General features: G+C 49.9%; 56 protein-coding genes and 1 pseudogene (2 of these 57 cut by a window edge). 21 read left to right on the plus strand and 36 right to left on the minus strand.

Features of this window, described 5'->3' with window-relative positions; genetic code table 11:
- The 4 genes from Q9291_RS05755 to Q9291_RS05770 form a co-directional block, all read left to right on the plus strand.
- Positions 1-278: the 3' portion of a bifunctional diguanylate cyclase/phosphodiesterase gene (locus Q9291_RS05755; RefSeq protein WP_306389072.1), read on the plus strand. Its footprint begins 1,639 nt before the window's first position; the window shows 278 of its 1,917 coding nt (coding positions 1,640-1,917); its start codon lies off the left edge, out of view; it ends in the stop codon at positions 276-278.
- A gap of 279 nt (positions 279-557) precedes the next feature.
- Positions 558-845 (plus strand): co-chaperone GroES, encoded by a 288-nt coding sequence (locus Q9291_RS05760; RefSeq protein ID WP_194748562.1) that lies wholly within the window; start codon positions 558-560, stop codon positions 843-845.
- A gap of 48 nt (positions 846-893) precedes the next feature.
- Entirely contained in the window at positions 894-2,534 is a 1,641-nt protein-coding gene (gene groL, locus Q9291_RS05765) for a chaperonin GroEL (protein ID WP_306389073.1), read from the plus strand.
- 192 nt (positions 2,535-2,726) lie between these two features.
- Complete coding sequence (locus Q9291_RS05770; protein ID WP_306389074.1) at positions 2,727-3,617, plus strand: hypothetical protein; 891 nt, start codon at positions 2,727-2,729, stop codon at positions 3,615-3,617.
- A 198-nt stretch (positions 3,618-3,815) separates the two neighbouring features.
- On the opposite strand, the pseudogene Q9291_RS14155 reads toward Q9291_RS05770, so the two are convergent.
- Positions 3,816-3,947, minus strand: a pseudogene (locus Q9291_RS14155) (CopG family antitoxin); the annotation flags it as partial.
- 216 nt (positions 3,948-4,163) lie between these two features.
- Between Q9291_RS14155 and bamJ the strand changes: the two are divergent.
- Positions 4,164-4,790, plus strand: coding sequence for a BamJ family beta-barrel-assembly machinery protein (bamJ, locus tag Q9291_RS05775; RefSeq protein WP_306389075.1), 627 nt, complete (start codon positions 4,164-4,166; stop codon positions 4,788-4,790).
- Positions 4,791-4,897: 107 nt separating this feature from the next.
- On the opposite strand, the gene Q9291_RS05780 is transcribed toward bamJ, so the two are convergent.
- From Q9291_RS05780 to Q9291_RS05800, 5 genes are all read right to left on the minus strand, one after another.
- The gene (locus Q9291_RS05780; protein WP_306389076.1) at positions 4,898-5,797 is read right to left on the minus strand and encodes an SdiA-regulated domain-containing protein; all 900 of its coding nucleotides are present in this window, start codon (positions 5,795-5,797) and stop codon (positions 4,898-4,900) included.
- A gap of 192 nt (positions 5,798-5,989) precedes the next feature.
- A complete protein-coding gene (locus Q9291_RS05785; protein WP_306389077.1) occupies positions 5,990-6,982 on the minus strand; it encodes an NAD(P)H-dependent glycerol-3-phosphate dehydrogenase in 993 nt (330 codons plus the stop codon).
- Between the two features lie 30 nt (positions 6,983-7,012).
- Positions 7,013-7,489, minus strand: a complete 477-nt coding sequence (secB, locus tag Q9291_RS05790; RefSeq protein ID WP_306389078.1) for a protein-export chaperone SecB — start codon at positions 7,487-7,489, stop codon at positions 7,013-7,015.
- A gap of 88 nt (positions 7,490-7,577) precedes the next feature.
- The gene (gene grxC / locus Q9291_RS05795; protein WP_306389079.1) at positions 7,578-7,838 is read right to left on the minus strand and encodes a glutaredoxin 3; all 261 of its coding nucleotides are present in this window, start codon (positions 7,836-7,838) and stop codon (positions 7,578-7,580) included.
- A 17-nt stretch (positions 7,839-7,855) separates the two neighbouring features.
- Positions 7,856-8,383, minus strand: a complete 528-nt coding sequence (locus tag Q9291_RS05800; protein ID WP_306389080.1) for a rhodanese-like domain-containing protein — start codon at positions 8,381-8,383, stop codon at positions 7,856-7,858.
- A 40-nt stretch (positions 8,384-8,423) separates the two neighbouring features.
- Here Q9291_RS05800 and gpmI point away from each other — a divergent pair, with 40 nt between their 5' ends.
- Complete coding sequence (gpmI, locus tag Q9291_RS05805) at positions 8,424-9,980, plus strand: 2,3-bisphosphoglycerate-independent phosphoglycerate mutase (RefSeq protein ID WP_306389081.1); 1,557 nt, start codon at positions 8,424-8,426, stop codon at positions 9,978-9,980.
- 18 nt (positions 9,981-9,998) lie between these two features.
- Positions 9,999-11,375, plus strand: a complete 1,377-nt coding sequence (locus Q9291_RS05810; protein WP_306389082.1) for a murein hydrolase activator EnvC family protein — start codon at positions 9,999-10,001, stop codon at positions 11,373-11,375.
- A gap of 62 nt (positions 11,376-11,437) precedes the next feature.
- Here Q9291_RS05810 and Q9291_RS05815 read toward each other — a convergent pair whose 3' ends face one another.
- The 5 genes from Q9291_RS05815 to Q9291_RS05835 form a co-directional block, all read right to left on the minus strand.
- Positions 11,438-11,722: a hypothetical protein gene (locus tag Q9291_RS05815; protein ID WP_306389083.1), complete on the minus strand. Its 285-nt coding sequence runs from the start codon at positions 11,720-11,722 to the stop codon at positions 11,438-11,440.
- Positions 11,723-11,773: 51 nt separating this feature from the next.
- Positions 11,774-12,193 (minus strand): secondary thiamine-phosphate synthase enzyme YjbQ, encoded by a 420-nt coding sequence (locus Q9291_RS05820; RefSeq protein WP_306389084.1) that lies wholly within the window; start codon positions 12,191-12,193, stop codon positions 11,774-11,776.
- A gap of 60 nt (positions 12,194-12,253) precedes the next feature.
- The gene (locus tag Q9291_RS05825; protein ID WP_306389085.1) at positions 12,254-12,784 is read right to left on the minus strand and encodes a hypothetical protein; all 531 of its coding nucleotides are present in this window, start codon (positions 12,782-12,784) and stop codon (positions 12,254-12,256) included.
- Between the two features lie 94 nt (positions 12,785-12,878).
- A complete protein-coding gene (clpB, locus tag Q9291_RS05830) occupies positions 12,879-15,461 on the minus strand; it encodes an ATP-dependent chaperone ClpB (RefSeq protein WP_306389086.1) in 2,583 nt (860 codons plus the stop codon).
- A 325-nt stretch (positions 15,462-15,786) separates the two neighbouring features.
- Positions 15,787-16,971 carry a sialidase family protein gene (locus Q9291_RS05835; protein WP_306389087.1) on the minus strand — a complete coding sequence of 395 codons (1,185 nt, stop codon included), beginning with the start codon at positions 16,969-16,971 and terminating at the stop codon, positions 15,787-15,789.
- 136 nt (positions 16,972-17,107) lie between these two features.
- Between Q9291_RS05835 and Q9291_RS05840 the strand changes: the two genes are divergently transcribed.
- Complete coding sequence (locus Q9291_RS05840) at positions 17,108-20,065, plus strand: EAL domain-containing protein (RefSeq protein WP_306389088.1); 2,958 nt, start codon at positions 17,108-17,110, stop codon at positions 20,063-20,065.
- Positions 20,058-21,338: a cyclic di-GMP phosphodiesterase gene (locus Q9291_RS05845; protein ID WP_306389089.1), complete on the plus strand. Its 1,281-nt coding sequence runs from the start codon at positions 20,058-20,060 to the stop codon at positions 21,336-21,338. Before Q9291_RS05840 ends, Q9291_RS05845 begins: the two co-directional genes overlap by 8 nt.
- Before the next feature lie 38 nt (positions 21,339-21,376).
- Here Q9291_RS05845 and Q9291_RS05850 read toward each other — a convergent pair whose 3' ends face one another.
- The 6 genes from Q9291_RS05850 to Q9291_RS05875 form a co-directional block, all read right to left on the minus strand.
- Positions 21,377-22,852, minus strand: coding sequence for a PepSY domain-containing protein (locus Q9291_RS05850; protein WP_306389090.1), 1,476 nt, complete (start codon positions 22,850-22,852; stop codon positions 21,377-21,379).
- Positions 22,842-23,330, minus strand: a complete 489-nt coding sequence (locus Q9291_RS05855) for a copper uptake system-associated protein (RefSeq protein ID WP_306389091.1) — start codon at positions 23,328-23,330, stop codon at positions 22,842-22,844. The genes Q9291_RS05850 and Q9291_RS05855 overlap by 11 nt, the downstream gene beginning before the upstream one ends.
- A 44-nt stretch (positions 23,331-23,374) precedes the next feature.
- Positions 23,375-25,447, minus strand: a complete 2,073-nt coding sequence (locus Q9291_RS05860; protein WP_306389092.1) for a TonB-dependent receptor family protein — start codon at positions 25,445-25,447, stop codon at positions 23,375-23,377.
- Positions 25,448-25,508: 61 nt separating this feature from the next.
- Positions 25,509-27,683 (minus strand): TonB-dependent receptor plug domain-containing protein, encoded by a 2,175-nt coding sequence (locus tag Q9291_RS05865; RefSeq protein ID WP_306389093.1) that lies wholly within the window; start codon positions 27,681-27,683, stop codon positions 25,509-25,511.
- 72 nt (positions 27,684-27,755) lie between these two features.
- The gene (locus tag Q9291_RS05870; RefSeq protein WP_306389094.1) at positions 27,756-28,004 is read right to left on the minus strand and encodes a helix-turn-helix domain-containing protein; all 249 of its coding nucleotides are present in this window, start codon (positions 28,002-28,004) and stop codon (positions 27,756-27,758) included.
- Between the two features lie 66 nt (positions 28,005-28,070).
- Entirely contained in the window at positions 28,071-28,505 is a 435-nt protein-coding gene (locus Q9291_RS05875; protein WP_306389095.1) for a DUF2946 domain-containing protein, read from the minus strand.
- 65 nt (positions 28,506-28,570) lie between these two features.
- Here Q9291_RS05875 and Q9291_RS05880 point away from each other — a divergent pair, with 65 nt between their 5' ends.
- Complete coding sequence (locus Q9291_RS05880) at positions 28,571-29,467, plus strand: DUF808 domain-containing protein (RefSeq protein ID WP_306389096.1); 897 nt, start codon at positions 28,571-28,573, stop codon at positions 29,465-29,467.
- 47 nt (positions 29,468-29,514) lie between these two features.
- Positions 29,515-31,821 carry a putative bifunctional diguanylate cyclase/phosphodiesterase gene (locus tag Q9291_RS05885; protein WP_306389097.1) on the plus strand — a complete coding sequence of 769 codons (2,307 nt, stop codon included), beginning with the start codon at positions 29,515-29,517 and terminating at the stop codon, positions 31,819-31,821.
- A gap of 9 nt (positions 31,822-31,830) precedes the next feature.
- Here Q9291_RS05885 and Q9291_RS05890 read toward each other — a convergent pair whose 3' ends face one another.
- The 6 genes from Q9291_RS05890 to murJ all read right to left on the minus strand — a co-directional run bounded on the left by Q9291_RS05890 (position 31,831) and on the right by murJ (position 38,730).
- Entirely contained in the window at positions 31,831-32,172 is a 342-nt protein-coding gene (locus Q9291_RS05890) for a DUF1905 domain-containing protein (protein WP_306389098.1), read from the minus strand.
- Positions 32,173-32,187: 15 nt separating this feature from the next.
- Complete coding sequence (locus Q9291_RS05895) at positions 32,188-32,856, minus strand: sulfite oxidase-like oxidoreductase (protein WP_306389099.1); 669 nt, start codon at positions 32,854-32,856, stop codon at positions 32,188-32,190.
- Positions 32,857-32,931: 75 nt separating this feature from the next.
- Positions 32,932-33,411: a signal peptidase II gene (gene lspA / locus Q9291_RS05900; RefSeq protein ID WP_306389100.1), complete on the minus strand. Its 480-nt coding sequence runs from the start codon at positions 33,409-33,411 to the stop codon at positions 32,932-32,934.
- Complete coding sequence (gene ileS / locus Q9291_RS05905) at positions 33,404-36,223, minus strand: isoleucine--tRNA ligase (protein WP_306389101.1); 2,820 nt, start codon at positions 36,221-36,223, stop codon at positions 33,404-33,406. Before ileS ends, lspA begins: the two co-directional genes overlap by 8 nt.
- Before the next feature lie 53 nt (positions 36,224-36,276).
- Entirely contained in the window at positions 36,277-37,170 is an 894-nt protein-coding gene (locus Q9291_RS05910) for a bifunctional riboflavin kinase/FAD synthetase (protein WP_306389102.1), read from the minus strand.
- Positions 37,171-37,182: 12 nt separating this feature from the next.
- On the minus strand, positions 37,183-38,730 hold the full coding sequence (gene murJ, locus Q9291_RS05915; RefSeq protein ID WP_306389103.1) for a murein biosynthesis integral membrane protein MurJ: 1,548 nt from the start codon (positions 38,728-38,730) through the stop codon (positions 37,183-37,185).
- Positions 38,731-38,935: 205 nt separating this feature from the next.
- Between murJ and rpsT the strand changes: the two genes are divergently transcribed.
- Both rpsT and Q9291_RS05925 read left to right on the plus strand, forming a co-directional pair.
- Positions 38,936-39,307 carry a 30S ribosomal protein S20 gene (gene rpsT, locus Q9291_RS05920; protein WP_306389104.1) on the plus strand — a complete coding sequence of 124 codons (372 nt, stop codon included), beginning with the start codon at positions 38,936-38,938 and terminating at the stop codon, positions 39,305-39,307.
- A 189-nt stretch (positions 39,308-39,496) separates the two neighbouring features.
- Positions 39,497-39,961 (plus strand): PH domain-containing protein, encoded by a 465-nt coding sequence (locus Q9291_RS05925; RefSeq protein ID WP_306389105.1) that lies wholly within the window; start codon positions 39,497-39,499, stop codon positions 39,959-39,961.
- 65 nt (positions 39,962-40,026) lie between these two features.
- Here Q9291_RS05925 and Q9291_RS05930 read toward each other — a convergent pair whose 3' ends face one another.
- The 7 genes from Q9291_RS05930 to Q9291_RS05960 all read right to left on the minus strand — a co-directional run bounded on the left by Q9291_RS05930 (position 40,027) and on the right by Q9291_RS05960 (position 45,095).
- Positions 40,027-41,175 (minus strand): 5-(carboxyamino)imidazole ribonucleotide synthase, encoded by a 1,149-nt coding sequence (locus Q9291_RS05930; protein ID WP_306389106.1) that lies wholly within the window; start codon positions 41,173-41,175, stop codon positions 40,027-40,029.
- Positions 41,172-41,666 carry a 5-(carboxyamino)imidazole ribonucleotide mutase gene (purE, locus tag Q9291_RS05935; RefSeq protein WP_306389140.1) on the minus strand — a complete coding sequence of 165 codons (495 nt, stop codon included), beginning with the start codon at positions 41,664-41,666 and terminating at the stop codon, positions 41,172-41,174. Before purE ends, Q9291_RS05930 begins: the two co-directional genes overlap by 4 nt.
- A 54-nt stretch (positions 41,667-41,720) precedes the next feature.
- On the minus strand, positions 41,721-42,842 hold the full coding sequence (gene proB / locus Q9291_RS05940; protein ID WP_306389107.1) for a glutamate 5-kinase: 1,122 nt from the start codon (positions 42,840-42,842) through the stop codon (positions 41,721-41,723).
- Positions 42,843-42,860: 18 nt separating this feature from the next.
- The gene (cgtA, locus tag Q9291_RS05945) at positions 42,861-43,913 is read right to left on the minus strand and encodes an Obg family GTPase CgtA (protein ID WP_306389108.1); all 1,053 of its coding nucleotides are present in this window, start codon (positions 43,911-43,913) and stop codon (positions 42,861-42,863) included.
- A gap of 125 nt (positions 43,914-44,038) precedes the next feature.
- Positions 44,039-44,296, minus strand: a complete 258-nt coding sequence (gene rpmA / locus Q9291_RS05950) for a 50S ribosomal protein L27 (protein WP_306389109.1) — start codon at positions 44,294-44,296, stop codon at positions 44,039-44,041.
- 45 nt (positions 44,297-44,341) lie between these two features.
- The gene (gene rplU, locus Q9291_RS05955) at positions 44,342-44,656 is read right to left on the minus strand and encodes a 50S ribosomal protein L21 (protein WP_306389110.1); all 315 of its coding nucleotides are present in this window, start codon (positions 44,654-44,656) and stop codon (positions 44,342-44,344) included.
- Positions 44,657-44,798: 142 nt separating this feature from the next.
- Positions 44,799-45,095 carry a hypothetical protein gene (locus Q9291_RS05960; protein WP_306389111.1) on the minus strand — a complete coding sequence of 99 codons (297 nt, stop codon included), beginning with the start codon at positions 45,093-45,095 and terminating at the stop codon, positions 44,799-44,801.
- A 159-nt stretch (positions 45,096-45,254) separates the two neighbouring features.
- On the opposite strand from Q9291_RS05960, the gene Q9291_RS05965 reads away from it, so the two are divergent.
- The 4 genes from Q9291_RS05965 (at position 45,255) to ccoG (ending at position 48,318) form a co-directional block, all read left to right on the plus strand.
- Positions 45,255-45,635 (plus strand): GntR family transcriptional regulator, encoded by a 381-nt coding sequence (locus tag Q9291_RS05965; RefSeq protein ID WP_306389112.1) that lies wholly within the window; start codon positions 45,255-45,257, stop codon positions 45,633-45,635.
- Positions 45,636-45,639: 4 nt separating this feature from the next.
- The gene (locus tag Q9291_RS05970; protein WP_306389113.1) at positions 45,640-46,161 is read left to right on the plus strand and encodes an aminotransferase class I/II-fold pyridoxal phosphate-dependent enzyme; all 522 of its coding nucleotides are present in this window, start codon (positions 45,640-45,642) and stop codon (positions 46,159-46,161) included.
- A 292-nt stretch (positions 46,162-46,453) separates the two neighbouring features.
- A complete protein-coding gene (locus Q9291_RS05975) occupies positions 46,454-46,834 on the plus strand; it encodes a hypothetical protein (RefSeq protein ID WP_306389114.1) in 381 nt (126 codons plus the stop codon).
- 74 nt (positions 46,835-46,908) lie between these two features.
- Positions 46,909-48,318: a cytochrome c oxidase accessory protein CcoG gene (gene ccoG / locus Q9291_RS05980; RefSeq protein WP_306389115.1), complete on the plus strand. Its 1,410-nt coding sequence runs from the start codon at positions 46,909-46,911 to the stop codon at positions 48,316-48,318.
- An 85-nt stretch (positions 48,319-48,403) separates the two neighbouring features.
- On the opposite strand, the gene Q9291_RS05985 is transcribed toward ccoG, so the two are convergent.
- On the minus strand, positions 48,404-49,795 hold the full coding sequence (locus Q9291_RS05985; protein WP_306389116.1) for an exonuclease domain-containing protein: 1,392 nt from the start codon (positions 49,793-49,795) through the stop codon (positions 48,404-48,406).
- Positions 49,796-50,411: 616 nt separating this feature from the next.
- Between Q9291_RS05985 and Q9291_RS05990 the strand changes: the two genes are divergently transcribed.
- Positions 50,412-50,849, plus strand: coding sequence for a MarR family winged helix-turn-helix transcriptional regulator (locus Q9291_RS05990; protein WP_306389117.1), 438 nt, complete (start codon positions 50,412-50,414; stop codon positions 50,847-50,849).
- A gap of 105 nt (positions 50,850-50,954) precedes the next feature.
- Here the strand turns inward: Q9291_RS05990 and Q9291_RS05995 are convergent, their stop codons facing one another.
- The 4 genes from Q9291_RS05995 to Q9291_RS06010 all read right to left on the minus strand — a co-directional run bounded on the left by Q9291_RS05995 (position 50,955) and on the right by Q9291_RS06010 (position 52,761).
- Positions 50,955-51,194 (minus strand): hypothetical protein, encoded by a 240-nt coding sequence (locus tag Q9291_RS05995; RefSeq protein ID WP_306389118.1) that lies wholly within the window; start codon positions 51,192-51,194, stop codon positions 50,955-50,957.
- Positions 51,195-51,242: 48 nt separating this feature from the next.
- A complete protein-coding gene (locus tag Q9291_RS06000) occupies positions 51,243-51,500 on the minus strand; it encodes a hypothetical protein (RefSeq protein WP_306389119.1) in 258 nt (85 codons plus the stop codon).
- 31 nt (positions 51,501-51,531) lie between these two features.
- Entirely contained in the window at positions 51,532-51,741 is a 210-nt protein-coding gene (locus Q9291_RS06005) for a hypothetical protein (protein WP_306389120.1), read from the minus strand.
- A 414-nt stretch (positions 51,742-52,155) separates the two neighbouring features.
- A complete protein-coding gene (locus Q9291_RS06010; RefSeq protein ID WP_306389121.1) occupies positions 52,156-52,761 on the minus strand; it encodes a TetR/AcrR family transcriptional regulator in 606 nt (201 codons plus the stop codon).
- Positions 52,762-52,882: 121 nt separating this feature from the next.
- On the opposite strand from Q9291_RS06010, the gene Q9291_RS06015 reads away from it, so the two are divergent.
- Positions 52,883-53,623 carry an SDR family oxidoreductase gene (locus Q9291_RS06015; RefSeq protein WP_306389122.1) on the plus strand — a complete coding sequence of 247 codons (741 nt, stop codon included), beginning with the start codon at positions 52,883-52,885 and terminating at the stop codon, positions 53,621-53,623.
- Positions 53,624-53,659: 36 nt separating this feature from the next.
- Positions 53,660-53,887 carry a DUF2798 domain-containing protein gene (locus Q9291_RS06020; RefSeq protein ID WP_306389123.1) on the plus strand — a complete coding sequence of 76 codons (228 nt, stop codon included), beginning with the start codon at positions 53,660-53,662 and terminating at the stop codon, positions 53,885-53,887.
- 70 nt (positions 53,888-53,957) lie between these two features.
- Here the strand turns inward: Q9291_RS06020 and Q9291_RS06025 are convergent, their stop codons facing one another.
- On the minus strand, positions 53,958-57,008 hold the full coding sequence (locus tag Q9291_RS06025; protein ID WP_306389124.1) for a bifunctional diguanylate cyclase/phosphodiesterase: 3,051 nt from the start codon (positions 57,006-57,008) through the stop codon (positions 53,958-53,960).
- A 302-nt stretch (positions 57,009-57,310) separates the two neighbouring features.
- On the opposite strand from Q9291_RS06025, the gene Q9291_RS06030 reads away from it, so the two are divergent.
- Positions 57,311-57,671, plus strand: partial view of a hypothetical protein gene (locus tag Q9291_RS06030; protein WP_306389125.1) — the 5' portion only. Its footprint extends 287 nt past the window's final position; only the first 361 of its 648 coding nucleotides appear in the window; its start codon is at positions 57,311-57,313; its stop codon lies beyond the right edge, outside the window.

Raw genomic sequence — 57,671 nt, forward strand, 5'->3', positions numbered from 1 at the left:
TGACCAGATATCCAATCAGCCAAATCAAAATTGATCGCACCTTTATGAGTGATATCCCGCTACATCTGGACAATACTGAACTGGTAAGGGCGATCATCAAACTGGCCGAAATTCTGCATTTTGATGTGGTTGCCGAAGGCATTGAAACGGCCGATCAATTGCTTTTCTTACGTAGCACATCCTGTGCTTTGGTGCAGGGTTATTACTATTTCAAACCGATGCCCATTGAAAGTTTCAAGGACAAAATCCTGTCAAACCTCGAAGCCCTCTCATCTTGAAAATATAAAACTCGCTGAAAGGCACAACTGCTTCTCGCAGTGAATCATTTACCCAGACTCAAAGTGCTGGAGTATCACATACAAAATGTCGTCTGTAATTTAACTTAAGATCCAAGACGACAAAAATTTTGCGTCTTTGCTCTTGAAATCAAAAATAATCACCCCAAATTAGCAATCAAGGTGCGTGAGTGCTAAAATGCGTGCCGTAATACCAAATTGCATTAACTTTTTAATATTCTTTTCCAAACAATAATTTAGGAAAACTCCAAGGAGAAACTAATGAATATTCGTCCATTGCATGATCGAGTGATTGTTAAACGCGCAGCTGAAGAGCGCACAACAGCTTCTGGCATTGTGATTCCAGACAGCGCTACAGAAAAACCAGATCAAGGTGTAGTGCAAGCCGTAGGTAATGGTAAAAAAGACGACAATGGCAAAGCCATTGCGCTGGATGTGAAAGTCGGCGACAAAGTGTTGTTCGGCAAATACTCCGGTCAGACAGTAAAAGTCAACGGTGAAGAGCTGTTGGTCATGCGCGAAGAAGACATTATGGCGATTGTTGAGTAATTTACTCGCAATCAATTCCAGGCTAATTTGAAATTTAGGAGAATTTAAATGGCAGCTAAAGACGTAAGATTTGGTGATGACGTTCGCCAAAAAATGGTAAATGGCGTAAACGTATTGGCTAACGCAGTACGCGTAACCTTGGGCCCTAAAGGCCGTAATGTGGTGCTGGAGCGTTCATTCGGCGCGCCAACGATCACTAAAGATGGTGTGTCTGTGGCCAAAGAAATCGAATTGAAAGACAAATTCGAAAACATGGGCGCGCAAATGGTGAAGGAAGTGGCTTCCAAAACCAATGATATCGCGGGTGACGGTACAACGACTGCGACAGTGTTGGCACAAGCGATTATTCGCGAAGGCATGAAGTCTGTTGCTGCTGGCATGAACCCGATGGATCTGAAACGCGGCATCGACAAAGCCGTTGAAGCGGCTGTGGCAGACCTGGCAGCACAATCCAAACCTTGTACAACCAGCAAGGAAATCGCTCAGGTAGGCTCTATTTCTGCCAACTCTGACACTTCCGTTGGCCAGATCATTGCCGATGCGATGGACAAAGTGGGTAAAGAGGGCGTGATCACTGTAGAAGATGGTTCCGGCCTGAGCAACGAGCTGGACGTGGTGGAAGGCATGCAGTTTGACCGCGGTTATCTGTCTCCTTACTTCATCAACAATCCAGAGCGTCAAATCGCATTGCTGGACAATCCTTTCGTGTTGTTGCACGACAAAAAAATCTCCAACATCCGTGACTTGTTGCCAACTTTAGAGCAAGTGGCCAAAGCGGGTCGTCCATTGCTGATTATTGCTGAAGATGTCGATGGCGAAGCGTTAGCAACACTGGTAGTCAACAATATCCGCGGCATTCTGAAAACCACTGCTGTGAAAGCACCTGGGTTTGGTGACCGTCGTAAAGCCATGCTGGAAGACATTGCTGTTTTGACTGGCGGCACTGTGATTGCTGAAGAAGTCGGCCTGAAACTGGAAAACGTGCAACTGCACGATCTGGGTCAAGCCAAACGCATCGAAGTGGGCAAAGAAAACACCATCATCATTGATGGCGCTGGCAACGAAGAAGCGATCAAAGCACGCATCACTCAAATCAAAACGCAAATCGAAGAAGCTTCTAGCGACTACGACCGTGAAAAACTGCAAGAGCGCGTGGCCAAACTGGCTGGCGGTGTTGCGGTGATCAAGGTGGGCGCAACGACTGAAATCGAAATGAAAGAGAAAAAAGCCCGCGTGGAAGATGCATTGCACGCCACACGTGCTGCGGTGGAAGAAGGCATTGTGGCTGGTGGCGGTGTTGCACTGATTCGTGCCCGTGACGCGATTGCCAAAGTGAAAGGTGACAACCTGGATCAAGAAGCCGGTATCAAAATCGTGCTGCGCGCAGTTGAAGAGCCTCTGCGCCAGATCACCCAAAACGCTGGCGTTGAGCCATCCGTAGTGGTGAACAACGTAGCAGCTGGCAAAGGCAATTACGGCTACAACGCCGCAAACGAAACCTATGGCGACATGGTTGAAATGGGCGTGCTGGATCCAACCAAAGTCACACGTTCTGCATTGCAAAATGCAGCTTCAGTGGCTGGCTTGATGCTGACCACCGACTGCATGGTCGCTGAACTTCCGAAAGAAGATGCACCGGCCATGGGCGGTGATATGGGCGGCATGGGCGGCATGGGCGGCATGATGTAATTTTGCATTTAAGCAGTTCAGTGATGCTGCGTTGCTTATCCTTGCCGTACTTATTGTACTGTCTGCGGATAACTGCCTTGTATCACTATCACGCTTAACGCACTAACCAGCGTTTCCAAATAAAACCTCGCTTCGGCGAGGTTTTTTTGTTGCGATATACTTAACGCACTTTGACTAACAGGTAATCTGCTGATGTCTGACTTTCGAGCATTTATATCAAACTGCACAGTAGCAGGTTTAGACTTTACAAAATGTGGTAGCACGAATCTTCGTGACACCATTGATTTTGAAATTAGTGGCCGTATTTTTTCACTCAAACAACATCCAGAAATTGCCAAGGGCAATTTCAATGAGTTAAAGGGTAAATTTTTCGCAAGTAGCGAGTTAACTATAAAAGACGTCAGCGAGAATGATTTGGTAGGAGTTGAGTCGGATGTTCACGCGCTATGCTGGCTTTTATCTTTTGCCACCTTATCAAATGTTACTTTTTATAGTTACGCCTATCCTGCAAACCTGAATACAGGTCGCAGATGGACTACAAGCGGTACGCTTGAATTTTTTAGGCCAACAATCGAAATTAGGGATGGCGAGACTGTTAAGTCATTTATTGAACACACCTTCCATAATTACAAAGCTCTTGAAAACTCAAGAAAGCTTAATGTTGCAATTCATTATTTACTTTTGATTGAAACCAGTAATCTACCGACAGAAGCAAAATTAGGATTGATTTTTATGCTGCTAGAGAACTTGAAAAGTACTTATGCCCATACAAAAAACATTCCTTTCAGATCTGGCTTTTTTAGAAAAGAGCCTAGACCAAGTAAAGGCAAAGATACGTACTCATTCGAAGAGCTTCTGAAAATGATGTTTGATGAAGTTGGTATAAGTAAAGAATTAGATCAGGTAATAATTGTACGAAATGAAATAATCCACTCTGGGCTTACAGAGCTGAGTCATGATGCCGCAGTCAAGCTTCACGACGAAATTCATGACCTATGCAGAGAGTACTTACTAAGTCTTTTAGGTTATCGTGGTGAATACTTATTGTATTCGTCAGGTAGCAATACTGTTGCTCGCATTTAAAAACCATATATAATTCATTAAAAACAATCAGTTAACCCGTGTAGCCGACTGCTATACAGCTAGCGTAGTCTGTACTTACTTGTGCGCAAAGTGACGTTTTCGCGCGGCGCCACATGAAGTACGTGCAAGCTACGCTAACTTTTCAACAATCCACTTTAACTAAAGATTGATAAGGCACATCTTTTTATTCGCTGCCCCTTATAGCTTTTCTATCATATCTACAGCTAGCCTGATAGAAATAGCCTTGGTGGTGGATTTTAAGTTGGGAAGGCGAACATTTTTTACCTTTGTCCAATCCACATAATCCACGCTTTCTTTGCTCTCCCAAAACGCACGCTCTTCTTACTTGTTAGCAACAGTGGGGCATTATTTCATTGGTTTGCTTGGGCATATGATTGTCGCTCCTTTTCCATACATGAACATTGGAAACAATAACAGCAAGTTTTGTTAATCTCTTAATTATCCGACATAATGTCGAGTTATGCCGTTGCCATCAGGCGTATTTACACTGCATTGTTAAATTCAAATTACGAAAGAAATCACTCAATGACCATTCAACTAGACTCTTTAATCCAGCGTTTGAGCTATATCGTTGGCGAAAACATGGCGCATCAACTCAAAAATGATGGGCTCAGCTTGGACACCGCCGCCTTATCTTTGGCCATTGATGACGTCATGGGGGGCAAGCCTTCACGCCTGACAGATGATGAAAAAAGAAGCACGGTTGAGCAGGTGCAATACGAGAGTCAAAAACAGCAGCAAGCCGCACAAGCCCAGCAATCGGATAAAAACAAAGCAGAAGGCGCGGCTTATCTGGCAGACAATGCTAAAAAAGAAGGGGTGACGACGACTGCGAGTGGTCTGCAATACAAATCACTGGTCACTGGCAATGGCGCAAAACCGACGACCAGTGACCGCGTGCAAGTGCATTATAGAGGCACGCTGATTGATGGTACAGTATTTGACAGTTCGTATGACCGTGGCGAACCGATTGTTTTTCCGGTGACGGGTGTAATTGCTGGCTGGGTGGAAGGTCTGCAGTTGATGAACGTGGGTAGTAAGTTTGAATTGGCAATTCCATCAAATCTGGCTTATGGCGCCAACGGCAGTGGCCCGGCCATTGGCCCGGATGCCACACTGATCTTTGAAGTAGAACTGCTAGCGATTGTGTAACTCACCATGCGAGGGTTACATTGAAAAACCCGCAACAAAACCCGCTAAGGCGGGTTTGTTGCTTTGTATCGGGCTGGTTAACTCTTTTCAATCAACGCAGTGCTGCATCAAATCCGCGGATCACTATTCTCATGTGGCTTGCCTGGCTTAAATACGTAAAAAAGGTTGGGCTCACTGAGAATGTACACCGTGCCATCCTCACCAATGGTCACCCCTTCTGCTTGCGGGACGCTTTTGTGCAAGCCATGAAAGTTTTTCCATAAGGCCAAAGAACCCATGGTTCGGCCGGATGCGTCAAATTGCTTGAGCAGCTTGGACTCATCACTGAGCAGAAACAAATGCCCGCTTTGCGCATGATAGGTCACCGAGGACAAGTCTCGCAGTGCCCAGTTCAGGGCATGGTCATATTGCTTCAGCCGCTCGACTTCAAGAATGTGAGGTTGCGAGCTATCAGGATGATAAAAGCCAGACACGGACAATACATACTTCGGGTCACGCTCTTTGACCACAATCAGCCGATTCTGTGCGCTATCCCATGAGACGCCTTCAAAATTTTTGTTGCCGCGATCATTGACACCCAGTCGCAGCAGCTTTGTTTCATCTATAGCCACTGTATGAGTATCTGCGGCTATTTTTATCAACGCCAGACGACTGTCCCGCTCGTCAGCAAGCACGAAATACTCGCCCTCGACATGGGTAATCCCTTCGAGGTCATCTGCACCGTTCACCATGATTTCACGCAACGGCTCACCTTGCGGAGTGAGCTCCACAATTATATTCATGTCATTAAGCACGGTGAAGAGCGTTCCTGTGGCGCTGTTGTAAGTCAGGTCTGAGGCATTTTTGTAGTTGCCCAGACGTTTGCCTTCTATCACAACTTGGTAAGACGAGAGCTGCAGGCCCGCATGTTTTTGTACATGTATTTGATGCCAGAGGTGCCAGGCAACGGCCTCGGCTTTTAGATAGTAGAGGGTAGAGAGCAGGCCCACGACGAGGCTGATCATCATGCTCGCACAAATTAATCGATCATTGAAACGCTTCAACTGGCTCATCCATTTATTACAATTGTATTGATGACTGCAAGTGAAGGACAGAGTTCCTGAACGCTGTGCATTAACGCAGCAATCCACACAATAAAAATAGCTGACGTAAAACAAAGCGCCAGCAGCGTAGATAATCAGCTTTTAGTTTGGAGAGTTTTAAACAGATTCTTGGCGCTGACCGCGGCCAAGCAATGCGCCGACCGCGTCCTGCGCAGTTTTTTGGTTGGTCAGGAGTTGATTCACTTCATAGGTAATCGGCATTTCCACACCGATGGTTTCAGCACGACGCATCACCTCACGCGCAGTATTCACGCCTTCTGCCACATGCCCCAGACCGGCCAAGATGCTTTCGAGCGACTTGCCAGAGGCCAGTTGCAGCCCCACTTCACGGTTTCTGGAATATTGGCCGGTACACGTCAGGATTAAATCACCCGCACCGGCCAGGCCCATAAACGTTTCAGCCTTGGCACCCAGTGCCATGCCAAAACGGGTAATTTCAGCCAGACCCCGCGTAATCATGGCGGCACGGGCATTATTGCCAAAGCCCATGCCGTCAGAAATACCGGCTGCAATGGCCATCACGTTTTTTACAGCACCGCCCACTGAGGCACCAATCACATCTGTGCTGTCATACACGCGCAGACAGCCGCCGTGTACCAGCTGCGCAGCCTGTTGTGCCAGTTCGGCATGATTGGCCGCCAACGTAATCGCTGTCGGCAATCCACGCACGAGCTCGGCAGCAAAGCTGGGGCCACTCAACACCCCCCAGGGGTAATCGCTGCCCAGTTCTTCCTGCGCCACCTCAAACGGCAGCTTGGCGGTTTGTGGCTCTAGGCCTTTGTTGGCCCAGATGAGCGGCTGGCGAATGCCCAATGTTTTAAGCTGTTGCAAAATGGGACGAAAACCAGCCGTGGGGACGACCGATAGAATCAGATCACTACCGGCAACCGCTGTCGCCAGATCCTCTTCAACCGTCAGTTTTTCGGGAAAAGGGAAATCCCCCAAATAAAGCGGATTGGCACGTGCTTTGCGCATGCCGGAGACATGACCACTATTGCGCGCCCACAAGGTCACCTCGTGTTGCAACGCAATATGCATGGCCAGCGCAGTACCCCAGGCACCCGCGCCTAAAACAGCGACCTTGCTCATTTCAGCCAGTCCATTCAGAAAGCTAGCTACTTAGTTAGGTGCGCCTGCGGCTTGTGCAGCCTGTTGCTGCTGTTGCAGGTAAAGCGCTTCAAAGTTGATTGGATTCAACAATACTGGCATGAAGCCGGCACGGGTCACCATATCGGAAATCGCTTCACGCGCATATGGAAACAGAATGTTCGGACAAGCCACCGCTAAAATGGGCTCCAGGTTTTCTGCAGGTACATTGCGAATAGCAAAAATACCAGCCTGGGTGACTTCTACCAGAAAGGCCACTTTGTCTTCGATTTTGGCCGTGACCGTCACTTTGATTGTGATGTCAAAAATGTCTTCTTGTACCTTTTGTACCGCGTTACCCAGCTCAACGTTAATTTGGGGAGTCGTACGTTCAGTGAAAATGGCAGGGGCATTAGGCACTTCGATGGAAGCATCACGCACGTAAAGTTTTTCGATGCTAAATACCGGACCCGCGTTTTGGTCGGCCTGATTTTGTGGTTCCTGAGCCATGAATTATCCTTTTAAATTGTGAATAGACAAAGCCGCTATTCTAACTGCTCGCGGCTAGGCTGACTACGTGTTTTTGATGACGACAGGCTCAGGGCGCTGCCAGCAACGCTTCCAGTGCACCTTGCACATCCAGTGCATGCAAATCGTCAAAACCGCCGACATGCTGCTCACCGATATAAATCTGCGGCACAGTACGACGACCAGTTTTGGACATCATTTCTTCACGCAACTGCGGTTGCAAATCCACGCGAATTTTTTCAATCTCGGTCACCCCTTTGTTGCGCAGCAAGCGCTCTGCATTCATGCAGTAGGGGCAGACTGCCGAGGTATACATCACAACTTTAGCCATTTCTGCTCTTTCCGAAATCATTTAATCAAAGGCATGTTTGCCGAAACCCAGGCCTGAATACCTCCCTGCAACTGATGCAAGGCAGTAAAGTGTTCAGCCTTGAGCAGAGTGCATGCCGCCTTGGCGCGTGACCCGCTTTGACATACCACGAGCACCGGCTTATCACGAAATTTCTGCAACTCGCCAAGCCTGGCATTGAGTTGTGCCAGCGGGATATTGCGAGCGCCTTGCAAATGCCCTTGTGCAAATTCGTCTGGCTCACGGACATCGAGAATCAGCGGTTGATTGCGACTCATCAACATCACCGCCTCGGTCACCGAGATCAGCACACTACCTGCGCCAGCACGCGCCAACATCGGCCATAACAGTGTGATGCCGGAGCCGAGCGCCAAGCCAATTAATAATATATTTTGTTTTAAAAAATCCACTTGATCTTCCGCAAATAAACCGTTTCTAAAACAGACTGCATCCAAACTCCGCACACGGCCAATCAAGGCCGCCGGTAGGCGCAATCCGCACTTGGCATTATAATAGTACACATTCATCAATCCGACGTTCTGTCACCACCATTTAAAAGTGTTCGATATGTCAATCAAACCTGTCATTTTGCTGATTCTGGATGGCTTTGGCCACAGTGACCAGCGTGAGTTCAATGCTGTGATGCAAGCCAACACACCGATTCTGGACGGCCTGAAGGCCCGGTTCCCGCATGGACTGATTAACGCCTCCGAGCACTATGTCGGCCTGCCAGATGGCCAAATGGGCAACTCTGAAGTCGGTCACTTGAATATTGGGGCTGGACGCATTGTTTTTCAAGACTTTGAGCGGATTAATAACAGCATTGCTACTGGTGAGTTCTTCAAACTGCCTGCGCTGGTCAATGCCCTTCAGGTGCTAAAAGCCCAAGACAAAGCGCTGCATATTCTGGGCCTGCTTTCTGACGGCGGCGTTCACAGCTACCAGCCACATATTCATGCGATGCTGGACATGGCACAACAACAGGGCTTAAGCAAAGTATACGTGCACGCGTTTCTTGATGGTCGGGATACTCCCCCAAAAAGCGCGCAACCTTATCTGGAAAAACTGGAAGGCCATCTCCGCCAGCTGGGCACAGGACAAGTAGCCTCTGTCAGCGGCCGTTTTTATGGCATGGACCGCGACAAGCGCTGGGAGCGCGTGGCACCGGCGTATGAACTGGTTGTCAACGGAACCGCCGATTTTGTTGCAGCAGACAGTCTGAGCGCCTTGCAGCAAGCCTATGCGCGAGATGAAAGTGACGAGTTTGTAAAATGCACCGCCATTCGTACCGCAGACGCAGACCCTGTGCGCATTGAAGACGGCGACTGTCTGGTGTTTATGAACTTTCGCAGTGACCGTGCCCGCCAGTTGACCGACGCACTGCTCAACCCGCAGTTCAGTGGTTTTGAGCGCAGCCGCGTACCGCAGTTCAGCCATTACTTTACACTCACCCAATATGACCAGAATCAGGTATTGGCAGAACCGGTATTTGCGCCGTTTACCGTGCCCAACACCCTGGGCGAGTATTTATCCAGACTCGGCCATAAACAGCTGCGCATTGCCGAAACTGAAAAATACCCGCATGTGACGTTTTTCTTTAATGGCGGCGAAGAAAAAGTATTTGCCGGAGAAGACCGCATCCTGATTCCTTCACCCAAGGTCACCACCTATGACCTGCAACCGGAAATGAGTGCGGCGGAAGTCACCGACAAACTGGTGGAGGCGATTGCATCACAGCAATATCAGGCCATCATTTGTAACTACGCGAACGGCGACATGGTAGGCCATACCGGTAATTTGCAGGCGGCGATCAAGGCCGTTGAAACGCTGGACACCTGCGTGGGCCGTGTCGTCGCGGCTGCGCAAACAGCTGGTGCAGAAGTGCTCATCACGGCAGATCATGGCAATGCCGAGAGCATGTTTGATCATGACAGTGCGCAGGCGCACACACAACATACGACCAATCTTGTGCCATTTATCTACATTGGCCGACCAGGGCAAATACAGAATGACGGGGCGCTGTCAGATATTGCGCCGACCATGTTACACCTCATGGGATTACAACAACCGGCAGAAATGACCGGCCGCAACCTGATTACTTTGGTTTCCACATTGGTTTCATAGTGTCTACTGATATGACGCATGTCTGAGTTTTACGCATTGCCCAAACCATTAACACGATGGAGTGCCCGCATAGGCCTCATGGCCTTGTGCATCCTGCATAGTGCGGGCATGCCACTTTCAGCCCAGGCAGCAAAAACTGATAAAGCAGAAACAGCAAAAGGGGACCTCGATCAGATCAAAGAAAAAATTCAGCAACTGTCGAATGCCATTAGCGCCTCACGGGTAGCCAAGCAGGATGCGCATGACGCGCTCAAGGCCTCTGAGTCTGCGATCAGTGAATCGCGCAAAAAATTACGTGATATTCAAGAGGCGCAGCAACGCAACCGCGAGCATTTGAGCGCTCTGCAAAAGCAGATGTCGCAACTGCACCGTGAGGTGGGTAAACAACAACAAGCCATCAGCCAGCAGCTCAACCAGCAATACAGGCATGGCAACACCGGGGCCTTGCAGCTCTTGTTACAACAGCAAGACCCGGCAGACGCTGCACGTAATCTCAAATATCTCGGTTATTTGACCGCAGCCCATCAAAGCCAGATTCAGTCATTGCAAGTCAATCAGGAGGCCATCAGCCGTGTGCGAGCCGAGACGGCGGAGCAAGTACAGGAAACAGATGCACTGGCCAGACAATATAACCAAACCACGCAAAAGCTTGAGCAAGAGAAAACCCAGCGATCAGTAGCCCTCTCGCAACTTTCCAAACAAATCGAGACCCAGGAGCAACAACTGGTGCGCCTGAAAAAGGATGAAGAAGCATTATCCCAACTGTTTCAGAAACTGGTGGCAGCTGCTAAAAAACGCGAGCAGGATGCGCGTGCCAGACAGCAAAAAGAAGCGGCCGCCAAACGTGCTGCCGAGTTATCCAAAAAGAAAAAATCGGCGGGCCGCACGTTCGAACATGCGCCAGAAAGCAAGGTCGATGACAACGCAGGCAATACGCAAAACAGTACGGTGATTGCCAAAAACGAAACACTGCCAGAATACAATGCCCAAAAAGAAAATTTTGCACAACTGCGTGGACGCCTGCGCCTGCCTGTGCGTGGCGAGGTGATTAACCGGTTTGGCAGTGCCCGCGCCGATACAGGCGTGAGCTGGAAAGGTCTGTTTATCCGTGCCAGAGAAGGCAGCGAAGTAAAATCTGTCGCAGGGGGCGAAGTGGTCTTTGCCGACTGGATGCGGGGCTTCGGCAACCTGATTGTGATTGATCATGGCAACGGCTATATGAGTCTGTATGGCAACAATGAAGCCTTGTATAAATCCTCAGGTCAAGCGGTCAAAGCGGGGGATACGATTGCAGCAGTGGGGAACAGCGGCGGCAATGCGGAGAACGGCGTGTATTATGAGCTTCGCCGCAACAGCATTCCGTTTGACCCCTTGCAATGGAGCAGTGTACGCTAGGCTAGCAGCACAAAAAAGCCTGTCAAATGACAGGCTTTCTTATGGCGTCGACCGGATGAACCTTAATTAGCCTCTTCAGGAATCTGCGGCATCGGCGTGGTTGCCCGGGTCTCGGCATAAATCTTGTCGAGCTCTTCTTGCGTCATGGTAATGCCGGGTACACGCTCACTGTCAGATGGCTCATAACCGCCACCACCGGACTTTGCAGCGGGTGCAGGGGCCTCGGCTGCGGGCGCGGTCACAGCGGAATCTTCCGGACTGACTTCCGGGGTCGTTTTTTCTTGTTCACCACACGCAGTGAGAAACAAAGCCAGCAGGCTTGTAAAAAGCAAAGTCATCCATTTCATAAAGTATCTCCTTTAACACGTCGTTATGATTTTAATTACCATTGATGAGTGCTACTCACCAATCACATGCATCAATACCCGTCGACGTGCGGGTTGATGTCGATGTTCAAACAGGAAAATGCCCTGCCATTGCCCCAGGGCCACACGGCCATCAATCACAGGGATGGACAGGCTGGTCTGGGTGAGTGCTGAACGCACATGGGCCGGCATATCATCAGGGCCTTCAACCGTGTGGATAAACAAGTCATCCCCATCCGGTACCAGGCGATTAAAAAAAGCCTCCATATCCACCAGCACATCGCGGTCGTAGTTTTCATTAATCAGTAAACTTGCTGAAGTATGCTGTATATACAGCGTGAGCAGGCCGCTATGCAGGCCGGTTTCTTGCACCCACTGCGACACTTGCGGGGTGATGTCATACAATCGGCGCCCTTGCGCACTGATCTGTAATGTTTCATGGTGTTGTCGCATCACGGGCTCCTAAGCTAAACCAGAATTATACCGTTGATGCCATCTGTAATAAATTGCGGGCTACCAGTACCGCCACCCCATACCCCCTCCCCAGTAAGGACGGTAACCCCAAGGCCCGCCATAAAAACCGGGGCCACCATAAAACCAGGGATCCATACTGCGTAAACGGGCCATGTCACGCTCACGCTTGAGCTTGACTTCAGCTTCGGCACGCGCTTTTTCCCGCTTGTTGATTTCATCGGCAATCGCATTTTGCGTAGCCAATGCATTGGCTTGCTGCATGTAATCCAGCACGCCTTTAGAAATGCCCTTTTGATGCCACTCCAGCACTTCAGAGGCAGAGAGCGCATAACGAGATTGTGACTGTTTGATCGCCTCAATAATCTCGCTATCAGGCTTGCCCTGTTTGCGCATGCTGACAATTTCCTGCAAGCTGAGTGTGGACTGTGCAGGCGGCACCAGCGCAGCCAGTTGTTCCGGAGAAATACGGTCAATCTGCACCGGCTGTGGGGGTTGCGTAGCACAGCCGCCGAGGCTGGAAATCACCAGCGCAACACCTAATATGAGTAACAAGTTCACACGCTTCATCATGCTTCCATTCTACACCCTGCCATTAAAAAAGGGCCACACCAAGTGTGACCCTGAGTCAGGCTGAAGGTTCGATACCCGTTTGAACTGGCCCCTCTCAGACCTTTTGAAATTGCATTCTACCGCCTTGAAAATCCACACGAATGGTATCTTTGGCTGCAAACTGCCCAGCCAGAATTTCTCTGGCCAACGGGTTTTCAATTTCACTCTGGATCGCCCGTTTGAGCGGACGTGCACCATAGACCGGATCAAACCCGGCGTTTGCAATTTCAGCCAGGGCAGCCTCTGTAACGTCGAGCTGCATATCCATCGCGACCAGTCGGTTGGCCAGCAATTGTAACTGGATACTGGCAATCGATTTCACATGTGCCTCACCCAATGCATGGAACACCACAACTTCATCAATCCGGTTGATAAACTCCGGGCGGAAGTGGGTTTTAACTTCGCCCATCACCGCCAGTTTGATCACCTGGTAATCCTGATCCGCCATACTTTGTATCATCTGGCTTCCCAGGTTCGAGGTCATGATAATCACTGTATTCTTAAAGTCTACAGTGCGACCCTGACCATCGGTCAGCCGACCATCATCCAGCACCTGCAACAACACGTTAAATACATCCGGATGGGCTTTTTCAACCTCATCCAGCAATATCACCGAATAAGGTTTACGCCGCACGGCTTCAGTCAGCGTACCGCCTTCTTCGTAGCCGACATAGCCCGGAGGCGCGCCAATCAAGCGCGACACAGAGTGCTTCTCCATAAATTCGCTCATATCGACGCGAATCAAATGCTCCTCGGAATCAAACAGAAAGCCTGCCAATGCCTTGCACAGCTCAGTTTTACCGACACCGGTAGGGCCCAGAAACAAAAAGCTGCCATAGGGACGATTAGGGTCACTCAAGCCTGAACGCGAACGGCGAATGGCATCTGATACTAGTCGCACGGCCTCATCCTGCCCCACCACGCGCTGATGCAGCTTGTCTTCCATATGCAACAGTTTTTCGCGCTCGCCTGTCATCATTTTGCTGACCGGGATACCGGTGGCACGGCTGACGACTTCGGCAATCTCGTCGGCCCCCACTTCAGTGCGCAACATTTTATGCTTCATCGTCCCCGTCACCTCTGCACTGGAGGCCTGTTTGAGCTGGGCTTCCAGCTGCGGCAATTTGCCATACTGCAACTCCGAGACTCTTTGCCAGTTGCCTTCACGCGTGGCGGTTTCCATCTCAAGCTTGATTTTTTCTATGGCCTCTTTGACCCCGGCAGAACCTTGCACAGCTGCTTTTTCTGCCTTCCAGATATCCTCGAGATCGGCATACTCTTTTTCCAGTCTGGAAATTTCTTCCTCGATGAGCTCAAAGCGTTTTTTGCTGCCCTCGTCTTTTTCGCGACGCACCGCTTCACGTTCAATTTTCAACTGGATCAGGCGCCTGTCCAGCTTATCCATGACTTCCGGCTTGGAATCGATTTCCATTTTGATACGCGAGGCCGCTTCATCAATCAGGTCAATCGCTTTATCCGGCAAAAAACGGTCAGTGATATACCGGTTGGACAATTCTGCCGCCGCCACAATAGCCGGATCGGTAATTTCCACGCCGTGGTGCAATTCATATTTTTCCTGCAAGCCACGTAAAATGGCAATGGTGGCTTCCACACTCGGTTCATCCACCAGCACTTTCTGGAAGCGGCGCTCCAGTGCGGCATCTTTCTCGATATATTTGCGGTATTCATCCAGTGTGGTGGCACCAACGCAATGCAACTCACCGCGTGCCAACGCGGGTTTCAGCATATTGCCTGCATCCATGGCGCCTTCAGACTTACCGGCACCCACCATGGTATGAATTTCATCAATAAACACAATAGTCTGGCCTTCGTCCTGCGCCAACTCTTTGAGCACTGCTTTCAGCCGCTCTTCAAACTCGCCACGATATTTGGCACCGGCAAGCAAGGCGGCCATATCCAGACTCAAGACTTTTTTATTTTTGAGTGAGTCAGGCACTTCGCCATTGACGATGCGCTGCGCCAGCCCTTCGACAATCGCAGTTTTACCGACACCAGGTTCACCGATCAGCACTGGGTTATTTTTGGTTCGGCGTTGCAGCACCTGAATCGCGCGACGGATTTCATCATCGCGACCAATCACCGGGTCCAGTTTCCCCGCACGGGCACGCTCGGTGAGATCAAGTGTGTATTTTTTCAATGCCTCACGCTGCCCTTCCGCTTCCTGATTGTGCACAGCGTCAGTACCACGCACGGCCTGAACTGTTTTTTCCAGTGCAGACTTATTCAAACCATGCTGTTTGAGCAGTTTGCCGGTTTCGCCCTTGTCTTCTGCCAGTGCGAGCAAAAACATTTCGCTGGCAATGTAGGTGTCACCATGTTTTTGAGCATGTTTGTCGGTGATATTGAGCAGATTATTCAAATCGCGCGAAACGCTGACCTCACCCGCGTTTTCACTGATCTTGGGCAGACCAGCAATGGCTTGAGTCAACCCGGTCTTGAGTGCAGGCACCTGTACCCCTGCGCGTGAGAGCAAGGCAGACACGCCAGATTCTTCCTGATTGAGCATCGCCAATAATAAATGTGCAGCCTCAATGGTAGGATGATCAGCACCGACTGCCATGCTCTGTGCATCGGCCAGTGCCTGTTGAAATTTGGTAGTGAGTTTATCAAAACGCATGGCAAACCCTTTCATTGTGTGAGTAAAGCCACATCAAGCGGCTGGATACCCCTATAATGCGGCGGGTTTTTGCTTTTTCAATAGATATACATCAAATTCATCCGGGAAAATAAGAGGTGAACACCTAACCCCGCTTTAGGGCGCCTGTATTCATTCAAATCGCTAAGCAGCCTTGGCGCGATTAAAAAATTTAGACGCCGCATCTAGTGGATATGCAAGGAGAAATTTTTCATGCACAACGCACTATCGCAACGGAATTTGAATTATTAGAGGTGCCCTTTAAGCATAGTAACCGACAAAGCCTTGCATGAGCGAAATGGACGGCCTATGGCAGAGAGGTGAATGGCAATACCTGTAAACCTCTTTCAGCCGTGTTGATGACAAGGACGACTTGCCCCTGCAAGCTCAGCCAAAACGGATAATCCAGCTTGCCCGCCCCTCGTAACATCACACTGGGCGAGTTCCACGTTTTTCCACCATCCAGTGAAGCCATACTCAAGATTTCCATGCCATTGCTGCCCTGTTCGCGCCAGGCCAGCCAAACCTTATCGCCCAGACTATACAAAGCGGGATACCCGGCATTTTTCCGGTTGTCTCCAAAACGTTTAGGGGGCGAAGTCACCCAGGCCTCGCCATCCATGCGGGCAATACGCAAGCCTGGACGATCGCCCGCACCATCAAAGTAGGCCAAATGGTAACCAAAGCCTTCACCCATGGCCAATGCAGCACCATGCTGCGGGCAGCCATTCATTTTCCAGTGTCCATAGCTTGCGCGCACCAGCACGGGCTTGGTTCCAGGTTTTATTTCTGCCATGGCATGATCTCGCTCACCACCCGCAAATACATGCCGCCACAACACAGCGACCGTACCATCGGGTTTACTCGCCGTGGCGATACGACAGCAATCGCAACTGTTGTCTGCCAACTTCTGCGCAGCTAAAAAGTGCTTGCCCATATCAGTAGATACTACGTAATAAATTGCCGCACCGTCATAAGGCTTTCCCACAGCTCGAGCGGCCAGCGCATCGCGCATATCGACCCAGAATAATGTCAGTGTGCCATCAGCGGCAATCTGCAATTCATCATGGCGGTGCATGCTCTCCTGTTTATCCTGATGCACGATATACGCAGGTTCAAAGCTTTTTCCACCATTGAGCGAGCGGGCAAACCAGATCGCCCCGACAAAAGGTTTTTTTAATGCCTCACTCCAGGACACATAAATATTACCGTTGGCAGCCACGGCTACTTTGGGCCTGATCTCTCCGTCTGCGACAATGTTCATCTGGCTCCCATTCACAGCCACTGGTGGTGAGAAATGCTTTCCAGCATCTTCGCTGACGGACAACCATACCTGCCCTTGCCTGACTTGCACTTGTAAGAGTCTGCCTTGTGCATCGCTGGCAACGCTGACTGCAAGACTTGTTGCCTGCTCAGCATGGGTCTCTTGAGCAGACACACAGACTGCCCAACAACCGAGAAGCAGCAACCCCTTCACCAACCAAGCACGCACTACCCCTCCTTTTGACCGTCTGATCACAATAAATTTATTACAATTGATTTGAACACGAGACTAAAGTTCATTGGCTCTGCCGCCGTTAACTCAACTATCCGCACAACGATTACAAGCCGGACAAAACATACCGATTATGTCAATGCAACCTCATTTTGATCATCATAGTACAGCATGGTTACGGCCGCTGGCCACAGCCATGCCTGACATGCCCATGCTCGCGATTAACCGTCGCGCACAATGCCTGGCTGCCAATGCGGTTGCGATCACGTCACTGGATCTGTCCACACATATAGAACACCCGGTAGTTCTGCCAAAAAATCTGCGCCAGTCGCTGGTGCAAGCGATGCGTAAACAAACAGCTGAAGTCTCTGTTTCTATACAGAGTTCAGGCTTGACGCGACATTTCAAATGTCGCCTGTTTTACCCGCAACAACAACGACGCGCTATTGGTTTGATCTTGCAGGAAGAAGAAAAAAACCTCACCGAACAGTTGTTGCATATGCATTCGGTTGTGCAATCTTTGATTGAAATGAGCCCGGATCTGATCTCAATTAAGGATCCTGACAACCGCTGGATCATGGCAAACCAGCGCATGCTGAATACTTTTCAGATTGATGCGCATGACTTTGAGTTTCAAAACAACCTGCAAATCGCCAATGCCTTGCACCCGGTTTTTCGCAACAGCTTTGAACATCACGAAAAGTCGGATCAGGAGGTATGGCATACACGCCAGGCATACCGTAATGAAGAGCTGGTGCATTTGCCGGAGGGTGGCTACAAAACGCTGGAAGTGCGTAAAGTGGCTCATTTTGACCGCCATGAACAACCCAGCCACTTAATTACAGTCGCCAGGGATGTCAGTGAGCAAAAATTCATTGAAACCCAGCTGTATAACCGTAGTGCAGTGCTGGATACCCTGATCTCCTGTGACTGGATGCTGCATTCTGCCGAACGCTGGCAAAATGTCGCCGAGAATGTCTTGCAGCAGTGTTGCCTGTCATTCCGCTTTAGCCGAGCTGTGTTACTACAGCACCATATGGTCAATGGCCGCGAGCGGCAGGAAATGCGATCGCAAGCCATTTATCATTGGGCGATGAACGGGTTTCACCCGACTTATGACCATTGGGAAAAAGTTTCATTCACCTCACCGCATTTGCAACGCTGGCATACGCTGCTGTCCAAAGGACAGCCAGTCATGTGTGAGGCCAACACTCTCCCTGAAGATGAACGTTTTCTGCTCAAATCACATGACACCGTCAACATGGTCATTGTGCCGTTGATGATTGACCATGAATGGTGGGGCTCGATTGTAATCGAGCGTTGCTTTGATGCAGAAAATACCAGTTCGCAAGAGCTTGGTTCGCTGATGGCCATAGGCCGCACACTCAGTGTGGCCATTGATCGAGAACAAACCGGCGGTCATCTCAAGCTGGCAAAGATTGCTTTCGACAGCACCACCGAAGGTATTATGATTGTGAACCCGGCGGGTGAACTGGTTGGCATCAATCAGGGCTACACCCTGATCACAGGTTACGATGAAGCCGAAGTGCTGGGCACCAAGCCACAAATTTTCAGGCAGCGTCCACGCGGTTTTTTTGGCGCATTAAAACGCCATGGCAAATGGACAGGCGAGATCGAGAATTACCGTAAAAATGGTGAAACCTACACCGAATGGATGACGATTACCGCTGTGCGCAATCATGCCAATACCATCACCAATTACGTGGGGGTATTTGCCGATATCAGCGAGATCAAACGCTCGCAACATCAATTGAATGCACTGGTCAATCATGATCCGCTCACTGGCCTACCAAACCGCAGGCTGATAAGTCAGTTGTTTAACCACGCCATTCAACGGGCCAATCGCAACCAGCAACAGTCGGCGGTCCTCTTTATCGATCTTGACCGTTTCAAGAATATTAATGACAGCCTCGGCCACTATGCCGGAGACCAGCTATTGTTGGGGGTGACTGACCGCATTCGCACCTCTTTGCGTGAGTCTGACATTGTGGGACGTCTGGGCGGGGACGAGTTTATCGTGCTGCTGGAGAATATCCACGACAAAGAAGATGCCGCCCATAAAGCGCAAGACATATTGCTGGCGCTCAAACGGGAATTCATGATTGATGCACATGAGATTTTTGTGGGTGCAAGTATCGGCATTTCTATGTATCCGCAAGACGGAACGGATGTTGAAAGCCTGATCAAGGCAGCCGATCTGGCCATGTATCAGGTCAAAAACAATGGCAAAAACCATCACTTGTTTTATGACGCTTCATTGAGTCGCGATGCAGTCGAGCACTTCCAGATGGAAACTGAATTACGCCAGGCATTGAGCCGTCAGCAATTACGTGTGTTCTACCAGGCACAAATTGACCTGAATACCGGCCTGATTGTAGGCGCCGAGGCACTGATACGCTGGCAACACCCCACCCAAGGGCTGATTCCACCCGGCAAATTTATTCCGCTGGCCGAAGAAACCGGGCTGATCCTGAGCATTGGTGAGTGGGCGCTTACACAAGCGGTGAGCCAAGCCAATGAATGGCACCATCTGCACCCGGAGTTCAAGAAAATTGCGATCAATGTGTCTGGCGTACAGATCATGAAGAGCCAGTTTGCAGATACAGTATATGGCGTCCTGGTGGATAGCAACTGTGACCCGTCTATTGTGGAACTGGAAATTACCGAAAGTACATTAATGCAGCATACGCAGCATGTGGTGAATACGTTCAACCAGCTCAAACAGCTTGGCGTCAGCATTGCGATTGATGATTTTGGCACCGGTTATTCATCGCTGTCACACTTGAAACGCTTACCATTAGACCAAATAAAAATTGACCGCAGCTTTGTCAAGGACCTGCCTGATGACAAGGATGATGCGGCCATTACCAGTGCAATTTATGCCATGGCGACCCAGCTCGGGTTTACCGTGGTGGCCGAAGGAGTCGAAACAGAAGAACAGGAAAAATTTTTACAACGCCTGGGTTGCCAGACCGCACAAGGCTACTTGTACGCCTATCCGGTCAGCGCCGATGCATTTTTGCAGCTACTTGAGTTAAACAATCAAAGAAAAATAAAACGCCATGCCTAGTCAAGCCTCAGACACTTTTTACATAGAGACCTCACAATTGCGTGTGGGGCTTTACATCCATCTCGATTTGGGCTGGATGGACCATCCTTTTTCGGTCAGCAACTTCAAACTCACGGATGACGCGCAAATTGAAACCATCAAGTCACTCGGGTTAAAGCAGGTGCGTTACGACCCCAGACGAAGCAGTACAACTCCGGCACAAAGTAATAATGTGGTTGAGTTTCCACTAAAAAAAGCAAGTCATGCAAATACTGAAGTTATCAACGATAGCCCGAGCCTGACACCGACCCAGCAAAAACAGCAATTATTCAAACAAGCGATTCACGAAAGTGAACAAAAATTCATTCAAACCAGTACGGATGTCAGGAGTATTCAAAAGCTTTCAGTCGAGCACCCGGATCAGGCCTATCAGATTGCCTCCACATTGGTGAGCGACCTCGTGAGCAATACGCTGACCGAGAGTGATATTGCCATGCATGCCATGAATGGTCATCGTATTGGTGACCAGCACTATCAGCATGAGTTAAACATTCTGGTACTCAGCATGATGCTGGCAAAAACCATGCAAGTCAGTGAAGAGGATGCAGTAATTTTGGGCATGGCAGCTATTTTACATGACATAGGCAAGCGCCAGATCAGCGACAAGATTCTGCTGAAAAGAGACCCTTGGTCAGAGCGCGAAACCTCCATTTTCAAGACCCATGTCATCTTGGGTTTGGGCATGCTCAAAGACCTGCCGGTACCCAAAAAAATGCTGACACTGATTGCACAACATCACGAATTTGCGGATGGTAGCGGCTACCCCAAAGGATTGAAATGCGAACAGATTGATGCGCTCTCGCACATCCTGATCATCGCCAACATGTATGACAATCTGTGCAATCCGTCAAACCCGAATCCCGCGCTGGCAAAATCACCCTATGAGGCCTTGTCATTGATGTTTGCACAGCAGCGCCATCTGTTTGACCAGAGCATCCTGCGCCGCTTTATCAAATGTCTGGGCATCTACCCGCCCGGCAGCATTATTCGCCTGTCTGACCAGAGACTGGCGACCGTATTGTCCACCAACCCGCAACAACCGTTGCGGCCGTTTGTGCAACTGATTAACGATAATGATGATGAAGACGGGCTGATTATTGATATGCGTGAATCGATGGAGATCAATATCACGCAATGCATTAAAGCCGATCAGCTGACAGCCATTCAGCAAAGTATCCTGCGCAGAAAACAACGCACCAGTTACTTTATTGACAAGGTCTACGCGACCTCATAACGCACATGCCCGGCAGGGCATGTGCGTCGGCTAACAACCTAACGCTTCTTGATAAAGAGGTAAGCCCCGATCAGCCCGGTTGCACTGATCAACAGTGCAGCAAGAATTTCAAACACATCGCGAAACTCTTTGCTCACAGAGTCGAAGCTCCATTTGTGCAGATAGGCAAACACAAAGCCTTCCAGACCATCGCTATCATTGATACTGGCCGCAAGTACGCCAGTGGCTGGCTCCAGATAAAAGCGCTGATGGTTGGCTTGCGTGGTTTGCACCCTAAGTACGGGCAAGCGTTTAAAAATAAAACCATATTCGTTGGCAAACGCAGTGACCCAGTTAACACCTTGCACATCAAAAACGGTGTTTGACCCCAAAGTCTCAAGCCATGCAGAAGCAAAACTCACTGGCGTCAGAGCGACTGTTGTGTTGTTTCTGCTCAGCCATAGCGCTGGTTCCTGAGACGGATGCCTATCTGCGGCGTGATGCTGATGCAAGGCTGCCACCTGTGCAGAAGGCAGGTTAGAAACTCCGGCGGATGCTGGAATAATTTGCCAGAATAGCGTTTTTTCCCGGCCGTAAATATCGAGTTTTAATACCCGACCGGTTGCCAGTGCAGCCCACGCATGTGCGCTCAATGCCGAACTGTCACTGGTGAAGCTGGTATGCACGACGGGTCTGCGCTGCTGAATATCCGACATCCACAAATGGAACAGGCCGCTGCTGGCCAGCAATAAAACCAGCAAGGAAACCCACAAACCGAACTGTCGATGCCACCACTGCATGCCCCAGCGTTTTAATCGGTAAGGCGCTGTGTTGCGTTGCTTGATGTAGAGCACCACTCCGGTCACGGCCGAGGCCAGGATCAAGATCAGCACCAAGCTTGCGACGGCCAGTTGCAGCAGACTGCATGCTTGCAGAAATGACCAGTTGTGACCAAACTGGAACACCTTGGTGAATAGCGCACGACGATCATCCACCAAAGTCGCCAATCTGGATTGCTCAACATCCACATAGGCGCGCAAGCCGTCCTCTCGCTGATAGGCGACACGCCAGACCGGCAACAGGCGATTCACCGGGTGATAATCAGGCTCAAAAGTATGCATCGCCTGCACCGCAGCAATCGGCTGTCCACCAAGGCCGGTATAGTAATTGGCCAGACTGATGGCCAGCGCATGTTCTGCATCGTTGCGCACTTCCCCGCTAGCGACAGAGAAGTATCTGGGCGCAGCATCAGGCACTGAGACACGGTAATAGCCTTGGCCGTCCAGTTGCACCAGACTAATGTGCTCAAATCGGGTGATGCCATGCTGTTGCAACAGTGCAGGCAAAGCGACCGCATGACTTAAATCCACTGGTGCCAGTGGCGGCATAAACTGCTTGGGTGCAGGCTGCAAGCGACTCATGATGGGGTGAGACGCGCCAGACAATCCCCATAACACCAACCCGATACAGGCAACAATGCCTATCCACCGGTGCCAGAATAACCAGTGGTTTTTAATAGATGAATTAATGGCCATGCATTTCTCCGTGCTGGTCATGCACTGTCGATGAAACTGGTTTGCCCTTGCTAAACTTCACCAGGCCTTTAAAACTGTCTATCCGCTGACGTTGATCCTCCGCCAACCCCTGCTCTTGGCTTTGCAGCAAGGCCGCGAGTGCCTGTGCATCGGCCGCAGACATCCCGGCCGCCTCCAAATGCCTGGAGGATGTCAACTCCGCGCCACCGCAAAGCAAGGTATGCCAATGCTGATGGGCAGAATGATACTTCAACAAAGCACGTCCGCCTTTATCGCCTTGAATCCAGTCAGCAATTGCCATGCCTTGATGAATCACGATCACCGGCAAAATTAGCGGTATATTGGGTTTATCCCAGGTTTCATGCATTTCTGTAGCGACAGAGTGCACATCTTCTGCCGCAGAAGCGTGTGCATGTAATAACGTCGCTGACCACCACAACACCAACGAACACACCGTTAACTTGATCCAATTATTCACAACACACTCCAAAAAACCGGGAGCACCGCCCCCGGTAACAATGGTTAATACGTCCAGGTCACGCCGAGGTAAGCGGTGCGGCCATCGCCAGGATAAAACAATGCATCCGTTCCATTCCACCGACCTGAAATACCGGTCGTTGCTGCATATTTTTGGTTAGAGAGATTACGACCTTCAATAAACCAAGACCAGTGTTGGTTAATTTTTTGCCCAGCTTTCATCCCCCACAGAAAGTAACTATCAGCATAAAGTGTTTCCGCAAAGTCTACGTTGTATCTCTGCGGAGACCACTCAATGGTCGGGCCGATGTAAAAGTTTTCGAGCACATCACTGCCACGATAAACCAACTCTGCTCTCAATAATGAGCGTTGAATGCCTGGCAACCGGTTATTACCAAATAGCGCATCGCCATCGAGTTTAAAATTGTTAATCAGCAAGCTGGAGCGCCATTGCAAATCATACGGTAAACGCCCGGTCAGACCGAACTCAAGACCCTTGTGTATGGTTCTGTCTGCATTAATGGTGGAAGGACTTGCCACATTGCCTAATGCAAGTAACTCGTCCTGCAAACGCGCGTAATAGAGCGCAATATCCCAATCGACATACTCACCGTTCCCTCTGGTTCCAATTTCGTAAGTGGTCCCTCGCTGCGCTTTCAGGGTGCCCGCTACAGCCACATTCAACTCACCAAAGCTTGGTGGCTCAAAGCTACGGGAAGCATTCGCAAACAACTGAACATTCGGTTGCAACTGGTATAACACGCCAAGTTTTGGGCTAGTCTGGTGGTAGTCTGCGTTAAAGCTCTGGTCACCAGTAGAGGTAATCATCTGGTCTTTGGAGTCACGTTTTGAGCGCGTATATTGTAGTCCGGCAATCACTGTCCACTGTGCATCCAGGCTCAACCTGTCTTCTGCATACACCTCGAAATTGCTCGCTTTTTGGTCGTAATCATTTATTTTTGCACCGCGCCGTGCATTCACATTACGGAAGTTCTTCGCATCGGTGTGCCCATAAGTCGGCGTCATGCCTGCAATAAACTCGTTTTTGAGGCCAAACAGCTCACCCTCCTTGATCCAGCGTGCGGATAAGCCATAATCATCAGATTGCTGATCAATCACGCCCAAGGTGTCGTTACCAAAGACGAATAGGTCGACAATCGGATGGAACAAACTTTTTCTGGAATAAAAGGCGCCTAACTCCAGTCTGCTCTGATCAAACAGAATCGTGGTTTTGTTTGACACTCGGGTGACGTTAATGTCGCGTTCATTGATCCCTTGCCCCGCAAGCGGCCCACCAGTGACAGTGGATAGCTTGGGGTCTGTTTTTAACTGTGACTTTGTTAATGCACTTGGCAATTGTGAGTCGTTGTTGGTATAGCCGAAATAAAAACGGGTTTCAACATGATCACTGATCTTGACGCCCACATTCCCGGTCAGCCGGTCAGCACTTTGCTGTGCATTATCACGGAAACTGCTGGTGCCATACTTGCTGGCTGTGACAAAATAATCAACATCATCTTTGACACCACCGGTACTCACGCCAAGCCTATAGTATCCGTAACTACCGCCTTCAGAGCGTACTTCTAATGCAGGTGCGTTGTAGCCGGTTCTGGAAATAAAGTTGATACTGCCGCCTAAGTTGCTTGACCCATATTGCAAAGCATTGGCACCGCGATACACTTCAATGTAATCCGTTGCCATCGGGTCAATGGCCGGAAAGTCAAAGCCACCATCAGCCAGATTGGTCGGCATGCCATCTTGCATCAGTTTTAAGCCTCGTCCATGAAAAGTGCGTTGCACGCCAGAGCCACGAATCGACAAGCGGGTTTCTTCGGCACCGAAACGTGATTGTGCCAAGACACCGGTCGCCATGCCCAGTGTATCCTGCATGTTGCTTGTGCGCCCTTCACGTACGGTCGCCATATCCACCACGGTCGTACCCCCCGCTGTTTTGGATAAGTTTTCCTTGGCTGTTTCAATATCAGGCTGCGTGAGTGAAGTTTTCTTTTTCTCGGCAGTAACGCGCACTTCATCCAGATGCTCAGTGCCGCCATGCTCTGCCCATGCAAGATAAGGTAACGCAGACAAGACAGCTAATACCAATGTTGATTTCTTCATTTTTCTTCCCTATTCAATGATTCAATGTTAACGTCCGCATCGTTGCGAACTTTGCCCAGGATTAATAAAACAGTGTTAACGCCAGATTGACCGAACGCCCAATTCCAGGCACTTGCAGCCCTTGGCGAACGGTTGCACCCATCGTCGCGCCTTGTCCAAGATATGCTCCACCGGTTGGGTCAAAGTAGAGCTTATCCAGTATGTTCTCCAACCCCATATCCAAGCGCGCCTTTTTCCATTCATAACTGGTGTACATATCGAGCAAGACATAACCCGCAGTTTCGTTCTCGTTACGAATCGCCTGCACACGGGATTTATTCTCGACCATGCGCGTTTGCACACGGCTTTTCCAGTTGCCATCGGCATGTAATAAGGCCAGCTTTGCATTGAGTGGCATGATGGCGTAGAGGTCGTCATGGCTTTCCGTGTTTTCACCGCGTACGTAGTTCATATTCAGCTGCACGCCCACACTGCCCCAGGCGCTATCAACCACCAGTGTTTTTTTGGCGTTCAGGTCAAACCCGTACATTCGTGCGTTTTGATTAGAGAGTGTCAGGTTAGAAAAACCATCGGTACGTGCGGCACATGTCACCCCTACGCTCACGCAGGTAGCCGCATCGATATAATCACGGATATAGCGATAAAAAGGGGTAACCTTGACTTGCCAGTCCTGACGGTCTGCATCGTGCCAATCAGCGGTCAATTGCAAAGTATGAGATTTCTCAGGATCCAGATTGAGATTGCCAACATAGCCATTACCATCTCCGAACCAGTTATTCATGTTCATGACCATACTGTTGGTGTTTGCCCAGGTATAGCGCTCATATAAATTAGGTGATCGCATTTTCAGCGCATACCCAAATTCATAGTCTTGCGTAGCGTCAGGGGTAAATTTTGCCAGCCAAGTACTGTCTACATTGTGGTCGGTCTGGCTTTTATCTTTGGCGTTGAAGATCGCAGCCGCCGCACCATAGCCAGCCATTCCAGCCAGACTGTTGTTGTATCCTTGCACATTGTCTGCATCAGAGCTCACCTCACTCAAACGCACGCCAGCCTGCGTCCACCATTGTGAAGACCATGCAGCATCCCACTCGGCGTAGAGATCATTACGGTCACGCCTGCCATTGTGGATATTTTGGAAAGTATTGGGCGCCATCATCATGCCGCTACCCGAAGCTGGCCAGTAATCTTCCAGGCTATATCTCTGCAAATCCAAGCCGAAACGCACGGTATCGCGCAGATTCAGCAACCAGTCCACCTGTGTATTAAACCCCGTGGTATTGCCGCGTGTGTCCATCGGCATGCCCGGCGCATTGCCATACCAAAACTGCTTGTCAGCGCCAAAGTTCATGCTGTGTTGTGTATGCTCGTGATACACACGGCTCTGCCATTTCCCCCAGTCAAACTTGGCCTCGTGCTTCAGCTGGTATTGCTCACTGCGGTTACCTGTCATGTCCATGCGCTGATTGGGAAAACCCTGCTTGTCGATGTCTTGTAAACCCAGCTTGAACTCGAACAAATGATTGTCCATATAAAAACCGAGGGCCAAAGCATGGTTGGTTGAACGATAGGCGGAGGATCCGATTTCATCGGCGTCCAGCCAACCTCTGCCCGTTGCAGCCAGACCCGCAGGTTTAAATGCTCCTCCTGCATGTGCATTATTGGCATCAACAGTGGCGCCTGTGTAACGCATGTACATTTGCTGATTAGCCACCGAAGCCGAGGCGTTCACACCAAATGCATCATTGTTACTGCGATAAAAAGTATTCACACTGGCATGTGTCAGCAACTGGTCGTCCGTTGCAAACTCGGGGGTTGCCGAATTGACAATAATGCTGCCAGCGATGCTGTCCCCTCCCACACTCACTGGCGCCAATCCTTTGAAGACTTTAACTTCGGCAATATTGGTCGGCGCAATGTAGGAAAGCGCCGGATTCATGTGATTAGCACAACTCGAAATCAAATCCATGCCATCGACTTTGATACGAATGCGGTCATCGGCCAACCCTTGCATCATCGGCAGACTGGATACGCCGCCGTTACGGCGCAATTGCAAACCAAGCATATCTCCAATCACATATGCACTGTCTCCCGCTGCTTGTGCAGCATTTTGCTGCGCGACTGCATTGGTTTTTTTGGGTGCTTTAACCTCGACATTATTGACTTCAATTGACTCAGCCTGTGCACACAGTGCAGGCAACGCCATGAATACAGTCAGATACATTTTAGATAACATACATACTCCCTGAGCCGCAGCCGTTTATCGACTGCGGCAGTACTCTAGATTTATTTTTATGAAAAGATTGAATCAGGCTGCAACGCTGTGCCTGACAGCAGCATCAGGTTGCCAGCGGATCAATGCACCAATCTCGCAATTAAAAAATGCGCAAAGTTTGTCCAGATGCTCGGTGCAGGCGTTGTAGGAAGGTTTCTTGACCATGCGGTGCAAGGTCATGCGGCTGATGCCGGTAGATTCGGCGATTTCTTTGAGGGTGATGTGGCGTTTCCACTCCACCTGTTTGGCAAATATCATTGCCTGAAGGTTAATGATGATCATGTGATGACTCCATCCATGCCTGCGTAGTACAGGCATTACTCGAAACCGTCAAAACTGCGGACGGAACTAGACTGGGGATGAAGTCAGTGGCGGTGCGCGGGTGGTATGCGCAGAAGGGTAAAAATACGAAACAACAGGCGCCTGATATTCGCTGAGCGCGATATCTGCCTGTGCTTGCTGAAACAGAATATAAGCAGGACTGTAAGAAGGCTGCACCACATCATCGATGGCCATATGGCAGAACGGGCAATGATTAAGGTGATGACTGAGCGAAACAGGCTTTTGAGAGGGCTTGTAATCAATCAGGGTAGAAAGCTGTTTCCCTTGGGTAGTGATGACCTGAATCACTAATTTACTGCCCTGGGTGGAACAGACTTCCTGCACAAAGCTCTTGCCGCTTTGCATGGGGAAAGCCAGGCTCAATGTCGGCACGAGACTGACCAGCAGCATCGCCATCATGGCGAGCCGGGCAATCCAACGCTGTGTCTTAACATTTCGCATTCCGTGATTCTAGCCGGATTACAGTAGAATAAGCAAACTTTGCTTTATCACGGGGAATCATTCATATGGCCACTGCAAGCCTGCTCGCGCTTTTAGACGACATCACGACCATGCTTGATGATGTATCGGTGATGAGCCAGCTTGCTGCAAAAAAAACGGCTGGCGTCCTCGGTGATGACCTGGCGCTTAACGCACAGCAAGTCAGCGGCATTGCTGCCGAGCGCGAGTTACCGGTGGTATGGGCTGTGGCCTGCGGTTCACTCATCAACAAACTGATCCTGGTGCCCACTGCTTTGCTGATCAGTGCGCTGGCGCCTTGGCTGATCACACCGCTACTCATGTTGGGTGGCGCTTTTTTATGTTTTGAAGGCTTTGAAAAAACCTGGCACAAGCTGTTTCATGTAGCGGCAGACCATGCACATGCGGCTGATATTCACCAGGCCATGCAAAATACACAGCAAGACCTGCTTGCGCTGGAACAGGAAAGAATCAAGGGTGCGATTCGCACAGACTTTATCCTCTCGGCAGAAATCATTGTGATTGCGCTGGGTGTGGTGGCTGAAGTGGTGCTGACGCAACGCGTGATGGTGCTCTCGGTGATTGCCGTGTTGATGACAGTGGGCGTTTACGGCCTGGTTGCCGCGATTGTGAAGATGGACGATGCCGGATTATGGTTGATGCGCACCTCCGGAACACAGGCGCTGTCTCAACTGATACGCAAATCAGGCTGGCTGATGGTATGTACCGTGCCCTACCTCATGCGCTTGCTCACCGTGCTTGGCACCGCCGCCATGTTTCTGGTTGGTGGCGGCATCTTCACGCACAGTATTCCGCAACTGCATCACTGGCTCAGCAATGTTGCTTTGTGGGATATTGCGCTCAATGGCCTGTTTGGGTTAGTGTTAGGCGGCGTGTGTTTTCTTTTGTATTCAAGTACAAAATGGTTAATAAATAAAAAATAGATATTCAAACCAAGTGATTGCTAAATTCCTTTAAAACGGGGGGGCTTATGACAGTGGTTCAAAACGTCACGGCAGTAGCAGTATCGGTGTTGTTACTTACGATGTGTGCATATGAGATTGTTCCCTCGTCTGCAATCATTATTCTGGACAATATTCACTGGTTAAGCACAAATATTTTTGGCGCATTGTTGGCCTGGCTGGGTTACCGCCATGCAGACAATGCACAGAAACCTTATAAAAAATGGTTTTTAATCGGCGCCACCAGCTACCTGATTGGTGGCTTGTTGTGGGTTGCACAGACTGCGACCCACTTTACTACCTTTCCTGCACCTTCTGATCTTTTCTACTTACTGCTTGGCCCCGGCCTTATTATTGGTTTTCTGATTGCGCTCAAAAGTCAGTTATCCAGATCAAAAACCATCGCCTTTACGATTGATGCACTCTCATTCACCACGGCTGTTTTAGGCTATGTACTGGTGACCTACCTGCCAAAGTCCGGCCATGTCGATGGCTTGCAACTGGCAGTACTGGCGGGTTATCCGGTCAGCATGCTGAGTGCAGGATTGGTTTCTCTGCTGATGATCCCCTACTTGCGGCCTGCATTGATGCTGCCATGGGTGCAACTAAGCCTGGGCTTGTTACTCTCGGGCCTGTGCTGGATGCAATGGAATTTGAATGCACTGAATCACGTGCCACAAAATAATCCATGGCTGAATTTTTCATTTTCGGTGTTTCATTTGCTGATCGGACTTGGCCTGTATGGCTGGCACCTCGAAAGCTCAAATAGTCGCAGTTTCCAACGACAATGCATGCGCATGCGCGCAATCATTCCGCTGATTGCCTTTGTGTTCAGCATTGGGACACTGGTGCTGATTACCTCACAAAATGGCCCCCATCCTTATGCATACAATATTGCAATCGCCTCAGTGATTTGTATTTTGCTGTTTTCTGCCATGCGGCAAAGTATTTTATTGCGTGAAAGTGAGCGACTACTGATCGCCGAGCAACGCCTGGCGGATAAAGAATATGCGTATGAACATCTTGCCCAACACGATCCGCTGACCAACTTGCCCAATCGTCACGCCATTCAGCTTAAACTCGAACATGCCCTGATACACGCCACCACCGAAAGCCAGACTGTGGCCTTGGTACTCATTGACTTGAGCCGCTTTAAAGCGATTAACGACAGCTTTGGACACCATACCGGTGATCTGTTTTTGATCAATATAGCGAAACGCCTGCAACAAGTCGCCACCAACCTGGGAGAAGTGGGGCGTATGCATAGCGACAAATTCGCCCTGATCGTCACCGCCAGGCTGAATGAATCCGAACTGATTCATCTGGTGCAGTCTTTAATGCGAGCAGTCAATACGCCGACGACGATAGATGGCCATGAACTGATTCTGGAAACGTATATTGGCATCAGCCTGTTTCCCAAAGACGCCAGCCATACGGCCAACCTGACCCGGAATGCACATACAGCACTCAATGTGGCCAAACAGCGTGGCGGCAATCAATATCAGTTTTATGCCAAAGAACAAACCAAGCTGGCACAAAGCATCTACCATCTCGATATCCAGCTGCGCAAAGCCATTCAACGCCATGAGTTTTTTCTGGAGTTTCAACCCATTTTTGAGCTGCAGCCCAATGGTCCGCGCATCAAAACGATAGAAGCACTGATCCGCTGGAAAAAGCCCAAAGGCGAAATTATCTCGCCCGCCACATTTATCCCTTATGCTGAAGAAGTAGGTTTAATTGTGCCGATTGGAGAATGGGTCATTGAACATGCCTGCAGAACGGTATCCCAACTGTCAAAACAACTTAAAAAAGAAATCGGGCTCTCGATCAACATCTCTCCCAAACAATTCCGCGATCAGGGGCTTTCCAATTACATTTCACTGATTCTGCATGCATTTGATCTGGACCCCGCCACCATTACCCTTGAAATTACCGAAAGTGCCGTGTTTGAGCAGGAAGAACAGGCACTGGAGATTCTGCAACAGATGAAAAAACTGGGCGTGCGCATTGCGCTGGATGACTTTGGGGTTGGTAACTCTTCGCTGTTCAAGCTGAAACATTTACCGATTGATGACCTGAAAATTGACCGTGCATTTTTAACCGATGTGCCGGAAAGTGAAGCCGACAAGCAGATCATTCAAACCATCACCAAAACCGCCCATATTCTGGGCTTGAGCGTGGTGGTAGAAGGTGTGGAAACCCAGGCACAGTTTGACTTTTTACAATCGCTGGGCTGCGACCAGATTCAGGGATTTTTACTGGGGCGCCCTTGTGGCATAGAGCAGATCAAACAGTTGCTGGAAGAGAGCGAACGGCATGAAACCAGCCCAGTTTAAAAATTCAAGTTAAAAAATAAGGCGCAATTGCACAGTGACAGCATCCGCCACCCCGATGCCGCTTAACTTGCGAACATCGGCTTTAAGAAACAATTGGTACAAACCATTTTTGAACGCCGGAAAAATAGAGGTCTGCCACACCACCTGTTCACGCAGTGGCTGCTTGGAAGCCGTGCCCAGAATGTGCGCCTGCACTTTAATGGCACCCCAGCCGCGGCGCTTGACCTGATGATATTTGCTTAAAGTCAGGACTTCGTTGGACATTTCAACCGGCAAGCTGACGTAATACCAACGACTACTGCCCTGCCAGAGTTTGACAACATCAGTAAATACATAATCCAATCCATCCATACCGGGTTTACCACACTAAAACGCATCGTCAGAATAACGCTGCTCTGCAAACGGAAAAGCGTCATTGTGATAGCCGCGCACCTCCCAAAAACCTGGCCGATCAGCCGCATGCATCTCAATGGCCTTCAACCATTTGGCGCCTTTCCATGCGTAACGCTTGGGCACCACCATACGTACCGGGCCACCGTGCTCAGCCGTCAGCGAATGTCCATTGACACTGTGCGCAATCATGACATCATCATCCAGCAAAGCCTCCAGCGGCAAATTGGTGGTGTAGCCATCATAGCCATGCATGGTCACATACTTGGCTGATGCCAAAGGCCCTGCCATCATCAACAACTCACGCGCCTGTACACCCTCCCAGGCCATATCGAGTTGTGACCAGCGCGTCACACAGTGAAAATCCGAAGTATCGCTGGTTTGTGGCAAGCTGCGAAAATCCAGCCAGCTAAGCGTCAGCGGCATCTCCACCAGACCATAGATATTCAGCATCCAGTTGGCAGTATTGACGTTAGGGCGCACACCGAGATCGAGCACAGGAAAGTTATCCACTAAGCGCTGACCCGGTGGCACGCGCGCATCCACCCCTTGTATACCAAGTTGACTCATAGTTTTGCTACGCGGCTTGCTACCACGTTTGGCCAAGGCCACTTTTGCGGCAATCAGTTTTCTCCAGTCCGGCAAAACAACTCCCCCAAGTAATAAAAACGTACAAACGGTTTATCAATGGCTCATGTTGCAAAGCTTCTTGGCGAGCTTTTAAGAAGGGTCAGGTGTTTTAAAGCTATCCAGCAACAACACACCGACCCCCACACAAATGGCACTGTCTGCTACATTAAATGCAGGCCATGCCCATTGCTGATAATAAAACAGCAGAAAATCCACCACATAGCCCAAGGTCAGGCGATCATATAAATTACCCAACGCCCCACCCAACACCAGGGCAAGTCCCAGGCAGAAAAGTGTGTTGTGTTGATTTTTGAGGATAAGGTAGACCATCACCGCAGAAGCCAGTGTGGATACCGCAGTGAAAAACCCATGCTGCCAGCCACCGGCATTGGCCAAAAAGCTGAATGCAGCGCCGGTGTTGTGATACCGCACCAGATCAAAAAACCCGGTCACAGGTAAATGCTCGCCGTAAAGAAAAGCACTCTGGATCAGGTGTTTAGTGTAGAGGTCGAGCACGATCACCAGCGCACTCAACCCGAACCAGGGCGCCGCAGTTTTTAACTTACGCATAACGACGCACTTCGCCCTTGCCAAACAAATTGCTCACGCAACGGCCGCAAATCGTGGGGTGCGCAACATCACTGCCCACATCGGCACGATAGTGCCAGCAACGATCACATTTTTTGTGCGCGCTTGGCTTCACCAGAATTTTTTGTGCGGCAGCATCTGCCACTTTATGTGTTGTCGCGCTCGAGGTAATCATGGCAAATCGCAAATCGTCTTGCAGACTGCTCAGTGCATCAAATGCATCACCTGCGACATGAAATTCGAGTTCGGCCTGCAATGAAGAGCCAACTTTGCCTTCACCACGCAATACTTCGATCTCCTTCGCCGCTTGCGCACGTAGCGCAATAATGGTTTGCCAGTGTTGCACCTGAGACGCACTCAAGCCATGCTCCGGCAGCGCATACCAATCCTCTTCAAATACCGTCGCGACCTTATCCAGGCCCAACGTCTGCCAGATTTCATCGGCAGTAAAACTCAAAATCGGCGCCATCAGACGCATCATGGCATGGGTGATATGGTACAAAGCACTTTGCGCCGCACGGCGGGCAGCTGAGTGTTCACCACTGGTATAAAGGCGGTCTTTGAGGATATCCAGGTAAAAACCACCCAGACCTTCCGAACAAAAACCAACAAACTTCTGCACAGCCAGATGAAACTCGTACTTGTCATAATCCGCCAAAATCGCCGTTTGCAATGACTGCGTCAAATGCAGGGCATAACGGTCAATTTCCAGCCACTGATCTATCGGCAGTAAATCTTTGCTGGCGTCAAAATCGGCCAGGTTGGAGAGCAAAAAGCGCAAGGTATTGCGGATACGGCGGTAGCCATCGGCCACACGCTTGAGAATTTCGTCACTGATGGTCAACTCGCCAGAATAGTCGGTCGAAGCTACCCACAAACGCAAAATATCCGCGCCATAAGTATCCATCACCTTTTGTGGCGCAACCACGTTGCCCTTGGATTTACTCATTTTGTGGCCCGCGCCATCAACCACAAACCCATGCGTTAGCAAGGCTTTGTATGGGGCGCGGCCATCAATGGCACAACCCGTCAGCAAACTGGACTGGAACCAGCCACGGTGCTGGTCTGAACCTTCAAGATACAAATCTGCGGGATGCGCGAGTTCAGGGCGACGTTTCAACACTGCCGCATGGGTCGCACCGGAGTCAAACCACACGTCCAGAGTATCGCTGACTTTTTTGTATAAATCAGCGTTCTCAGGCGCATGCTTGGCCAGAAAAGCGGCGCCATCCAAACTAAACCAGGCTTCTACGCCCGATTGCTCGGTGAGCAAAGCCGCTTGCTCTAACAACTCGGCTGTTTTTGGATGCGGCTCACCTGTCTCTTTATGCACAAACAAAGGCATAGGCACGCCCCAGTTACGCTGACGCGAAACGCACCAGTCAGGACGGTTTTTAATCATGGCCTCCAGACGCGCACGGCCCCAGCTCGGGAAGAACTGTGTCGCATCGACAGCGGCATTCGCATGCTCGCGCAAGGCCTTGCTATCTTTGCCGACGGAGTGCATACCGATAAACCATTGGTGGGTGGCCAGTTGCATCAGCGGTGTTTTATGACGCCAGCAATGCGGGAAGCTATGATTCAGGCGCGCCGAGGCGAACAGCACACCGTTTTCCTGCAGCTTGGCCAGAATCACTTTATTGGCGTCCTGACGGCTCAAGCCGCGAATGTCAGCCAGCTCAACCAGTTCGCTCGTGAAGAACTTGCCATCGCCGCCGATGAGCACCCGTGGTTTCTCGTTCGGGAAATTGGCACGCATGACCAGCCAGTCATCATTACCGTGCGCAGCCGCGGTGTGTACCAAACCGGTACCGGCATCGGTGGTGACGTGGTCACCCGTAATCACAGGCACCTGACGGTTGTCGAACGGGTGTTGCAACAGCAAGCCGCGCAAAGCTGCGCCTTTGCAAGAAGCAAGCACAGAAGTATTTTCTTCTGCATATCTGGCCAGTGTTTTCTCTGCCAGGTCACGCACCAAAATCAGCAGCCCTTTACTGGTCTGGATCAGGTCATACTCCAGTTCGGCATTGACACTCACCGCCTGATTGGCAGGCAAGGTCCATGGCGTCGTCGTCCAGATCACGGCATACGCATCGCCGCTCACCGTGGTATTGAATGCTTTGCCAAGGGCCGCGTTATCCACAACCTTAAACCCAACATCAATCGCCGGCGAATTGACATCCTCATACTCGACTTCTGCTTCAGCCAACGCAGAACCGCAATCCACGCACCAATGCACAGGCTTGGAACCCTGGTACAGATAACCATTTTTGTATATTTCGCCCAAAGCACGCATGATGTCGGCCTCGGTGTGATAATCCATGGTCAGGTAAGGATGATCCCAGTCACCCAACACACCCAGGCGGATAAAATCTTTTTTCTGCTTTTCCACCTGCTCGGCAGCGTAGGCGCGGCACAATTCGCGAAACTTGGCAGGGTCTATATTCTTACCGTGGGTTTTTTCCACCACCAGTTCAATTGGCAGGCCATGACAATCCCAGCCGGGCACATAAGGCGCGTCAAAACCGTCCATAGTTTTGGCTTTGATGATGATGTCCTTGAGGATTTTATTAACAGCGTGACCAATATGGATGTCACCGTTGGCATACGGTGGGCCATCATGCAGGATGAATTTTTTAGCACCCTTGCGTTTGGCACGAATACGCGCGTAGACCTTGCGTTCTTGCCAGCTTGTTAACCAGGCCGGCTCGCGCTTGGCCAAATCACCACGCATCGGAAAGCTGGTTTCCGGTAAATTCAGTGCGTATTTAGAATCTTTGTCTTGGTCAGTCATTGTTATATCCAAAAAAATCAGCCACAGATGACACCGGGCAGTACAGTCGGTGATTATCGGTGGCTAAAATAGTGTTTCGCCTGGTCAACATCCAGCGCAATTTGCGCCTTGAGTGCATCCAGCCCGGCAAACTTTTGTTCGTCACGCAGTTTGTGCAAAAATTGTACTTGCACATGTTGATCATACAAATCGCCAGAAAAATCAAACACATGCACTTCGAGTTTGAGTTTGGGAATGCCTTCCAGCGTTGGACGGATGCCCAAATTGGCAACTGCCGGTAAATTGTTCAATTTTACCGCATAAACTCCGGTCAGTGCAGGGCGTTCGTGACGCATATGCACATTGGCGGTAGGAAAACCCAACTGACGCCCCAATTTGGCTCCGTGCACCACTTTGCCACTGATGCTGTAAGGACGGCCCAGCAGCGCTTGAGCCTTGAGTAAATCGCCTGCGGCCAGTGCATCGCGCACCAGCGTGCTCGACACACGCTCACCCTGCCATTGCACTTCAGGCAAGGGGATGACATTAAAGCCGTTTTCTATCAAGGTTTGCACACTGCCCGCACGTTTGGCGCCAAAACAGAAGTCTTCGCCCACCATCACCACCTGTGTATGCAGTTGCGCGCGCAACATCTGCATGAAAGTTTCAGGGCTCTGCGCGGCAAACGCATGGTTAAAACGCTGCACATACACATGCTGGATACCGCACGCAGCAAAATACTCCAGCTTTTCGCGCATGGAGGCCAGCCGTGCTGGTGCGTTATGCGGCATGAAAAACTCGCGTGGATGCGGTTCAAACGTCATCACCGCTGGCAAAATCTTGTAAGTTTGGGTATAGGCGAGCAGCTGGCGCAACAAAGCCTGATGACCTAGATGCATGCCATCAAAATTACCGATGGCAATGGCTTGTGCCTGTGTACAGACCGGTAGGTGACGAAATACCTGCATGACTGTCTATCCTTATTCTTTGGCAACCCGCTTTACGAAGTCACGCGGACGAAACCCTAACACTCCCAGCATGGCAAAATAGACGGCCATGCCCAACACCACCACACCCGCCAGATGTAGCATGCGAGTCAATACCGGCATCTGCAACCAGTCTCCCGACCACGTCGCGGCAGCATGTAATGCGAGTGCCATGACAGTCACCGCAATCAGCAGCCTGGCTAAAAATAACAGCCATCCGGCCTGTGGTTGATAGGCTCCAGTTCTGCGCAAAGTCACCCAGAGCAACGTTGCATTGAGACAAGCGCCCAGGCCGACGGCCAGCGCCAGCCCCGCGTGCCGCAAAGGCGTGAAATATAAAAACAAGACATTGAATATCTGGGTCATCACCAGGGTGAAAATAGCAATTTTGACCGGTGTTTTCACGTTTTGTCTGGCATAAAAACCGGGCGCAAGCACTTTCACCATAATCAGACCGAGCAAACTCAGGCTGTAAGCGATCAATGCACTTTCGGTTTGCGCCACATCCACCGGGGTAAATTTTCCGTAATAAAACAGGCTGGCTACCAAAGGTTTGGAAAGCACAGCCATGGCCACCGCTGCCGGAATCGATAACATAAAGGTCAGGCGCAAGCCCCAATCCAGCAGCAACGAGAACTCGGCGCCAGACTTATCGACATGCGCTTTGGATAAACTGGGTAACAAAATAGTGCCAAGTGCCACGCCTAACACACCGGTAGGAAACTCCATCAGGCGATCTGCGTAATACAGCCAGGACACACTGCCGGTAGGCATAAACGAGGCAAAAATATTGTTAAGCACAATGGAAATTTGTGCCACGGAGACACCAAAAATGGCGGGACCCATCAGTCTTAAAATACGGCGCACGCCTTCATCCTGCAAATTAAGTGCATAGCGCGGCAACATGCCGATTTGTTGCAAATACGGCAATTGATACAGTAATTGAATGATGCCACCGACGAACACCGCCCAGGCCAGCACATAGACCGAATTGTGAAAGTGCGGCGCCACAAACAAGGCCGCGCCTATAAAACACAGATTCAGCCACACAGGTGTAAACGCTGGCACCTGAAACTTGCTAAAGGCATTGAGTACGCCACCCGCCATCGATACTAGTGAGATAAAGAGAATGTAGGGAAAGGTAATACGCAACAAATCCGTGGTCAGTTGAAACTTGGCAGGGTCAGCCACAAAACCAGGCGACGTAAGTTTTACAATGAGTGGCGCAGCCAGCATGCCCACAATGGTGATTGCGACCAGAAACAACCCCAGCAAACTTGATACATGGTCAATCAGGGCACGGGTGGCTTCTGGCGTGCGTTGCTTGCGATACTCGGAAAGGATGGGCACAAAGGCCTGGCTGAACGCACCCTCGCCTGAAATACGACGCAACAAGTTAGGAATTTTAAATGCAACAAAGAATGCATCTGTTGCCATGCCAGCGCCAAAAATACGCGCAATCAGCGTATCGCGCAAAAAACCGAGCAACCGCGAGATAAAAGTCATGCCACCCACAGTGGCGAGTGCTTTGAGCAAGTTCATAAATAGTGGAGAATACGCGCCTTGATTGTTTTTGGCAGCAAGGCATCTAGCGCAGCCTGTCAGCGTGTTTAAAAGTTGGGCGATTTTACCATGCAGCCAGATTCAATCGATGAAATTACGTTTTTAATCTTGCAAAAACAAGACAATAACAGTATTATGCACGGTTTCGTATTACACCCCTTTGAAAGTAACAGGATAAACTAACATGGCAAATACCGCACAAGCTCGCAAACGCGCGCGTCAATCCGTGAAAGTGAATGCGCATAATGCTGCGTTGCGCTCTACTTTGCGTACTGCAATCAAAAAAGTCATCAAAGCCATTCAAACTGGTGATAAAGCGGCTGCAGTCGCTTCATACCAGGAAAATGTAAGCGTGATCGACCGTATCGCTGACAAAAAAATCATTCACAAAAATAAAGCTGCTCGTCACAAGAGCCGTTTGACTGCTGCTATCAAGGCACTGTCAGGGGATGCTCCAGCTGCTTTGGTTTCTGTAAAAAAAGCCGCTGCGCCTAAAGCAGAAGCTGCACCAGCTAAAAAAGCTGCCAAGCCTCGCGCCAAAAAAGCTGCTGAATAATTTCAGTAGGGGTGCATACAAAGAAGCCGGACAGATGTCCGGCTTTTTTATTAGCCTCTATCCCCTGACGCTGATTGACTGATTTAAAAGCAATCGGCGATACTGGTGGCATTGCTACCCAGCCAGCATCACTATTCACTTGCCGCCATTTTAGCCACTTGCGCATTTATCCTCCGGAAGGAAAATATTGTGAGCTTTATCGACAACAATCTGCTTGCCAGTGAAACAGTCATCTACCGCGCCAGATTGCATTGGATTATTTTCATCAACGCGGCTTTGTATTTACTATTGAGTGTAGCTCTCAGTGTTTTTATATTATTGCAGTCCGAAGCCACTCAAGGGCTCTGGTATATCAGCCTCCTCAGCCTGGCATTAGCGCTGGGATCAGCGATCAGCAGCCTGATCAGGTATAAAACCTCCGAGTTTGCAATTACCAACAAACGTGTATTGATCAAAGTTGGCTTTATAAGACGCCACTCGCTGGAAGTGCTGCTGCACAAAGTCGAAGGCATCGGCGTGAATCAAAGTATTCCTGGCAGGATATTCGGATTCGGCACCATCATCGTTTCTGGCACTGGCGGCACCAAGGAAACATTTGATCTCATCGCGTCGCCCCTGGAGTTTAGAAAGCAGGTTCAAGCGCAGCTGTCTTAATCAACGCCATTCTTGCCCGCATTAAAAAAGCCCGGATGATCCCGGGCTTTTTTAATGCTCAACCATTATTCACCAATATGCAATTCACTCCGCGCAACCCTGGCACTATTGAGCACGGCCTGCGCATCCTCGCCAATCACAGTAAAATGACCCATTTTGCGGCCTTTGCGCGGCTCCTGTTTGCCATATAAATGCATTTTCAAGTCACCATGTGCAAATGCTTTATCCCAGGCTGGCTCGCTTTGCTGACCACTGTAAAGCCAACTGTCGCCCAGAATATTCACCATCACCGCTTTGCTATGTAAACGCGGGCTGCCAAGCGCCTGCCCGGTAATCACACGTACCTGCTGTTCAAACTGGTTTGTCACGCAGGCATCAATCGTGTAGTGACCTGAATTGTGTGGTCGTGGCGCAATTTCATTGACCAGCAACTGGTTGCCCACCACAAAAAATTCCACACCGAGCACACCCACATAATTCAGTTGTGTCGCCAGTTTTTTCGCCAGTTCCTGGGCGTTGGCCTTGATCACCTCAGTACAGCGCGCAGGGGCGATGCTGATATCGAGAATGCCATTTAAATGGCTGTTTTCAGCAGTGGGAAAAGCCGCAATATTGCCATGTACATCTCGCGCCAGCACGACAGAGACCTCCAGATCCAGTGGCAGCATTTTTTCGAGCACGCACACTTCCTGCTTGAAGGCGTGAAAAGCGGCTTTCGCTTCTTCAGGATTGGCAACGCGGGCCTGCCCTTTTCCATCATAGCCAAAACGCGCCACTTTGAGTACGGCCGGGTACATCTCGCCATTTTCAGGCAAGTCACTTTCAGCCAGCACCGGCACAAATGGACCCACCGGCAACCCTGCCTCTTTAAAGAAAGTTTTTTCTTTAATACGGTGCTGCGCAATCGCCACCGCATCGGCACTCGGATGCACAACCGTGCTTTGTGCAAGCGTAGCCAATGTTTCGGCAGGCACATTTTCAAATTCGGTTGAAATCGCCTGGCAGGTTTCCGCCATCGTATTGAGTGCCGCGGCATCATCATAAGCTGCGCACAAATGCACATCGGCAATCATGCCCGCCGGACTGTGTTTGTCCGGATCCAGCACGGTGACCTTATAACCCATTTCGTGCGCTGCAATCACAAAAAAGCGGCCTAACTGGCCGCCACCCAGCATCCCGAGCATGGCGGGTGGTTGAATCACGGTTGGCATCATGGTTTCTCGCTTAACTCCATTGCATGTACTTTTTCAGCCTGCTTTTGACGGAAAGCAGTCAGCTTCTGAGCCAGGCCTGCATCATGATTGGCCAGCATGGCTATTGCAAACAGGCCTGCGTTTGCTGCACCGGCATCGCCGATTGCAAAGGTAGCTACCGGAATACCTTTAGGCATTTGTACGATAGACAATAAGGAGTCCTGCCCCTGCAAATGCTTGGAAGGCACTGGCACACCTAATACGGGCAATGTTGTTTTAGCTGCGACCATACCTGGCAGGTGCGCTGCGCCTCCGGCACCGGCAATAATGACCTGAACCCCCTGGCTGGCAGCAGACTCGGCAAACTGGAACATCAAATCTGGCGTGCGATGGGCAGAGACGACACGGGCTTCATAGGCCACGCCAAAGTCTGCCAGCATTTGTGCCGCGTTTTTCATGACCGGCCAATCACTGTCCGACCCCATAATAATGGCTACCAAAGGTTTACTCATCATATTGCCTTGCACTCTCCATGTTGCCTTGCACGTTTTTAGCCTGGTTGGCACTTAAACCAATACCAGGTTATCTCTGTGTATCAATTCTTTTTCTTCGATATATCCCAGCACGGCTTCAATTTCGCTGCTGGGTTTGCGCTTGATCCGACGGACCTCGTTCGCATTATAATTGACAATGCCCCGCGCCCATTCTTTGCCTTGTGCATCTACACACGCCACCACATCACCGCGTTCAAATTGGCCCAGCACATCCACCACGCCGATAGGCAGCAAACTCTTGCCATCCTTGAGCAATACATTCACCGCGCCTTCGTCCAGTACCAGCTTGCCACCCACGCGTAAATGATCTGCCAGCCATTGCTTTTTGGCCAGTGTTTTCATTTTTACCGCTCTTAAATGTGTCCCAACCGCCTCTCCCTGGCTCAGGCGCATCAGCACTTCAGGTTCGCGGCCAGAGGCAATGACCGTATGTGCTCCGCTGTTGGCTGCGCGTTTGGCAGCCAGAATTTTGGTCAGCATGCCACCCGTGCCGACTGCGCTGCCTGCACCGCCTGCCATTTTTTCCAATTCAGGATTACCTGCCGTTTCAAAGTTGATAAACTGCGCCCCAGGATCTTTACGCGGGTCGGCAGAATACAGCCCCTGCTGGTCTGTCAAAATAATCAGCGCATCGGCTTCAATCAGGTTTGCCACCAGCGCACCCAGCGTATCGTTATCGCCAAAACGGATTTCTTCGGTGACCACCGTATCATTCTCATTGATGATGGGAATCACATTTAAATCAAGCAATGTACGCAGTGTTGAGCGCGCATTCAAATAACGTTTGCGGTCTGCCAGATCCTCATGTGTCAGCAATAATTGTGCAGTGTGCAGGCCATGTTGAGCAAAACATTGCTCATACATTTGCACCAGTCCCATTTGCCCGACTGCAGCAGCCGCTTGTAACGCGTTGATTTCGACCGGACGTTTTTTCCAGCCCAAGCGCTGCATGCCCTCCGCCACGGCACCACTGGAAACCAGTACGACTTGCTTACCCTGCTTGACCAATGCGCTGATTTGTTGCGCCCAGGCGGCGATAGCGGTTTTATCCAGACCCTGGCCATTATTGGTGACCAGACTGGAGCCCACTTTGACTATCAGGGTTTTACTGTCTTGAATTAACGAAACGGTCATACCAGTGGCATATTCTGATTATTCGATGACTGGTTGCGGTTGCGCAGCCTCAGCCTCTCGCTGCGCGCGTGCCTGATCAATGTGGTCCATAATGGCATATGTCAGCTCTTTGCAGCCTGTACCGCTAATGGCGGATATGGCAAATACTGGCCCTTGCCAGCCATAAGCCTTGACGAATTCGGCCACTTTTTGCGCGCTGTCTTCCAGCATATCGATTTTATTCAGGATGAGCCAGCGCGGTTTGTCGTACAGCGACTGGTCATATTTTTTTAACTCGTTGACGATGGCCTTGGCCTCCAGCACTGGGTCGACCATTTCGTCAAAGGGCGCGATATCCACCAGATGCAGCAGCAGGGAGGTACGCTGCAGATGACGCAGGAACTGGTGCCCAAGCCCCGCACCCTCAGCCGCACCTTCAATCAAACCAGGCACATCTGCAATCACAAAGCTGCGATTGCTATCAACGCGCACTACGCCCAAATTGGGGTGTAACGTTGTAAACGGATAATCAGCCACTTTGGGCTTGGCGGCAGACACTGAACGAATGAACGTCGACTTGCCTGCGTTTGGCATGCCCAACAGGCCAACATCCGCCAGTACCTTGAGTTCAAGATACAACTCAAAAGCCTCACCAGGCTCACCTTTGGTACATTGGCGCGGCGCGCGGTTGGTACTGGTTTTAAAGTGAATATTACCCAGCCCGCCCGTACCCCCTTTGGCGATCATGACCTTGTAACCATCGGCATTCAAATCTACCATCATCTGGCCAGTGGCTTTGTCACTGATGGTGGTGCCAACTGGCACACGCAACACCATATCGTCACCGCCCTTGCCATAGCAATCGGCGCCACTGCCATTTTCACCACGCTCGGCCGTGAAAGTACGGGTATAACGGTAATCCACCAGCGTGTTGATATTGCGGTCTGCAATCACAAACACAGAACCACCACGACCGCCATCACCGCCGTTTGGACCGCCCATAGGCTCGTATTTCTCGCGGCGGAACGTGGCAGCGCCATTGCCGCCGTCACCGGCGTAGACTTTAATGGTTGCTTCGTCAATAAACTTCATATGTGGTGTGTTCCGTTGATTCGCTTCGCGACTGATGCAGGCTTAAAAACCCATTCCAACCAGCACACGAAACTATAAATGAAAAAGCCCCGTCAAGCGACAGGGCTTTTTTCATAAAAGTGCGATTAAACCGCTTCGATGCTCACGGTATGACGCTTTAATGCGCCTTTAACAGCAAATTTTACTTTGCCTTCTACCAATGCGAACAAGGTATGGTCTTTGCCCATGCCTACGTTTTCACCAGCGTGCATTTTGGTGCCACGTTGGCGCACAATGATGCTGCCTGCGTTTACCACTGTTTCGCCGAAAGCTTTAACGCCTAAACGTTTAGCCTGTGAGTCGCGGCCGTTACGTGAACTACCGCCTGCTTTTTTGTGTGCCATGATGGATTCCTTATTTTTGCAATCTGCGTATTCCGCAGAGCCTGCTTATTTAGCAGAAATAGTATCGATTTGAATTTCTGTGTAGCTCTGGCGATGACCCTGAGTCTTGCGATAGTGCTTACGACGACGCATTTTAAAAATCATCACTTTGTCGCCACGGCCATGTGAAACCACTGTGGCACTCACTTTCGCACCAGCTACCAATGGTGCTCCAATGGTGGTAGTTTCGCCGTCAGCAATCAACAATACTTTGTCGATCACCACTTTTGAACCTACGTCGCCAGTCAATTTCTCAACTTTTAATTTTTCACCAGCGGCTACTTTGTACTGTTTGCCACCTGTTTTAATCACTGCGTACATAATAATGCCTTAAACATCGCCTTTTAAAGAACCGGCAATTATACGCAATTTATCAAAGAATGCAAATACATTTGCGTATGCTGCCGACCATCAAGCATTTTGATTTGCCATGCTACTTTTTCATCCACTTTTCCACACCGGCCTAAGCCCGCCACGGTCTGATGGTGCCATTTGTGTAGAACGCATAAACACTCAACATTGATTCTAACAGGGTTCGGGCCAGTGCGCTCAACTCACCCTGCGGGGCCTGATAAAAAACCACGCGGTAAACGGGTGGCATTTCCACATTATTAAGCGAACTGAGCGGCTGAAAGGTAATGCGCGCCACTTCCACGGCGGCCTCTGTCAGCACAACACTGAACATATCCGCAACCCGCAACTTTAAGCAACGGTCATCCGAGAGCCAACATTGATAATCCCGCTTATTTAATTGCGTCATGTAAGAAACCCTGACTTCATCCATGTGCTGCGACCTCCTAAAGCACGCATCGCGCCGAAAATTTCAGCTTAAGGAAAATCGCAATTGCCGAACAGTTGCAGTTTGGATTAAATTAACCATATCAGAGAACCCATTTCACCGCGCAAGTAAAGCATAATCGTGAAAAAATACGCAATCATTGCAGAAGAAATTGCCAGCGCCATTCAACAAGGCCTGTTGCGTCGCGGTGAAAAGTTGCCTTCTATCCGTCAAATTCAGTCAAGCAAAGGGGTCAATGCTTCCACGGTATTTCAGGCTTATTATCTGCTGGAAGCCAGGGGGCTGATTGCGGCCAAACCGCGGTCAGGCTATTACGTCACCGGCGCAAGCGCATTGCGCCCTTTGCAACCGGCAGATATCCAGTATGATTCCGTGCCCATACAAACCGATATCAGCCAGTTAGTGTTCACTTTACTCGCGCACATCAAGGATAGCGCGCATACCCCCTTCGACTCAGCCTTTCCTAACCCACACCTGTTTTCCCCTATCAAAACTGGCTGAACAGATGGAAACCGAGGTCAGGCGGATCGACCCATGGGATACCATCAATGACATTGGCCAAGACGATGCCGAATTAAGGCGCCAAATTGCGTTACGTTATCAGCTGGATGGCGCGTCCACTTCTGCCGATGAAATTGTGGTGTGCAATTGCGCACTAGAAGCACTCAACCCCTGCCTGGCCGCAGTGACGCAACCGGGAGACACTGTGATCATTGAGTCACCCAGCTTTTATGCAGCGCTGCAATCCATCGAAAGACAAGGGTTACGGGCAGTGGAAGTACCCAGCCATCCGGCTGAAGGCATCGACCTGCAAGCGCTAGAGCATGCCATTATCCAACACCGGCCCAAGGCCTGCTGGTTGATGACAAATTTTCAGAATCCAACTGGCAGTCTCATGCCGGAAGCCAAAAAACAGGCACTGGTGGCACTAATGCATCGCTACCAACTGCCATTGATTGGGGATGATGTCTATCGGGAGTTGTATTTTGGTAAGCAGCGGCCACTGCCGGCCAAGACCTATGACTAGGATGGCTGGGTGATGCATTGCAGCTCTTTTTTCAAGTGTCTGGCACCCGGTACCGGGTTGGCTGGGTGTCTGCCGGACGGTTTACCGAGGCCGTGACCACACTTAAAATATCCACCTCATTGCCACCTCATTGCCACCTCATTGCCACCTCATTGCCACCTCATTGCCACCTCATTGCCACCTCATTGCCACCTCATTGCCACCTCATTGCCACCTCATTGCCACCTCATTGCCACCTCATTGCCACCTCATTGCCACCTCATTGCCACCTCATTGCAAGCACAACGCGCACTTGCAGTGCTACCTGACCAAAGGCGGGTATGACAAGCATTTGCGCCAGCTCCGGCACCAGTTGATGTTGCAACAACTGCAATATAGCCAGGCCATCAGCGCCTATTTTCCAACCGATATCCGCATGACACCGCCGCAAGGAGGTTATTTTCTCTGGATACAACTTCCCGAAAAAGTAGATAGCCTGATGCTGTTTCAATCAGCGATCCAGCACAATATCAGCCTGGCACCCGGGCATATGTTTGCGTCAAAGCAGCAGTTTTCCAACTACATTGCCTCAATGTCGGGCATGTGTGGAATGCTGCCAGTGCACAGGCATTACAGACATTGGGCCGACTCATCGCACAGCCTCCGCCCTGAACTGATATGGTTTTTTAATTAACAACTGAATCTGTTTTATTATTACACCCTGCCCTACACTCACGCTCATCCCATTGTTAAGACGAGCGTGTTTGTATGTCCTCCCCCCGCAACCATCCTGTGATCCCGATCGTCGCTACCCCCGCCACTGAGCAGACCATTTCACTTTACCAGAAGACACAGAAAATTTATCCGCGCACCCTCAGTGGCTATTACAAAAACTGGCGCTGGGCCATGATCTGGCTGACCCAACTGGTGTTTTATGGCCTGCCATGGCTGCAGCATGGCGACAGGCAAGCGTTTTTACTGGATATTGGCGCACACCGCTTCTACCTGTTTGGTCTCGTGATCTACCCGCAAGACCTGTTCTATCTTGCGCTACTACTCATTATCTGCGCGCTGGCACTGTTTTTATTTACCGCGGTGGCCGGGCGTTTATGGTGTGGATTTTCCTGTCCACAATCTGTGTATACCGAAATATTTTTATGGATGGAACGCAAGATAGAGGGCGACCGGCTGGCCAGGATCAAGCTGGATCAACCTGGCATCACGGTTAGAAAAGCCAGAATCAAGCTGAGCAAACATGGTGCATGGCTGGCATTTTCGCTGATCACAGGGTTTACGTTTGTGGGCTACTTTACGCCGGTACGCGAACTGTTCGCGGGTCTGCAACACATGCAACTGGGTGGATGGGAATGGTTCTGGCTAGGCTTCTACAGCCTGGCCACGTATGGCAATGCCGGCTTTTTGCGTGAGCAAGTGTGCAAGCATATGTGCCCCTATGCTCGCTTTCAAAGTGCCATGTTCGACAATAACACCCTGATTGTCGCGTATGACAGTGCCAGAGGGGAGCCGCGTGGGAGCCGCAGCAAAGACACTGACCCGCAGAAACAAGGGCTGGGGGCATGTGTGGACTGCAATATCTGCGTACAAGTCTGCCCAACCGGCATCGACATTCGCAACGGCCTGCAATATGAATGCATCAGTTGCGGCCTGTGCATTGACGCCTGTGACCAGGTCATGGATAAAATGCAGTATCCGCGCGGGCTAATCAAGTTTGCAACGGCCGATGGCAAGGCCATGCAAGCCACCTGGCGGCATTTGCTGCGGCCACGTGTACTGATTTACACCGCGCTTCTGCTGGTGATCTCGGCGGTGTTTGCCTACAGCCTTGCCAGCAAACCTGGCTTTATGGTTGACATCATGCGTGACCGCAACATCATGTACCGTGAAACGAATGAAGGTGTAGAAAATCTGTATCAGCTGCATCTGTCCAATGCCACCGAAACCACCCAGCATTATCAGATTCAAGCCAGTGGACTGGCAGGACTGAGCGTGCAATCCGAACAGCAAATTACCCTCACGGCAGCCGGCGAAGCCCTGATTCCACTCAGCATTCGCCTGACACATCCGGAAAAAACAGGAAGTCAGCAGATTCGTCTGGAAGTCACCGCACACCCCTCAGGTGAAACCGTAGTCAGCAAGACCACCTTTTATTCGCCATGATATTCAAGCGCCCCTTACCCGCGTGTTTCGCTACGGTTTTTATATAACGGAGCGCTTGAACGCTGACAGTCTATGCGTCATATCCTCAGACAGACAGATTCAGCACGCGGGTCTTTTTTTGCGCCAGCATTTTAAGCAGCAATTTATAGGTATCAAGATCAAACTTGAGCAATGCCGATTGTTGCCGTAAAGCCAGCAAGGTCTCGTCATCCTCGGCCACCCCCAGATAAGTCCAGTGCTCGAACACATGAATTTGTTTCAAATCATGATCGAGACTGTACTCTTCGATACCAATTTTTCCGGCGAAAGGCCAACTCTTGAGTTTGTGTGCAATTAACGCCTGTTGCACGCGCAAGGCATGCATTCCTGCGGATTCCTGACCACAACAGAGGCCTTTACAGCGTTTGAGCTGATAGGCAAAACAAGGTCCGGTGCGGTCACTCTCAAGCCCCAGCACTTTCAGGCACAACTGGTGTTGCTCAGCTATTTTGCGCAGCGCCTCGGTGGCCTGCCGTTTGCTCTTGAAGGTACCAAACAGGCAATCCATGTCAGCGGGGTGAATATCATCCTCACCCACCAGTGTCAACAAAGGCAGCGCCTGCGTGTCCAATCGCCAGCTGCACAATTGGCGCTCGCGGCGTAACTGACGGTTATATATGGGTTGGCGCTCTTTTACCAGGCGCGACTCCAATAACAGTGCGCTGAACTCACCAGCCGTTGGGATCCACTCAAACCGCTGCATTTCCTGCGTCATGCGCATTTCTTTGGTGGAGGCATGATCGGCACTAAAATGCGACAACACCCGCGCCCGCAGATTGATGCTTTTGCCTATATACAATGGCAAATCATTTTCGCCATAAAACAAATAAACGCCTGGCGCTTCTGGTAACTCACCCACCATATGCGCATCGATATGCGGTGGCAAAGTTGGCGCCGACATCAGCTTTTCGGCAGCGGCCCTGACCGCGCCTTCACCAAGATCTCGCCTCGCATCTGCCAGCATGATTAAAATAGCTTCAACATCGCCCATCGCACGATGTCGGGCAAGCCCGCTGATCTGATGACGCTCAATAATGGCATCAATGCCATGGCTGAAAAACTGGGGATACAGTAACCGTGACAGCTTGACGGTACACAGCACTTTCTGCCGCAGCGTAATGCCTAAACGCTTGCACTCACTTTTCAAGAAGCCATGATCAAAGCGTACATTGTGCGCGGCCAGCACGCTGCCTTCAAGAAAAGCCAGCAAGGTATCCGCCACCTCGGCAAACCGCGGTGCATCAGCCACCATCGCATCATTAATGCCAGTCAGCGATTGAATAAACGGAGGAATCGGCTGTTCAGGATTGACCAATGTCTGCCAGCGAGCAGTTTCTACGCCGTGGTCAAAACGGACCAGCGCGATCTCGGTGATGCGGTCACGCAAAGGCGTTGCGCCAGTGGTTTCCAGATCAAGAAAGGTAATTGAGGGAAGCATCTACAACAGCAAAATCAGGCAATGCCAACGACCAATTAACCAAGCTGCGTCAACTTGTGCGCCAGCACTGCTTCGCCATAGATATTCCGATGCTTCAAACATTCGGGCGCACTTTTATCAGGACAATGCTCGCGTAACTTGCAATGACAACTTTCAGCCACGATTTTTTCCAGGATTTCCAAGCTAGACTGAGGGAGCGTTGTACTCATATTTTTCCAATGACGTCATACCAATCAATAACAGCACATTATTATGTGCTACTTCAAAAAAGTGTAGCTGATTCCAGTCAGCAATGGCATCTATTTATTTTTTTAGCCCACTGAGCATTCTTTGCTGGTTGACAAATCAGATACAGCTTTAATTTCCTTAATGATTCATTTTTTTATTTTGCATTAACATAAACCATCGCAAAATACCATTGCGAAAAATATTTATCAATAATTATTAAACACTTACACTTCTTTAGTGCGTCAGAAAACACGCAATTCTGCTAAGAATTCTGTCAGTCTTGTAAAAGATACAAATTGTTACCACTAATGACGAATCGACTATGGACAGCACTGATAAATGGTGCTGTAATCCATCTTTGTCAATTACTTTTACATACAAGTATCACATGCCTAATTTATATCTGGAAAATCAGTTGTGCTTTTCTCTCTACTCTGCAACGCATGCTTTGTTGCGTTCTTACAAGCCAGATCTGGACAAGCTTAATTTGACCTATCCGCAATATTTGGTCCTGGTTGCATTGTGGCAATATAGCCAACTCTCCATCAAGGAAATCGCGGAAAAACTGCTGTTGGAGCCGGCAACAATTACGCCAGTAGTCAAGCGCCTTGAAGTCAAGAAGCTGACTAAACGTACTCGCCAGAAAGATGATGAACGTGTTGTGATTGTCAGCCTGACGGAGGAAGGTCAGGCATTACGCAGCAAGCTCTCGGATATACAAAAAAGGGTCGCGTGCGACACAGGCTTGGATGAAGGTGCATTCAACACATTAAACAAAACATTAAGTGATCTGACCAAAAACGTTTCCGCAAAAATCCCGAGCTAACCCTCAACCCGAGCTAAACGAAATGTTAACTCGCAAAAAGCCCCATCATAATTGGGGCTTTTTTTGCGCTTGTTGCGATGTTTAATTGATTAACAGGCGTGATTGTCAGCTACTTTTCAACTGCCGCATAAACGCCTCAAAGCGCTCATCACTGTTATCCAGACCTTGCAGATTTCTGACAGACTCCTGCAAGGTCTGGCTTAACAAAGCCAGCGCATCCTCATCCAGTCGCAAACTCATCACACCGATTTCGAGTTCAATTGTACGATGCGTCTCGCAAAAGTGAACTCGAAAGCCGGAATGCCCTGATAACAGAATTCTTTTACATCCGCCACGATCACGCATCAAAACTCCTTGCAGAACAGGCATACACAGTTTCCAGGATATTTTTATTCAGATACACTTGCCCACCCCTGCTGCTTGCTCGTGTTCATTAACCAGCAATGTCCATTGCACACACATGCGCCGGGACACGCTGCAAATCAATTCTGACTCTGCATATTCAGGCAGGGTCAGCGTTTCGGACAGCCGCAAAGCCATTTTCGCCAAATCCATTGTAGGTTTTTTTATGTAAAGTGTTGCTACATACAGCAACGAGGCCATCACTGACTCCGCATCAGGCAAAGCAGGGTCTTTAATTATCGCGTTCATATTCACTTCTATTGCATTCATCATTCACCTCTCAAGCTACCCACTCAATATCGGTTTGCATCACAATTTTCGCAGCTGCTTTTCGTAACATCTCGTTCATCAAAATAAAGCTGCTGGCCTCAAACTTTAAAGTCGTACCACCGACTTCCACTTCAACCATGTCGGAAGATTTGTGATAAAGCACCTTGCACACCGTTTGACCGGCCAACAGGGTTTGTCCGACCACTTTCTGATGTCTCATCAGTGTTCTCCTAATCTTGTTGAGATTAATTAAATGATAATCATTCTCATTAAAATGGTCAAGGTTTTATTTTGTATTCCTGTTGTAAATGGGTAATCAACAAACAGATATCCAGTGTTGACTGGAGATAAAATGGAAGATCAAAAGACTTTCGCGCGCAAAGCTGCTTGACCAGAAAACGCGCACACTGGTCATTATGGCACTGACAGTGCATTCAGTTTCCAAGGTGGTCGCCAGTGCGAGAATCAAGTTTTTTTATATTGTTGTGATTAAAGCCGATGAATCAGCCTTTGTGCAGACGTCTCCTCAAAATAGAAGAGACCCCGATTCTGATCGACGCTCAGAGCGATACAAGTCTGGCACAAGCAACGCACACCCTTTAACGCTCTTGTTGCTTTTGCTTTTTAGTCATCTCTATTTAAAAAGGGTCAGCGCGAATGCCAGCATCGCAGTGAGTTCTGCTTCACTTGCGCCCGTAGAGGCCTGCACCGATATCCCCTGGTGTAGCGTCAATGCCAGTTTTGCTAGCACTTTAGCATCAGCCTCTGCCGGCAAATCATGCTCGGCTTTGGCGCGTTCAAAGCGCTCATACAAACGCTGTTCTATCTCTCGGCGTATGCCCGCAAGTAGCGCCTGTATGGTTTTACCCTCCGGGCTACAGCTTAATGCACCCTGAATGACCAGGCAGCCGTTGGGTGCTTGCGGAGAGGTCAGATTGCGCACGGCGGTGGTCAACAGACTGCGCACCACGGCTTCAGCCGTTGGCTGATTGAGTGACTGTATGACAAAAGCAGCCGGGCCATTGATGTAGCGTGCAATAACTTTTTCAAACAAGGCCTCTTTACTGCCAAAGGCAGCGTAAATACTCGTTTTATTCATCTGCATGGCCTCCATCAGCGTACTCATGGAAGTACCTTCATAGCCATACCGCCAGAATGCATACATGGCTTGATCTAATGCTGTATCGTAATCAAATGCAGCCGGACGGCCACGTTTTTTGCGCATTTCAATCTCTGTCATTGATGAGTCCCTCATTCATTTTTTTAAATATTATACCACTTGGTAAGAAATATGTTGACACTCCTTAAAGAGGGCCCTATTATTTAAATACCAATCGGTAAATAAATAATAGGAGACAAAAATGAATTCTCGTCAACGTATTGCTTTTATTACAGGTGCGAATCGCGGCATAGGATTTGAAACCGCAAAACATTTGGGGGAGGCAGGCATTAAAGTCGTGATTGGCGCCCGTGATGCGAGCAAAGGTGCGCAGGCAGTACAGCAATTGATTCAAAACGGTGTGGATGCAGAGTACCTGCATTATGATGCCAGCCAGCCCCACTCAGCCACTGCAGTTGCGCAGGCGATTGAAGCACGCTTTGGCCAGTTGGACATCCTGATTAATAATGCCGGCATATTAAAAGAGGATCTGATCGGTCAAAATAATGCCATCAGCATAAAACAGGAAGTGTTGAAGTCGACATTCGAAGCTAACTTTTTTGCAGTGGTGGCACTCACACAGGCGTTGCTGCCACTGTTACAGCGCTCACCGGCAGGTCGCATTGTCAATCTGACCAGCATTCTGGGGTCACAAACGCTGCACAGCACACCTAACTCACCGATTGAAGCTGCTAAAGGCCTGGCCTATAACGCCTCTAAAAGTGCCTTGAACATGTTTACAATTCATTTGGCGCATGTCTTGAAAGACAGCGCAATTAAGGTCAACTCTGCACATCCAGGCTGGGTCAAAACCGAGCTGGGTGGTCCACATGCGCCGATGGAAATCAGCGATAGCTGGAAGACTTCAGTCAGGCTGGCTACGCTGGATGAAACCGGACCTACAGGTGGATTTTTTCATGAAGCTGATGCATTGCCATGGTAAAGCATACTCACAAGCTTTAGCCAACACACCGATACCATGCACCTGCGCATACTCAAAAAGGGATTGTTTGCAGCACTGATGTCGCTGGTGACAGTAAACATTGTCTGCCTGGCAATATTGTTGAATAACCACGTTGCCAGCAGTCAGTTTTTTGACAAGTGGTTACACAGCCTCCTGATTGCCTGGCCTACCGCGTTTGTCTGTATTTTGCTCATTGCCCCTTTGCTTTTGCGATGGCTGGATACCGTGATTCCTGAACAGTAAGGGCTTGCACCCAGCGCACAGATATATCGCTATTCAGACCGGCAACATCCTTAACCCGGCGTTAAGTGTTTTAACTTTCGGGATATCTGGACCGCAGAAAAACGGTAGCATCGACACTGGATAACGGCCTGCTTAACAAATACCCTTGCATTTCATCACAGCCATGTGATTGCAGAAAGTCTTGTTGCGAGGGGGTTTCAACCCCCTCGGCAATGGTCTTGAGGCCCAAACTACGGGCAAGATGGATGATGGCAATCACAATCGCCTTATCCTCTTCATCCGTACTGATATCGCGCACAAATGACTGGTCAATTTTGAGTTTGTATACTTTAAATTTCTTCAGATAACTGAGTGATGAATATCCCGTTCCGAAATCATCAATCGATAATCGCACCCCAAGCTGATCCAGTGCGTCCATCATGGTCATCGCCCCCACAGGATCCTCAAGTGCCACACCTTCGGTCAGTTCAAGCTCGAGAAACGCAGGCGACAGGGCATGCTTTTCAAGGACCTTTGCCACCAGCACGGGCAGTTCCGGATTACGAAACTGAATACTGGACAGATTGACCGCCACCCGCATATTCTCGAAACCCTCAGCATGCCAACACTGAATTTGTTGAACCGCTTGTTCCAGCACCCAACCACCAATCGACATAATCAGCCCACTCGACTCAGCCAAGGGGATAAACTCAGCAGGTGAAATGGGGCCAAGTTCAGGATGCGTCCAGCGCAACAAGGCCTCAACACCGATCACTTCTTGCGTCTGCAAATCAATTTGTGGTTGATAAAAAACTGCCAGCTGCTCCAGGGTAATAGCCTGCCGCAAGGCATTAACCAATTGCAGATTACGCGCAGACTGTATTTGCATGGTACTGCTGAAAAAGCGATAGCCATTACGACTCTCTTTTTTGGTGCGATACATCGCCACATCCGCATTACGCTGCAAGCTTTCAATATCTTCGCCATCATCCGGATAGAGGGTAATCCCGATGGATGCGCTCACAGACAACTGATATTGCTCTATCTGTATTGGCTCATCAATGACACATAGCAAGCGCTCAACCATTTCTTTTGCCGCCTGATGATCAGCGCCATGGATAAGAAATACAAACTCATCTCCTCCCAAGCGACAAATGACGTCATCGTGCCGCAATAAAGCCTGAAAGCGCTGCGCCAACTCAATGAGCAAACTGTCGCCAAAACTGTGGCCCAGACTGTCATTTACATCCTTAAAATGATCAAGATCGAGAAACATCAAAGCGAACTGTGTTTGAAATTGTTGTGCCCGCTGTATTTCTTTGCGGACACACTCGTTGAGATGATTACGGTTTGGCAATCCGGTCAGTGCATCGTAATTTGCAAGGTAAGTAATGCGCGCCTCCGATGCCTTACGTCTTGAAATATCACGCACAAAGGCGCTGAAGTAGTGCTCGCCGTCCCGCGCAATACTGGCAATCGTCAGCTCGACCGGAAACTCGGCCCCATCCCGTCGCAGTGCAGTAATTTCAATCAGCTTGCCAATCAAATGCGGCTCGCCGGATTGCAACAGCCGCTGCATGCCCGTAGCATGGGCCTCTCTGTGCACTGGTGGAACAATCACTTCTGCCAGATTACGACCTAACACCTCATCACGTGTATAGCCAAAAATCCTTAATGCCGAGCCACTCCACTCCGTGATCACGCCATAAGCATCAATATTAATCACGGCATCCAGTGCGTTTTCAAGCACCTGCCTTGCATGCTCCTCATTCAAGCGTAAACTTTCACGATATTGCGCACGCTCCGACTCAATGGCAAACCGATCCAGAGCAAAATCGATGTCTGCGGCCATTTCCAGCAGCAAATTCTGGACTTCCGAATCAAAAGCCCCGGGTTGATCCGCATACAGAGACAAGCACCCAACCACCTTGCCCGCGCAGTGAAGTGGTAGCGAGGCACAGGCTGCCCAACCAAACTGGGCGGCATGTTGATGCCACATCACGGTACGTGAATCGTTTAGAAAATCGTCCACCCAGCAAGGGTTGTCCGTAGCAATGGATAATCCGCAAGGCCCTCTTCCCGAGGCGATATCCATATTTGCCGAAATCGTTACTCGATTTAAGTAGTCAGTGCCTTCACCATAAGTAGCAACAGCCAAGATCGTTTCATTATCGGCATCCAGTTCACCAATCCAGACCATTTTGGCGTGTCCGAACACCACAATAATGCGGCAAATTTGCTCAAACAAGGCCTGACGACTCTGGCAACGCACAATAGCCTGGTTACATTGACGCAAGGCAAGGTATAACTGCGCCTGACGCTGACTGTTTTTTCGAGCCGCATGCTCTCGCGTACGGGCACTGCCAAGCTGTTTTTGAATTTCTGCCAGCCGCCCAAGTACGCTGCCTCCCAGTCCAGACGGCACGACGATGGCCTCTTGCAAGGTGCCGTGATACAAACGAGTCGCTTCTGCATGCACCTTATCAACATCTGCACCTAATATTTGCTTTAAGCGACGCACTGTATGCAAGCACATATATCCGAGCAGCAGAAACAACACCATTAGCAACCACTGCAACCACACCAGGCGAAATGCAAGCTTGCTTAACGCTGCTTGCAATCGGGTTTGAAGTCTTGTCGAAAACGCATCCAGCGCCTGAAACACATCTTGCTGAACATGCTGATAGGTCGTTCCGCTTAACAATGCAATTGACGCGTTGAGAGGTGGGCCCTTAGGCTCATTGACCCGAGCCAACCTGACTGCTTGCAACTCAATAGCTCGCAATTGCTGCAAATGCATGTGCATGACGGTCAGTTGATCACGCTCGCTGAGGGTAAAGTCACCCTGTGTGGCAAGCTGTTGCCATGCGGGGGACAAACCGTCATACAACATAGCAACGGCCTCATAATGCTGTCGCACCTGTGCATCCACGGTACGCACATAATAGCGCGCCAACCTTGCCAATTCCTCAGAGCGACGATGCTCATCGCTCACCACCGTCACCACATGCACTTTAATGCGCTGAATATCTGCCATTTGCAACGTGACATAGACGTAGCCACCCACCGCCATACCAACCAGTGCGAGCAACACTTGCATGACCACAACCAAACGTGAGAATGACACTTCCTGTATAGCCATTTACATATCCATTTTCGCTCACAAACTAATACATGGGATGTCTGCGCAGTAGGGTTCTGCGTACCTGCAAGTATTGATTACCTGGGAACGCAGCCTAAGCGATGCCAATCTGCGGCCATACCGCTCAGCCCCATGCAAATAGCAATTCTTATCGCAAACGCTAATTTGCGCAAATAAAAATTGTGAGCACCTCATTGTTATGGTGGCATGTTGTGAAAAACACCCATATTGCAGGTTAGCATTTTTTGTTACATTGCTTATTACTTAACTGGCCCCTTAAACAAAAAGCCTCTTTATTGATCATGTTCGCCCCACCCAACACCATAGTCTCGCTGCTATTACTCAGCGCCCTACTGCAAGTGGCGCAGCCAGCATGGCCAAAAAATCTGCATGAAAAGAAAAGTAATCCATCTGCCATGCCAACGGCATTGCAATCCACAAAAGCAGAAATGACTGGGCATACAGAAGCATTACGTACTTTAATGCTGGCACTGTATACGCAATACCCGGAGGAACTGGCCAAAAGCACACAAGTAAGCGCCAGAGAGATGACGGAATGGGTGTTTGATGGCAAAGCCAACTGGAAATTTGATGCCATTCGCGGCCAGCAAAAAACTGAGGCGGTGTCGTTGGTATTGAACCCTGAATACATGGGTGACCACA

This window comes from Methylophilus aquaticus (genome assembly GCF_030769565.1).
GTDB lineage: Bacteria > Pseudomonadota > Gammaproteobacteria > Burkholderiales > Methylophilaceae > Methylophilus > Methylophilus aquaticus.

Bases quoted from the DNA above. Each gene is read 5' to 3' on its own strand.
- Q9291_RS05760 (WP_194748562.1), top strand. From the start codon at position 558: ATGAATATTCGTCCATTGCATGATCGAGTGATTGTTAAACGCGCAGCT.
- groL (WP_306389073.1), top strand. From the start codon at position 894: ATGGCAGCTAAAGACGTAAGATTTGGTGATGACGTTCGCCAAAAAATG.
- Q9291_RS05770 (WP_306389074.1), top strand. From the start codon at position 2,727: ATGTCTGACTTTCGAGCATTTATATCAAACTGCACAGTAGCAGGTTTA.
- bamJ (WP_306389075.1), top strand. From the start codon at position 4,164: ATGACCATTCAACTAGACTCTTTAATCCAGCGTTTGAGCTATATCGTT.
- Q9291_RS05780 (WP_306389076.1), bottom strand. From the start codon at position 5,797: ATGATGATCAGCCTCGTCGTGGGCCTGCTCTCTACCCTCTACTATCTA.
- Q9291_RS05785 (WP_306389077.1), bottom strand. From the start codon at position 6,982: ATGAGCAAGGTCGCTGTTTTAGGCGCGGGTGCCTGGGGTACTGCGCTG.
- secB (WP_306389078.1), bottom strand. From the start codon at position 7,489: ATGGCTCAGGAACCACAAAATCAGGCCGACCAAAACGCGGGTCCGGTA.
- grxC (WP_306389079.1), bottom strand. From the start codon at position 7,838: ATGGCTAAAGTTGTGATGTATACCTCGGCAGTCTGCCCCTACTGCATG.
- Q9291_RS05800 (WP_306389080.1), bottom strand. From the start codon at position 8,383: ATGAATGTGTACTATTATAATGCCAAGTGCGGATTGCGCCTACCGGCG.
- gpmI (WP_306389081.1), top strand. From the start codon at position 8,424: ATGTCAATCAAACCTGTCATTTTGCTGATTCTGGATGGCTTTGGCCAC.
- Q9291_RS05810 (WP_306389082.1), top strand. From the start codon at position 9,999: ATGTCTGAGTTTTACGCATTGCCCAAACCATTAACACGATGGAGTGCC.
- Q9291_RS05815 (WP_306389083.1), bottom strand. From the start codon at position 11,722: ATGAAATGGATGACTTTGCTTTTTACAAGCCTGCTGGCTTTGTTTCTC.
- Q9291_RS05820 (WP_306389084.1), bottom strand. From the start codon at position 12,193: ATGCGACAACACCATGAAACATTACAGATCAGTGCGCAAGGGCGCCGA.
- Q9291_RS05825 (WP_306389085.1), bottom strand. From the start codon at position 12,784: ATGATGAAGCGTGTGAACTTGTTACTCATATTAGGTGTTGCGCTGGTG.
- clpB (WP_306389086.1), bottom strand. From the start codon at position 15,461: ATGCGTTTTGATAAACTCACTACCAAATTTCAACAGGCACTGGCCGAT.
- Q9291_RS05840 (WP_306389088.1), top strand. From the start codon at position 17,108: ATGTCAATGCAACCTCATTTTGATCATCATAGTACAGCATGGTTACGG.
- Q9291_RS05845 (WP_306389089.1), top strand. From the start codon at position 20,058: ATGCCTAGTCAAGCCTCAGACACTTTTTACATAGAGACCTCACAATTG.
- Q9291_RS05850 (WP_306389090.1), bottom strand. From the start codon at position 22,852: ATGGCCATTAATTCATCTATTAAAAACCACTGGTTATTCTGGCACCGG.
- Q9291_RS05860 (WP_306389092.1), bottom strand. From the start codon at position 25,447: ATGAAGAAATCAACATTGGTATTAGCTGTCTTGTCTGCGTTACCTTAT.
- Q9291_RS05865 (WP_306389093.1), bottom strand. From the start codon at position 27,683: ATGTTATCTAAAATGTATCTGACTGTATTCATGGCGTTGCCTGCACTG.
- Q9291_RS05870 (WP_306389094.1), bottom strand. From the start codon at position 28,004: ATGATCATCATTAACCTTCAGGCAATGATATTTGCCAAACAGGTGGAG.
- Q9291_RS05875 (WP_306389095.1), bottom strand. From the start codon at position 28,505: ATGCGAAATGTTAAGACACAGCGTTGGATTGCCCGGCTCGCCATGATG.
- Q9291_RS05880 (WP_306389096.1), top strand. From the start codon at position 28,571: ATGGCCACTGCAAGCCTGCTCGCGCTTTTAGACGACATCACGACCATG.
- Q9291_RS05885 (WP_306389097.1), top strand. From the start codon at position 29,515: ATGACAGTGGTTCAAAACGTCACGGCAGTAGCAGTATCGGTGTTGTTA.
- Q9291_RS05890 (WP_306389098.1), bottom strand. From the start codon at position 32,172: ATGGATGGATTGGATTATGTATTTACTGATGTTGTCAAACTCTGGCAG.
- lspA (WP_306389100.1), bottom strand. From the start codon at position 33,411: ATGCGTAAGTTAAAAACTGCGGCGCCCTGGTTCGGGTTGAGTGCGCTG.
- ileS (WP_306389101.1), bottom strand. From the start codon at position 36,223: ATGACTGACCAAGACAAAGATTCTAAATACGCACTGAATTTACCGGAA.
- Q9291_RS05910 (WP_306389102.1), bottom strand. From the start codon at position 37,170: ATGCAGGTATTTCGTCACCTACCGGTCTGTACACAGGCACAAGCCATT.
- murJ (WP_306389103.1), bottom strand. From the start codon at position 38,730: ATGAACTTGCTCAAAGCACTCGCCACTGTGGGTGGCATGACTTTTATC.
- rpsT (WP_306389104.1), top strand. From the start codon at position 38,936: ATGGCAAATACCGCACAAGCTCGCAAACGCGCGCGTCAATCCGTGAAA.
- Q9291_RS05930 (WP_306389106.1), bottom strand. From the start codon at position 41,175: ATGATGCCAACCGTGATTCAACCACCCGCCATGCTCGGGATGCTGGGT.
- purE (WP_306389140.1), bottom strand. From the start codon at position 41,666: ATGAGTAAACCTTTGGTAGCCATTATTATGGGGTCGGACAGTGATTGG.
- proB (WP_306389107.1), bottom strand. From the start codon at position 42,842: ATGACCGTTTCGTTAATTCAAGACAGTAAAACCCTGATAGTCAAAGTG.
- cgtA (WP_306389108.1), bottom strand. From the start codon at position 43,913: ATGAAGTTTATTGACGAAGCAACCATTAAAGTCTACGCCGGTGACGGC.
- rpmA (WP_306389109.1), bottom strand. From the start codon at position 44,296: ATGGCACACAAAAAAGCAGGCGGTAGTTCACGTAACGGCCGCGACTCA.
- rplU (WP_306389110.1), bottom strand. From the start codon at position 44,656: ATGTACGCAGTGATTAAAACAGGTGGCAAACAGTACAAAGTAGCCGCT.
- Q9291_RS05960 (WP_306389111.1), bottom strand. From the start codon at position 45,095: ATGACGCAATTAAATAAGCGGGATTATCAATGTTGGCTCTCGGATGAC.
- Q9291_RS05970 (WP_306389113.1), top strand. From the start codon at position 45,640: ATGGAAACCGAGGTCAGGCGGATCGACCCATGGGATACCATCAATGAC.
- ccoG (WP_306389115.1), top strand. From the start codon at position 46,909: ATGTCCTCCCCCCGCAACCATCCTGTGATCCCGATCGTCGCTACCCCC.
- Q9291_RS05985 (WP_306389116.1), bottom strand. From the start codon at position 49,795: ATGCTTCCCTCAATTACCTTTCTTGATCTGGAAACCACTGGCGCAACG.
- Q9291_RS05990 (WP_306389117.1), top strand. From the start codon at position 50,412: ATGCCTAATTTATATCTGGAAAATCAGTTGTGCTTTTCTCTCTACTCT.
- Q9291_RS05995 (WP_306389118.1), bottom strand. From the start codon at position 51,194: ATGCGTGATCGTGGCGGATGTAAAAGAATTCTGTTATCAGGGCATTCC.
- Q9291_RS06000 (WP_306389119.1), bottom strand. From the start codon at position 51,500: ATGAACGCGATAATTAAAGACCCTGCTTTGCCTGATGCGGAGTCAGTG.
- Q9291_RS06005 (WP_306389120.1), bottom strand. From the start codon at position 51,741: ATGAGACATCAGAAAGTGGTCGGACAAACCCTGTTGGCCGGTCAAACG.
- Q9291_RS06010 (WP_306389121.1), bottom strand. From the start codon at position 52,761: ATGACAGAGATTGAAATGCGCAAAAAACGTGGCCGTCCGGCTGCATTT.
- Q9291_RS06015 (WP_306389122.1), top strand. From the start codon at position 52,883: ATGAATTCTCGTCAACGTATTGCTTTTATTACAGGTGCGAATCGCGGC.
- Q9291_RS06020 (WP_306389123.1), top strand. From the start codon at position 53,660: ATGCACCTGCGCATACTCAAAAAGGGATTGTTTGCAGCACTGATGTCG.
- Q9291_RS06025 (WP_306389124.1), bottom strand. From the start codon at position 57,008: ATGGCTATACAGGAAGTGTCATTCTCACGTTTGGTTGTGGTCATGCAA.